We start from the raw sequence: 57,671 nt of genomic DNA, 5'->3' as shown, positions 1-57,671 counted from the left end.
CTGTTGCAATTGCGCGACGAAGAGGCAAAACTGCTCGGCTACGCCAATTTCGCCGAAGTGTCGCTCGTTTCCAAAATGGCCACCTCGCCCGCGCAAGTCATCGCTTTCCTGGAAGACCTGGCCCAACGCGCCCGTCCGTTCGCCGAGAAAGACCTGGCCGAACTGACGCAATTCGCCAAGGAAGAACTGGGCATCGCCGAGCTGCAGGCGTGGGACGTGCCGTACGCTTCCGAAAAACTGCAGGAACGCCGCTACGCGTTCTCGGCCCAGGAAGTCAAACAATATTTCCCTGAACACAAGGTCATCGACGGCCTGTTCCGCCAGATCCAGAACCTGTTCGCCGTCGAGATCAAACTGGATACGGCGCCCGTCTGGCACCCGGACGTGCGCTTTTACCGCATCGAGCGCGACGGCAAGCTGGTCGGCCAGTTCTACCTGGACCTGTATGCGCGCGCGGGCAAGAGCGGCGGCGCCTGGATGGACGACGCGCGCGGCCGCCGTGCCGACGCGCAACACGTGCAAACGCCGATCGCCTACCTGACCTGCAATTTCACGCAGCCGGCCGTGGTCGACGGCCAGGTTCAGCCAGCGCTGTTTACGCACGATGAAGTGATCACCCTGTTCCACGAATTCGGCCACGGCTTGCACCACATGCTGACGGTGGTCGACGAGCTGGGCGTGTCGGGCATTGCCGGCGTCGAATGGGATGCCGTGGAACTGCCGTCGCAATTCATGGAAAACTTCTGCTGGGAATGGGAAGTGCTCGAACACATGACGGCGCATGCCGTCACGGGCGAGCCGCTGCCGCGCGCGCTGTACGACAAGATGCTGGCGGCCAAAAATTTCCAGTCCGGCTTGCAAACCCTGCGCCAGGTGGAGTTCTCCTTGCTCGACATGCATTTGCACTATGACTACGATGCTGGCACGGGCCAGAGCGTGCAGCAGCTGATCGACGGCGTGCGCGCCAAATTCGCGCTGATCATCCCGCCCGCCTTCAACCGCTTCCAGAATTCCTTCGGGCATATCTTCTCCGGCGGCTACGCGGCCGGCTACTACAGCTACAAATGGGCCGAGGTGCTGTCCGCCGACGCCTATGCGGCGTTTGAAGAAGCCAGGGCGCTGGGACCGGCCGCCACGACGGCGGCGGGCAAGCGCTACCTGCAGGAAATCCTGTCCGTCGGCGGCTCGCGCCCGGCGCTGGAATCGTTCACGGCCTTCCGTGGCCGCGAACCGTCGATCGACGCCCTGCTGCGCCATAGCGGCATGGCAGCTTGAAAGGCGACATGACGCGCGTCGATTTTCACAGCAACGTGCCGGACAAGCTGGCTTACGCCTGCCGCCTGGTGCGCAAAGCCTACATGGCCGGCAACAAGGTCGTCGTGCTGGTGCAAGATGACGCCCAGCTCGACGCCTTGAACAGCGCCATGTGGACCATTTCCGCCACGGATTTCCTGCCGCACGTGCTGGCCGGCGACCCGCTGGCGGCGCAAACGCCCATCATCCTGACCGATGACGCGGCGGCCGAGCTGCCGCACCACGACATCCTCGTCAACCTGTCGCAGCTGCCGCCGCCCAACTATGCGCAGTTCCAGCGCGTGTTCGAGATCGTCTCCATGGATGAACAAGATGCGGAGGCGGGCCGCCAGCGCTTCCTGCACTACCGCCAGCAAGACGTGCAGCCGACGCATTTCGTGGCGGGTAAAGCATGAACCAGCCGCCATTCGACCAGGGCATTCCCCTGCTGACGGAGGTGCTGCTGGGGCCGGAATTAGCTCCCGCCATCCCGGCAGAGCCTGCTGTACCGGCACCGCCGGCATTGCCGCCAGCGGTGGCGCAGCCCGACTGGGACGCCATCGAACAGCGGCTGACGCAGCGCATCCTGCACCAGGTGCAGGGCAAGATCGACCATCTGCTGGAAGAGCGCATCGCCCACGTCCTGCAGACGGCGCTGCAAAACGCCCTGATCGGCATGCGCGGCGCCCTGCGCGCAGACTTGCAGCAGTCGCTGGAACAGATCGTGGCGCATGCGGTGAGCCATGAACTGGGGCATTTGCATCCGCCCGCGCAGTAACTGCACGTCTGCCGTTGGCACCATTTAACCCACCGGCAAAAATCCGGGGTCAGACCCGACGGGTCTGACCCCAGCATTTACCTCCTACACCTTTCCCCCTCCCAACGCCATTCTTTGGTGCGCTCGCGCCTGCGAAACCGGTGCATCGCGCCTCACTTTGGTGATTGTTGCGACAAAATGCAAAAAGCCCCAAAAGCGGCTTTGCGCCGTCTGTTTTTTGTTGTACCGTTCTTCACACGTACCGCCATTCGAAGCGGTTTCACGAGACGCCGCCGTATCTTTATCCATTGGAGAATGTTTATGCTGCTCAAGACCAAAGTCCTTCCTCTCGCCCTCGCCCTCGCTTTTGCCGGTCATGCGGGCGCGCAGGAAATCATCAAGATAGGCCACGTCGCCCCGGTCTCTGGCGCCAGCTCCCACCTGGGCAAGGATAACGAAAACGCGGCCAAGATGGCCATCGAGGATTTGAACGCCAAAGGCTTCAAGATCGACGGCAAAGTCGTCAAATTCGTGCTGGTGCCCGAAGATGACGCGGCCGATCCCAAGCAGGGCACGGCCGTGGCGCAAAAGCTCGTCGACGCCAAGGTCAACGGCGTGGTCGGCCACCTGAACTCGGGCACGACGATTCCCGCCTCGCGCATTTACTTCAATGCCGGCATTCCGCAGATTTCGCCGGCCGCCACCAACCCGACCTACACCCAGCAAAAATTCAACACGGCCTTCCGCGTGGTGGCCAATGACAACAAGCTGGGGGGAACTTTGGGCGCGTATGCCGTGGGCAAGCTGCAAGCGAAGAAAATCGCCGTCATCGATGACCGCACGGCCTACGGCCAGGGCGTGGCGGAACAGTTCGTCAAGGGCGCCAAGAAGGCGGCGCCTGGCGTGCAAATCGTCGGCAAGGAATTTACCAATGCCAACGCGACCGACTTCAATGCCATTTTGACCAGCATCAAGTCGAAAAATCCCGACCTGATCTTCTTTGGCGGCATGGATTCCGTGGGCGGCCCCATGCTGCGCCAGATGAAGGCGCTGGGCATCAAGGCCAAGTTCATGGGCGGCGACGGCTTGTGCACGGAGCCGCTGGGCAAGCTGGCCGGCGACGCCGTGGGCGAAGACATGGTCACCTGCGCGGAAGCGGGCGGCGTGACGGGCGCGCAGCAAAAAGGCATGGACGATTTCCGCGCCCGCTACAAGCAGAAATACAATATGGAAGTGCAGCTGTACGCACCGTACGTCTACGATGCCGTGATGACCATGGCCACCGCCATGGCCGACGCGAAATCGTCGAAACCGTCCGTCTACCTGCCATTCCTGGCAAAGGTGCACTACCAGGGCGTGACGGGCCCGATCTCGTTCGATGCCAACGGCGACATCAAGGATGGCGCGCTGACGCTCTTTACGTACCGCGACGGCAAGAAAACCAAGATGGAAGTGATCAAGTAAACGGCTGTTCTGCCACGTAAGCGAGTAAACCTTCGGCCAGCGCGTCGAAGGTGGCGCGGCAGCGCAGGCTGCCGCGCAAGTCTTCATGCATGGTGACCCAGGTTTCCATCGGCAGCGAAAACGCTTGCGGCAACACGCGCCGCAGGGCCGGATCGCGCGCCGCCAGCCCCACCTGGCACACGCCGATACCGGCGCCCGCGCGTATCAGGGCCAGTTGCGCCAGGTCGCTGTCGCTGCGCCAGGCAAAGTTGTCCCGCGAAAATCCCTGAAAGACCGCAGCCGCGTTGCGCACGAAGGGGCTCGCCTCGTCGTAGCCGATGACGGCGTGTTGCGCTAAGTCAAGCAATCCGGCCGGCGTGCCATGCTGCGCCAGATAATCCGCGTGGGCATGCAAGCCCAGTTCGATCTCGCCCACCTTGCGCGCCACCAGCTGCTCCTGACGCGGGCGCAGCATGCGCACGGCGATGTCCGCCTCGCGGCGCAGCAAATCCTGCACCTTGTTGCTCAATACCAATTCGATGGTCAAGCCCGGATGGCGTACGCGCAGGCGGGCCAGTATCGGCGGCAGCACTTCCACGCCCACCACTTCGCTGACCGCGATGCGCACGACGCCGGTCACGCCCTGCCCCTGGCTGCTGGCGGCGCGCTGCATCAGGGCGGCAGTGTGCTCCATGGTCTCCGCATGGGGCCGCAGCGCCAGCGCCACTTCCGTGGGCAGCAAGCCCTGCTGGGAGCGCGTAAACAGGGTCGCGCCCAGCTCCTTTTCCAGAGCGGCGATATGCCGGCCGACGGTGGGCTGCGTGATGCCCAGCGCGCGGGCCGCGCCGGACAGCGAGCCGTGTTTCAGCACGGCCAGCAACGAACGATAGTATTCCCAGGCAATCGAGGTGGTCATGCATAAATGTATAGCTTGTACTCGATGTTCGTCAATTCCCAATTAGCCTCGCGCGGCAGATACTGGCGCCATCAACCACACGGAGGCCATGATGGAAAACACGAAAACGGTTTTGGTACTGGGCGCCACGGGCGGCATCGGCGGCGAGATGCTGCGCCAGCTATTGGCGGCGAGCTGGCAGGTGCGCGCCTTGACGCGGGGAGCAACGCCATCGCCACGCGGCGACGGCATTGAATGGCTGCGCGGCGACGCGCTGTCGCGCGCGGACGTGCTGGCGGCCGCCAAAGGCTGCGCCGTCATCGTGCACGCCGTCAACCCGCCCGGCTACCGCCACTGGGGCCGGCTGGTGCTGCCCATGCTCGACAACACCATCGCCGCGGCGACGGCCGAAGGCGCCACCATCGTGCTGCCTGGTACCGTCTACAACTTTGGGCCCGACGCCTTTCCCGTGCTGGCAGAAGAGGCGCCGCAGCACCCGCAGACGCGCAAGGGCGCCATCCGCGTGGAACTGGAAGCACGGCTGGAACGGGCCAGCACGCAGGGCGCCAGGGTGCTGATCGTGCGCGCGGGCGACTTCTTCGGCCCCCGCGCCGGCAACAACTGGTTTTCGCAGGGCCTGGTGAAACCGGGCCAGGGCGTGCGCAGCATCCTGTATCCGGGCGCGCCCGGCGTGGGCCACCAGTGGTCCTACCTGCCGGACGTGGCGCGCACGATGCTGCAATTGCTGTCCATGCGCGCCACCTTGCCCGCGTTCTCCCGCTTTCACATGGCCGGCCACTGGGACCACGACGGCCGGCAAATGACGGGCGCGATTGCCCGCGTGGTGGCACAGGCCACAGGCACGCCTCCGGCCATCCGGCGCTTTCCGTGGTGGCTGGTGGCGCTGGCGTCGCCGTTCGTGGCGACCCTGCGCGAAATGCGCGAGATGCGCTATCTGTGGCAAACGCCCTTGCGCATGGAGAATGCGCGGCTGCTGGCCGTGCTGGGGCAAGAGCCGCATACGCCGCTCGACGAGGCCGTGCGGGCGACATTGCAGGGCATGGGTAATCTGCAAAAGGCAACGGGCAAAAAAAATGCGCCGGGATTGCCGGCGCGCTGATTGCTGGTACTGCGGCACAGATTATTTCTGTGCCAGTACCCATTTGACCAAGGTGTGGGCTTCCGCCTCGCTCACTTGCGGGTTCGCTGGCATCGGGATCGCGCCCCAGGTGCCGGAACCGCCCTTCATGACTTTCGCCACGAGCTTGGCTTCCGCGTCTTTTTGACCGGCATACTTGGCCGCCACGTCTTTATACGCAGGACCCACCAGTTTCGTGCTCACCGCGTGGCAAGCCATGCAGTTTTTTGCTTTCGCCAGGTCCGGATTGGCCAATGCTGCTTGCGATGCCAGAGCCGATACGGTCAATACACTCACCAACATAAAACGTTTCATTGTCTTTTCTCCAAAGTTACTTCCTGCGGCATTTTACTGTGTTTCCGCAGATGCACCACGAGCCCAGATCAAGCGTTTCAATGTAGTAACGCAATGTAGTAGCGATTAGGCACTCATATTCTGCCCCATCTGCGCGCACCTGACCATGTTGTTTGTAAGGCGATGTAACGACAGGCGGCCCCGTGCGGTCAAACGGGGCCGGCCGTCGCACATATACAACAAATCAGCGTTTCTGCTTTTTCAGCTGCGACAGGTCGCGCACGGCGCCGCGGTCGGCCGACGTCGTCAGCGCCGCATACGCCTGCAGCGCCTGCGACACGTAGCGCTCGCGGTTGACGGGCAGCCAGGCATCGTCGCCCTTCGCTTCCATGGCGGCGCGGCGCGCGGCCAGCTGCGCATCCGTGACGCGCAGGTTGATGCTGCGCTCGGGGATGTCGATGTCGATGAAGTCGCCCTCTTCCACCAGGCCGATGGCACCGCCTTCGGCCGCTTCCGGCGAAGCGTGGCCGATCACCAGGCCCGAGGAACCGCCCGAGAAGCGCCCGTCCGTGAACAGCGCGCACGCCTTGCCCAGGCCCTTCGATTTGATGTACGAGGTCGGATACAGCATTTCCTGCATGCCGGGGCCGCCTTTCGGGCCTTCGTAGCGAATGATGACGACATCGCCCTCATGCACGGTATCGGCCAAAATCGCTGCAACAGCGGTATCCTGGCTTTCGAACACGCGCGCCTTGCCCGAGAATTTCAAAATGCTTTCATCGACGCCGGCCGTCTTGACGATGCAGCCCTTTTCGGCCAGGTTGCCGTACAGGACGGCCAGGCCGCCATCCTGCGAGTACGCATGCGCCTTGTCGCGGATGCAGCCGGTGGCGCGGTCCATGTCGACGGCGGCAAAACGCTCAGACTGCGAAAACGCCGTCTGCGTCGGCACGCCGCCCGGCGCGGCGCGGAACAGTTCATGCACGGCCGGATTGTCCGTGCACATGATGTCGTTTTGCGCGATGGCGTCGGCCAGGGTCGGCGCGTGGATCGTTGGCAAGGTCGTGTTCAAGAGGCCGGCGCGCGCCAGTTCGCCCAGAATCCCCACGATGCCGCCGGCGCGGTGCACGTCTTCGATATGGTATTTGTCCGTCATCGGCGCGACCTTGCACAGGCACGGTACCTTGCGCGAGATGCGGTCGATGTCGGCCATGGTGAATTCCACTTCCGCCTCGTGCGCGGCGGCCAGCAAATGCAGCACGGTGTTGGTCGAGCCGCCCATGGAGACGTCGAGCGCCATGGCGTTCTCGAACGCGGCCTTGGTGGCGATCGAGCGTGGCAGCACCGAGTAGTCATCCTGCTCGTAGTGGCGCTTGGCCAGTTCGACGATCAGGCGTCCCGCGCGCAGGAACAGCTGCTGGCGGTCCGAGTGCGTGGCCAGAATCGTGCCGTTGCCGGGCAGGGCCAGGCCCAGCGCTTCGGTCAGACAGTTCATCGAGTTGGCCGTAAACATGCCGGAGCAGGAACCGCAGGTCGGGCAGGCCGAGCGTTCGATTTCCGCCACGTCGGCGTCGGACACGCTGCTGTCGCCCGCCTTGATCATGGCGTCGACCAGATCGAGCTTGATGATCTTCTGCGTGCCGTTGACCACCTTGACGACCTTGCCCGCTTCCATCGGCCCGCCGGAAATAAACACGACGGGGATGTTGATGCGCATGGCGGCCATCAGCATGCCCGGCGTGATCTTGTCGCAGTTCGAGATGCAGACCATGGCGTCGGCGCAGTGGGCATTGACCATGTATTCGACGGAGTCGGCGATCAGGTCGCGCGAGGGCAGCGAATACAGCATGCCGCCGTGGCCCATGGCGATGCCGTCATCGACGGCGATGGTGTTGAATTCCTTGGCCACGCCGCCGGCCGCCTCGATTTCGCGCGCCACCATCTGGCCCAGATCCTTCAGATGCACGTGACCGGGCACGAACTGGGTGAACGAGTTGACGACGGCGATGATCGGCTTGTCGAAGTCGCCATCCTTCATGCCGGTGGCGCGCCACAGGGCGCGGGCGCCAGCCATGTTGCGGCCGTGGGTGGTGGTGCGGGAGCGGTATTGCGGCATGATGGGGTCCTTCCAAGGATGATTGATGCCTGACTGCGCGGATTTTCAACAAAACCCTGCATGCAGTGGGGGTACGTCAGATTGCCTTGTGCGCGCCCCACTGTCAAATATATGATGCACATGCCTGTGAGTCGTTTTGCATATCACAGCGATCAATCCGCATGGAAACACATATGAATCTTGAGCTGCGCCAGCTGCGCTATTTCGTCACCGTCGCCGAGGAATTGCACTTCGGCCGCGCCGCCGCGCGCCTGCACATGACGCAGCCACCGCTGTCGCAAACCATCATGGCGCTGGAAGAACTGCTGGGCGCACCGCTGTTCGTGCGCACCCGGCGCGAGGTGCAGCTGACGCCGGCCGGCACGGCCCTGCTGCCCGAGGCGCGCCGCCTGCTGGCGCAGGCGCTCGATTTGCCCGCGCTGGTACGGCGGGCCGCGCAGGGCGAGGCGGGGCGTCTGAGCCTGGCGTTTGTCTCGTCGGCCGACTACAGCGTGCTGCCGCCCCTGCTGCGCGCCTACCAGACCGCCTATCCGCAGGTGCAGATCGCGTTGCAGGAAGCCACCTCCGACTTGCAGCTCGATGAATTGCTGGCCGGGCGCACGGATGCGGGCCTGTTGATCCCGCCCCTGCCCGAGAAGGCGAAAGGAGAGCTCGACTACCTGCCCGTGCTGGCCGAGCCGCTGGTGCTGGCCGCGCCGTCCGGCCTCGACATATTAAATACGCCGGGCCCCGTACGCCTGCGCGACCTGCCGCCCCTGCCTTTGATCATTTTCCCGCGCGCGATATCGCCCGCCCTGCACGACGCGATAGTGGGCGTGTTCCGCGCGGCTGGCATCACGCCGCAGATCGGCCAGGAAGCGATCCAGATGCAAACCATCGTCAGCCTCGTCTCGGCTGGCATGGGCATCGCGCTTGTGCCACAATCGGTATCGAATCTGATGCGCCCGGGCGTAGAATACAGGCCGTTGCAGGAAGCCACGCCGCTGGTGGAAACGGGCCTGGCCTGGCGCCGCGACAATCCGTCCGCCGTGCTGCAGGGTTTCCTGGCGCTGCTGCGCAAGCAACTCAGCGCGACCGCCGATTAAATTAAGTGGTCGCTAAGGCAAAAAACCGCAAGCGCCCCCATACTACGCAACCTTGGCTTTAAACAAAGAAAGAAACCCCATGCTGATACACCCGATGCCCGACCCGATAGCCATCCAGATCGGCCCGCTCGCCGTGCACTGGTACGGCCTGATGTATGTGCTGGCCTTTGCCCTGTTCATTATCCTGGGCAGAGTGCGCATCAAGCAGCCGCACATCGCCGTGCTGGGCTGGAAGAAGGAAGACCTCGATGACATGCTGTTCTACGGCATGCTGGGCGTGGTGATCGGCGGGCGCCTGGGCGAAGTGCTGTTCTACCGCCCCGAATACTTCATGCACAATCCGCTCGAGATCTTCATGGTCTGGCATGGCGGCATGTCCTTCCATGGCGGCTTCCTCGGCGTCATCCTGGCCATGTATCTGTGGAGCCGCAAGGCGGGCCGCAACCTGTTCGACGTGCTCGACTTCATCGCCCCGCTGGTGCCGCTCGGTTATGCGGCCGGCCGCCTGGGCAACTTCATCAATGCCGAACTGCCGGGCCGCATCGCGCCGGACACCCTGCCGTGGGCCATGCAGTGGCCAGGCATTCCGTATCCCGTGCACCCGTCGCCGATCTACCAGATGCTGATCGACGGCATTTTGGTGTTCATCATCCTGTGGCTGTATGCGCGCAAGCAGCGCCCGCGCATGGCCGTCGGCGCCATGTTCACCCTGCTGTACGGCTGCGCGCGCTTCTTCACGGAATACTTCCGCACGCCGGACTGGGAAGTCGTCTGGCTGGGCGTGCCGATCACCTCGGGTCAGATGCTGTCGCTGCCGATGATCGTCGGCGCCATCGCGCTGCTGGTATGGGCGTATAAAAGCCAGGTGATGGGCACGCCGCCCACCAAGGCGCGCGCAGCCTGAGGAACAGTTAAGCCTGCAACTTACTTGTAATCACCTTCCATTGCGCCGGCGTCACCGGCGTGATGGACAAACGGCTGCCCTTCTTCAACAGCAGCATGTCTTCCAGTTCCGGCATCTGGCGCATCTCGGACAGAGGCAGCAGCGCCGTCTTCTTCACGCCGCGCACATCGACACTGATCCAGCGCGGCTGTTCAGGCGTGGCCTTGGCATCGAAATACTTGCCACCTTCTTCAAACTGGCTGTGATCGGGATACGCGCCGCTGGCCACTTCGGCCACGCCCGCCACGCCCGGCTGCGGGCAGCTCGAATGATAAAACAGCACGCCATCGCCCGGCCGCATGCCATCGCGCATGAAGTTGCGCGCCTGGTAGTTGCGCACGCCGAACCACGGCATGGTGTGATCGGGCGCCGCCATCAGGTCGTCGATGCTCACTTCATCGGGTTCGGATTTCATCAGCCAATATTGTTTCATGCAGACTCCGTGTGAAAGCGACAGACGTAAAAAAACGGTTGCGCAGGATGCGGCAACCGTTTTCAGTTGTACTGACAAATGCAATGCAAATTAGGCCCCGCCTGTGCCGCTATGCCGGCATCCCGAACCAAACGGTTCAAGGTGGTCACGTTAGTTCAATTTCGGGTTCGTCGAACGAGCGACGCTCACTCCCATCAAACAAAATTCGCAACCGATGCGCATAAATGGTTCAAGGAATATATGGCAATCGCGAACACCGCAGGGTAGACCCAAGTTTACTCCTTTGCTCGCGCATCGCAAAGACAAATCGTACCGTGCCCGCTTAAAATCCAATTAATAACACCGAATAAAACCGTAGCGAGCGGCGATGAATTGTGGCTAAGAAGCGCAGCTGTACTAGAGCACAGCGAGCATCGCAGGCCGCAATGCACGACGCGCAGCAGGTTTGATTCGGTGTTTAAAAAAGGTTTTCCTGGGGCGTCAATGCGCTGTCGAGCACAGTGTGCATGGCCGAGATTTTCTGCTTCACTTCGAGGATCGTCAATTCCGACAGCGGACCTTGCGGCGACTTCACGGAGAGGAATTCCGCGGCCACACCCAGCGCGGCCAGCACGGCGATGCGGTCGTTGCCCTTGACCTTGCCCGCGTCGCGGATGGCTTTCATTTTGCTATCGAGATAGATCGCCGCTTCGCGCAGCGCGCGCTCTTCGCCGTCGCGACACACCATGCTGTAGGACTGGCCCATGATATTGACATCGACACGCGGCATTACGCTTCCTTCTCGTTCTCGGCAATATAAGCGCCCGCTTCCGAAGCGGCTTGCTCCAGGCCAGCTTGCACCAGTTCGGGAATTTTTTCCAGCAACGCTTCCACCCGCTCCTGCGCCTCGCGCATGCGTTGTACATACAGGGCGTTCTCGGCGGCCAGCGCGGTATTGTCCTTGCGCAGTTGCGCGTTTTCACGGCGCAGCGCATGGGTCATTTCGGCCAGCAGGCCTATTTTGTCGGATAATTCGTTGAATTCGGAAATCATCCCGCCACTATAGGGCGGACGCTCCATGGGCGTCAATCGAATCACGCCGCTGTCACACATATTTACATCAATGCAGGGCAGTTGGCGGACAATACACGCTTTTTCCGGCGCTTTTCGCCATCTGCACGCATCCGCCAGCGCAGCGATGGCAGCGTTTTACTCGTCAACGTAATCGGCTTCGATATCGAGTCCGCCATAACGGTTTTCGCAAGAGCGGCGCACCAGCGTCTGCTGTCCGTCCTTGCCGTCAAGCACCATCGTCAAGTCGCGGCAAGTACGGCGGTAGCTGCCAGGTTTGGCGTCCGTCCCCGAGGGCGTCAGGCGCACTGCCAGCGGCGCCGCATTGCCCAGGCCCTTGTTGCTCCACTGGCGCGTCTTGCCATCCTCTTCATCTTTCAAGGTACGCACGGCGGCCGTCAGCAGGGCTTGTTGTTCCTTGGCATTGAGCTTGGCGATGGTGACGTCGGACAGGAAAGGCGGATACACGACGGCGGCCGGGTCCTTGCCCTGCACATCCCAGCGGCCGCTGTTCTGCGAACAGGTGCGGCGGCTCAGGTCTTGCGACTTGCCTGCCGCCGTGACGACGAATTTCAGGTCGCGACAGACGTGCGCCTTCAGGCTGTGTTCCGTCATGCCGGAGTTGCTGAAGTTATACGTGACTTTCACCAGCACGCCATTGTCGGCGCCGTTGTCCCATACATGGGCTTGCTGGTCGTCGTCATCCTTGTTGAGGTCGTTGAACAGGTCATTGAGCAGCATTTCCTTTTCCAGCGGCGTGAGGGTGGCCACGGTGATCTCGTCGACGATGGTGGGCGTTTGCGCGGCGGCATTGCCCAGGCAGGCGAGGCCGACGACGGTAGCGCCCAGCAAGCGCAGCACGGGACGGGAAACAGGAAATGGCATGGCGTTCTTTCTGGAGCAAGTGGCGATATTGATATGCAATTGCAATCATCTTATCAAATTCCATAGTAAAACTCTGTTTCCTGCGCGTACAGGAACGCCCACCATTCGTACGGCATGCTAGAGTCGCTGCTGTTGCTGACGCCCGGGAACGCGACTTGCGCTGGCGCAAACCCAGTGCAGATGCAGACTCTGCAGACCATCTATCTTTATGCGCTACTTGAATTAGCACCATACCGTCCCTATAATTAGCACTCGTTAGTAGAGAGTGCTAACAAACTCTTTCGTAGCAATCCTCAGGACTGATAGTGCTTGCCAGACCACTGCAGGGAACACTACGCGGCGGGCGACGCCGCGATGCACCACTGCCGCAGACAGGCAAGAACAAGATGACCCGGGGTTTGCTTGACCGTTGCGGGCTGCTTTCAACGGCGGTCACTGAAAGCACGTCTGGCGCTGTGCCGGAAATGTATTCATTTAGCAACACTTATCCATTGAACTTTAAGGAGTTTTGTATGAATCTGCGCCCATTGAACGATCGCGTCATCGTCAAACGCCTCGACCAGGAAACCAAAACTGCGTCCGGCCTCATCATTCCTGATGCAGCCGCTGAAAAACCGGATCAAGGCGAAGTCCTTGCCGTAGGCAATGGCAAGATTCTCGACGACGGCAAAGTCCGTCCTCTGGATGTCAAAGTGGGCGACCGCGTCCTGTTCGGCAAGTACGCCGGCCAAACCGTCAAAGTTGACGGCGATGAGCTGCTGGTCATGCGCGAAGAAGACATCATGGCGATCGTCGTCAAGTAATTGTTTCCACGTTGTAGACAGATACATCCCGAAACTCAGGAGAATTGAACATGGCAGCTAAAGAAGTAGTATTCGGCGACGCAGCGCGCGCCAAGATGGTCGAAGGCGTCAATATCCTCGCCAACGCAGTCAAAGTAACGCTGGGCCCGAAAGGCCGCAACGTCGTGCTGGAGCGCTCGTTCGGCGCCCCTACCGTCACCAAGGATGGTGTTTCGGTAGCGAAAGAAGTTGAACTCAAAGACAAGCTCATGAACATGGGCGCGCAAATGGTCAAGGAAGTTGCTTCCCGCACCAGCGACAACGCCGGCGACGGTACCACCACCGCGACCGTGCTGGCACAAGCCATCGTGCGCGAAGGCATGAAGTTCGTTGCCGCCGGCATGAACCCGATGGACCTGAAGCGCGGTATCGACAAAGCGGTTGCCGCCACCGTCGAAGAACTGGCGAAAATCGCCCGTCCTTGCACCACGACCAAAGAAATCGCCCAGGTTGGCGCGATCTCGGCGAACTCGGACTACTCGATCGGCGAGCGTATCGCTGAAGCGATGGAAAAAGTCGGCAAAGAAGGCGTGATCACGGTAGAAGACGGCAAGTCGCTGAACGACGAGCTGGACATCGTTGAAGGTATGCAGTTCGACCGCGGCTACCTGTCGCCATACTTCATCAACAACCCAGAGAAGCAAGTTGCCGTCCTGGACAGCCCATTCGTCCTGCTGTGCGACAAGAAAATCTCGAACATCCGTGACCTGCTGCCGGTACTGGAACAAGTCGCAAAAGCTGGCCGTCCACTGCTGATCATCGCAGAAGACATCGAAGGCGAAGCGCTGGCGACCCTGGTTGTGAACAACATCCGCGGCATCCTGAAAACTTGCGCAGTGAAAGCACCTGGCTTCGGCGACCGCCGCAAAGCCATGCTGGAAGACATCGCTGTCCTGACGGGCGGCCAGGTCATCGCTGAAGAAGTCGGCCTGACCCTGGAAAAAGTGACCCTGGCCGAACTGGGCCAGGCGAAACGCATCGAAGTCGGCAAAGAAAACACCATCGTCATCGATGGCGCTGGCGAAGCTGCCTCGATCGAAGCACGCGTGAAACAAGTGCGTGTACAGATCGAAGAAGCGACCTCGGACTACGACCGTGAAAAACTGCAAGAGCGCGTCGCCAAACTGGCTGGCGGCGTTGCCGTGATCAAGGTTGGCGCAGCCACCGAAGTCGAAATGAAAGAGAAAAAAGCCCGCGTTGAAGATGCACTGCACGCGACCCGCGCTGCTGTGGAAGAAGGCATCGTGCCAGGCGGCGGCGTAGCCCTGCTGCGCGCACGCGCCAACATCACGGTCAAGGGCGACAATCCTGATCAAGACGCTGGTATCAAGATCGTCCTGCGCGCAATGGAAGAGCCACTGCGCATGATCGTGCAAAACGCTGGCGAAGAAGCTTCGGTCGTCGTGGCAGCCGTACTGGCTGGCACGGGCAACTACGGCTACAACGCTGCCAACGGCACGTATGGCGACATGGTGGAAATGGGCGTCCTGGACCCAGCCAAAGTGACCCGTTCGGCGCTGCAAAACGCCGCTTCGATCGCTTCGCTGATGCTGACAACCGACTGCATGGTCTGCGAAATCGCTGACGACAAAGCAGGCGGCGGCATGGGCGGCGGCATGGGTGGTATGGGCGGCATGGGTGGCATGGACGGCATGATGTAATGTCCAGCGGCCCCGCGCGCAGGCGACGGCGCGCGCGGCCGCACACGCCGGGACGGGACAGGCAGACCAAAAGCTGCGTGCCCCTGGCCGGCGGCCCCGAGAGCCATCTTCTACGGAAGGTGGCTTTTTTTCGCCTATTCATTTGGCAAGCCCGTTAGCAAGCCCGTTGGCAAGCCCGGCGATTGCCCGCCTGCGCGTTTTGCTTTAGCATGGCCGCCATCGTCCCTCTTTCTCACGCCACCATCATGCCGCCACGCGCCTCCTCTTCCAAAACCACCATCATCGCCGGCATCCTGGCCGGCTTGCTGGCCGCCGGACTCGGCGCCTTTTACCTGCACCAGCAGTCCGCGCCGCAGGGCGGCCATGCGCCTGGCGCGAGCGGCCAGACGGCGGCCGAAGCGCAAAGCGCGCGCGCCGTCGATGCGCTGATGGCTTTGCCGGAAATCAAGGCCTGGTCGGCGCATATCGAAAAGGCATCGGGCGGCCGCGCCCATGGCGCCGTGATGGAAACGTCGCCCGATGCGCGTCTCATCGATGGCAAGCCTTACTATGACCTGAACTTTGTGGAAAACACGCCGGACGCGGCGCACCGCTGGGAGAGTTTCGTCGTCTCCCAGGATGGCAAGCGCATCCTCGTCGACGACATCGTCAGCGGTGAGCTGATCAGCCTGGAACAATGGCGCAAGGACAGCGCGCCCATGCAGCGCATCGCCACCCAGTAGCGCCCCAGGTCGGCTGCGGGCGCGATGACCAGCGACGCTTGCGTTGCAACGCAAGGTTTACTTTCTGATATCGAAGCCCGATACTCGCCCACATGCCCGCCACCTCTGTCCGCCCCCTTGCACCAGACGACGCGCCCGCCTACCGCGCGCTGCGCCTGGCCGGCATCGCCGAACTGCCCGCCGCCTTCTGCACCACGCACGCAGCGGAAAGCGGCTTGCCGCTGGCACAGATCGCCCAGCGCTTGCGCGCCACCTCGCACCAAATAATATTTGGCGCTTTCAACGAAGAGCAATTGATCGCCATTGCCGGCCTGCGCCGCGAACCGATCGCCGTCGTGCATGACAAGGCCAGCCTGTGGGGCGTGTATGTGGCGCCGCAGGCGCGTGGACGCGGCGCGGGACGGCAGCTGGTGCAGGCCGCCATCGACCATGCCTGCGCCATTCCCGAGCTGGGCCGCGTGTGCCTGGCCGTGGCGCAGGACAACCACGCGGCGTTGAGCCTGTACCTGGGCTGCGGCTTTACCCTGGCGGACAGCCCCGCAGCGGATGGCATGCTGCCACTGCAGCTGCTGCTGCCCCGTCCGGCGCGTGCAAGTGCCGAAAGTAATGTCTTTATGAAAATCAATACCTTACAAATCCCTGCGAAATAGGGGAGAGGCCGTTTTTTCTGTTGCAAGCAAACGCGGCAGGCCTTAGCATCGCGGCTTACAAAAAAAACTTGGGGGAGAGCCAATGTCATCGGCCGAGACACAAACCGCCACGGGCAAAATGCCGCGGCAAATACCGTACATCATCGCCAACGAAGGCTGCGAACGCTTCAGCTTTTACGGCATGCGCAACATCCTGACGCCGTTCCTCATCAGCACCTTGCTGCTGATGATCCCGATCGACCAGCGCACGGGCGAAGCCAAGCACGTCTTCCACACCTTCGTCATCGGCGTGTATTTCTTCCCGTTGCTGGGCGGCTGGCTGGCCGACCGCTTCTTTGGCAAGTACAACACCATCTTCTGGCTCAGCCTCGTGTATTGCGCCGGCCATGCCTGCCTGGCCCTGTTTGAAAACAGCGTCAACGGCTTTTATTTCGGCCTGTTCCTGATCGCCTTCGGTTCCGGCGGCATCAAGCCACTTGTCGCCTCGTTCGTCGGCGACCAGTTCGACCAGACCAACAAGCACAAGGCCAAGCTGGTATTCGACCTGTTCTACTGGATCATCAACTTCGGCTCCTTCTTCGCCTCGCTGCTGATGCCGGTGTTCCTGCGCGACTTCGGCCCGTCGATCGCCTTCGGTATTCCCGGCCTGATGATGCTGGCCGCCACCCTCGTCTTCTGGATGGGTGCCAAGAAATACGTGCACGTACCGCCTGCGCCGCCGAATCCCCACTCATTTACCCGCGTCGCCCGCACCGCCCTGTTGGCGCGCGTCGATGGCGGTTCGCGCCCCGGCCTGTATGTCGCCTACGTCGGCGTGATCGGCGCCCTGTATGCGTTCTACAGCATTCCCGAATGGGGCTTCGTGATTGCCGCATGTACCGCGCTGGTCCTGCTACTGGCCTTCGGCAGCATCGGCACGGCCATGCAGCTGGAACGCGCGCGCGGCATCCACCCGGACGAAGCCGTCGAAGGCGTGCGCGCCGTCTTGCGCATCCTCGTCATCTTCGCCCTCGTCACGCCATTCTTCTCGCTGTTCGACCAGAAGGCCTCGACGTGGATCGTGCAGGCGAACACCATGGAAAAACCAAGCTGGTTCCTGCCAGCGCAGATGCAGGCGCTGAACCCGATGCTGGTAATGCTCCTGATCCCGTTCAATAACCTGGTGCTGTACCCGATGCTGAACCGCTTCGGCCTGGAAGCGACGGCCCTGCGCCGCATGACGGCCGGTATCGGATTTTCCTCGCTGGCGTGGATCGTCATCGGCTTGCTGCAGCTGGCCCTCGACAGCGGCAACGCCGTCTCCATCATGTGGCAGATTCTGCCGTACGCCCTGCTGACGTTCGGCGAAGTGCTGGTGTCGGCGACAGGGCTGGAGTTTGCCTACAGCCAGGCACCCGTCTCGATGAAGGGCGCCATCATGAGCTTCTGGAATCTGTCGACCACGGTGGGCAACCTGTGGGTGCTGATCGTCAACCGCAGCGTCATGAACGAGGGCGTGATCGGCAAGATCGCCGAGAGCGGCATCAGCGTGACGGCCTTCCAGATGTTCTTCTTCGCCGCCTTTGCCGCCGTCGCCATGCTGGCCTTCGGCCTGTATGCAAGGCGCTACAAGATGGTCGACAACTACCGCCAGGCGGTTATCCCGGCAAAAGCATGATGCCGGCTTGATCCGACGTAAAAAAGGGCGCCCGAGGGCGCCCTTTTTTTTACGTCGTCACGCTTGGCGCATCGCGTCCCGTGCGCTCGCGTATGCGCGCCAACTTGTCCGCCACGGCGATCAGGCCCGCCAGCGCCTCCTGGGTCGGGATGCCGTGTTGCGCGACATCGGCTTCGTAGCGCTCCAGGTACAGGCGCAGGGTGGCGCCCTCGGTGCCCGTGCCGGACAGGCGCAGCACGATGCGCGCGCCGTCCGTCATGATGATGCGGATGCCCTGCCGCGTCGCCACGGAGCCGTCGACGGGGTCCGTGTAACTGAAATCGTCGGCCAGCGCCACCGTGTAGCCATCGAACTGCTGGCCCGGCAAGGCGGCCAGCTGGCCGCGCACGGCTTCCATCAGCTGCGCCGCGCAAGCGCTGTCGATGTCTTCGTAATCGTGGCGCGAATAGTAGTTGCGGCCATAGGTCGCCCAGTGCGCGCGCACGATGTCTTCCACCGATTGTTTTTTCTCTGCCAGCAGGTTGAGCCAGAACAGCACGGCCCACAGGCCATCCTTTTCGCGCACGTGGTTCGAGCCCGTGCCGTAGCTCTCTTCACCGCACACGGTGGCCATGCCGGCGTCGAGCAGGGTGCCGAAGAATTTCCAGCCCGTCGGCGTCTCGTGACAGGGAATGCCCAGCGCGCTAGCGACCCGGTCGGCCGCGCCCGACGTGGGCATGGAGCGGGCGATGCCCTTCAAGCCGGCACGGTAGCCGGGCGCCACTGTGGCGTTGGCGGCCAGGATGGCCAGGCTGTCCGAGGGCGTCACGTCGAAGCGCCGGCCGACGATCATGTTGCGGTCGCCGTCGCCGTCCGAGGCGGCACCGAAGTCAGGTGCATCGGCGGCCGCCATGATGGCGATCAACTCCTGCGCGTTGACGGGATTCGGATCGGGATGGCCGCCGCCGAAGTCGGCCAAAGGCACGCCGTTGATGACGCTGCCTTTCGGCGCGCCCAGCATGCCCTCCAGGATGGCCGTCGCATATGGGCCGGAGACGGCGTGCATGCCGTCAAAACAGATGCGCAAGCCGCCCGCGAACAGGGCGCGAATAGCGTCGAAGTCGAACAGCTGCTGCATCAGTTCAGCGTAGTCGAGAACCGGGTCGATCACTTCGACCGTCATCTGCTCGATGCGCACAGTGCCCAAGGCGTCGAGGTCGATGTCGGCAGCGTCGCTGATGCGGTACTCGGTGATGGTTTGCGTGCGCGCAAACATGGCTTCGGTGACCTTTTCCGGCGCCGGGCCGCCATTGGCGATGTTGTACTTGATGCCGAAGTCGCCATCGGGGCCGCCCGGATTATGGCTGGCCGACAGAATGATGCCGCCGCTGGCGCCATGCTTGCGGATCACGCAGCTGACGGCCGGCGTCGACAAAATGCCGCCCTGTCCCAGCAGCACGCGCGCGTAGCCGTGCGCTGCCGCCATGCGCAGCACCGTCTGGATGGCCGCGCGATTGTAGTAACGTCCGTCGCCGCCCAGCACCAAGGTCTGGCCGCGGCAGTCGCCGAGCGTGTCGAACACGCTTTGCACGAAATTTTCCAGGTATTGCGGCGTGCTGAAGACCGCTACCTTCTTGCGCAAGCCCGAGGTGCCGGGCCGCTGGCCGGCCATCGGCGCTGTATTGATAACTTGAATACTCATGTTGCCTCCCTATTAACTTCCCATGTTAACCGATGCCGGCCGCGGGGCAAAGCGTTGTACGCCTGCCACGGTGCGGCAAGCCGCTTAACGCGACATCCCGGCATGCCATATAATGAGAATCATTCTCATATGCGGCATTCCTGGCTGCGGACTCATACATCGGACGCCGTGGTTGCACGCTATTACCAAGAACTGTTGAACTTTTGCTGGCGCAGCTTGCGCAACCGCGAGGCCGCCGCCGACCTGGTGCAGGAAAGCTATCTGCGCGTGCTGGGCGAAGCGGCCGTGCGCGAGCCGCGCGCGCTGCTGTACCACACGGCGCGCAACCTGCTGATCGACCAGCACCGGCGCGCCGCCTTGCGCCAGCACGAGGAACTCGATGCCCTGCCGGAAACGGCGCATCCGGCCGCGCCGCGCCATTTGCAGCCGGAGCACGCGCTGGAAAGCAGCCAGGACTGGCAAGCCTGCGTGGCCGCCATCGACGCCCTGCCGCCGCGCTGCCGCGACGCCTTCGTGCTGCACGTCTTCGAGGAATTGCCGCACGCGCAAATCGCCGCGCGCATGGGCATTTCCGTGAGCATGGTGGAAAAACATATCGCGCGCGGCATGCTCAGTTGCCAGGCGCAGTTGCATTCTTTGCGGGAAGCCACATAATGGCGCCCATGACCGCCCTTCCGCCCCGCCATGCTTTCGGCCCCTCCGCCCAGGAGCAGGCGGACTTGCGCGAGCATGCCGCTTTTGCCGCCACGCAGGATGGCGTGGCGCTGGCGGCGGCGACCTGGTTCAGCCGGCGCCATGACCTCGATGCGCACAGCCAGGTTGAGTTTGCCGCCTGGCTGGCGGCCGATGCGCGTCACGCGCAAGCGTATGCCCAACTGCGGGACACGCACCGCGCGGCGCGCACGATTCCCGCGCAGGTGGCCGCGCGCTGGACGGTGCCCCAGGCTCCCTCTGCGCCAGTGTCCGCTCCCCGCCGGCACTGGCTGCGGGCGCTGCCGTATGCGGCGGCCGCCATGCTGCTGCTCAGCGTGGGCGCGGGCGGCTACCAGTGGTGGCAGCAACCCACGTTCAGCCAGTCGTATGCCGCCATGCGCGGCCAGCGCCTGGCCGTCGCCCTGCCCGACGGCAGCAAGCTGCAGCTCGATACGGCCACGCAGCTACACGTCACCCTGTACCGCCAGCGCCGCGAAGTGCGCCTGGCGCACGGCGAAGCGCTGTTCCAGGTGCAAGCGAAGCAAGGACAAGCGTTCGATGTGCTCAGCGGTCCTGTGACGGTGACGGTAGTGGGCACGCAGTTTTCCGTGCGTAACACCCTGGCCGAGGACGGCCAGCTGCGCGTGGCCGTGCAGCATGGCCATGTGCGCATGGCCGGTGCGCGGCAGGAGCAAGTCGACCTGATGGCCGGCCAGGGCGTGACGGCCGACGCCGCCGGGAATTTATCGGCCGTCGCCAGCCTGGCTCCCGGCAGCGTGGCGCCCTGGCGCGACGGCAGGATCACCTTCGACAATGTGCCGCTGGGCGCGGCGCTGGCCGAATTCGAGCGCTATGGCGACACGGGCCTGGTCGCGCGCGATCCCGCTGTGGCCAGGCTGCGCATCGGCGGCAGTTTCAGCCTGACCCAGCTCGACCGCTTCGCCGCCGCCCTGCCCCAGCTGCTGCCCGTGCACGTCGTACGCGATGGTGCCGTCAGCGAGATCCGCATGGCGGCAAAAATGCCGGCGCAAGCCCCTGCGATGCGGCGGCCTGAAAAATAAATGCAAATAGTTCGCATTCGCAGGTGAGGATTTGGCTCGCTGCCGCGTCTACCAAGTTAATCGACAACAAATTAACCTGGAGAAATGCAACATGTGGTCCCCCCGCCTCAATTTGACACCCGCCCCCCTCGCCCTGGCCGCCATGCTGGCCATGAGCAACATTCCCCTGGCACAGGCGCAAACCTCGTCACCCGTCAAACTGTCCATCGCCGCCCAGCCGCTGGGCCAGGCCCTGAATGAACTGGCGCGGCAAGCCAATCTGCAACTGCTGTTTTCGCCCGAGCTGGTGGCCGGCAAAACGGCGCCCGCCGTCAGAGGCACGCTGAGCGTGGCCGACAGCCTGGAGCGCCTGCTGGCCGGCAGCGGCCTGCAAGCGTCCATCAACGGCAATGCCGTCATCATCAAGGCGGCGCCCAAGGCCACGGGCGAGACGGCGACCCTGGCGGAAATCACCGTCACGGCCAATGGCGAGCGCACGGCCACCAGCGAGGGCACGGGTTCTTATACGACGCGCGCCGTGACCCTCGCGGGTGCCGAGCGCTCGCTGCGCGAGACGCCGCAATCGGTGTCGGTGGTCACGCGCCAGCAGATGGACGACAAGAACCTGTTCACGCTGGACCAGGTGCTCGAGCAAAGCACGGGCCTGACGCGCATGAACCGCAGCTTCGGCTCGCATGAATTCCTGTCGCGCGGCAATGCCCTGTCTTACCTGATCGATGGCATGCCCGGCATTTCCGACAATGCCACGGGCTGGCTGATCCCCGACATGGCCGTGTATGACCGCGTGGAAATCCTGCGCGGCTCGGCCGGCCTGATCGTCGGCGCCGGCACGCCGGGCGGCGTGGCCAACCTGGTGCGCAAGCGCCCGCGCGCCGAAGCGCACGCGGACGTGACGGCCACCGTGGGCAGCTGGCAGCAGCGCCGCGTGGAACTCGATGCGGGCGCGCCCCTGAACGCGGCCGGCACCGTGCGCGGCCGCGCGCTGGTCGCCTATGAAGACCGCGATTACTTCTATGACGCGGCGCACAGCCGCATGCCCCTGTTCTACGGCATCGTCGAAGCGGACCTCGACGCCACCACCACCATGCGCGCCGGCGCGCGCCGCCAGCACACGGTCACGGACGGCTACTGGCTGTTCGGCCTGCCCCGCTACAGAGACGGCGCCACCTTGCCGATCCGCCGCTCGACCTCGCTGGCACAGGACTGGAACCGCCACGACGCCACCATCGGCGAACTGTTCGCCGACCTCGAGCACCGCTTTGGCGGCGACTGGACGACCAAGCTTGCCATCAACCGCACCTATGGGGCCTTCGACCAGCAGGCGGGCATCGTGCGCGGCAGCATCAATCCCGCCACGCAGCAGGGGGCACGCCTGTACACGGTCAATTACCGCAAGCAGGATATCGTCACCACAGGCCTGGATGCCAACGTGGGCGGCAGCTTCCAGGCCTGGGGCGGCAGGCATGAGGTACTGCTGGGCATGAATGCCTCGCGCGCCGTCACCGACGACCATGCGGCCTCGACTTCGCCCGGCCTGCCGTTCGACGTCTTTCATCCGAACAACTCGCTGCTACCCCGCCCAACGCGCCCAGCCTGGGACTCGCTGCCGCACTTGAACGAGCAGCATTACGGCGCCTACGCCAGCACGCGCTGGGAACTCAAGCCGCAGCTGCACCTGCTGCTGGGCGGCCGCCTGAGCTGGTTCGACAAGCAGACCACGGGCAAGCTGGCGACCGACCCCGTCAGCCGCTACAAGGAAAGCCGCGAATTCACGCCGTATGCGGGCCTGGTGCAGGACCTGGGCAAGCAATGGTCCGTGTACGGCAGCTATGCCAGCATCTTCCAGCCGCAGAGCCTGTACTACACGCTGGGCGGACAGCCGCTGAAACCGGTCGTCGGCGATACCTATGAGGCGGGCGTGAAGGGCGAGCTGTACGACGGGCGCCTGAACCTGGCGCTGGCCGCCTTCCGCATCAACAAGCGCGACACGGCCGTGTACGACGAGGCCAGCAATGACGATTGCCTGAAGTGGGACATGACGGGCAGCTGCTACCGCAATGGCCGCCCCATCCGCAGCACGGGCATCGACGCGGACGCCAGCGGCGAAGTGCTGCCGGGCTGGCAGCTGTCATCCGGCTACACCTACAACATCGCGCGCGGCGAAGGCGACGAGACGCCGCCCACCGTCACGCCGAAGCACATGCTGCGCGTGTCGACCAGCTACCGCCTGCCCGGCGCGTGGAAGCACTGGACGGTGGGCGGCGGCGTCTCGGCGCAAAGCGGCTATGTCTATCGGGCCGATGACAATCCCGACGTGCGTTTCCGCAACGGCGGACGCGCGGTGTGGGATGCGCGCGCTTCGTACGTGTTCAACCGCCACTGGAGCGCCAACCTCAGCATCGCCAACGTAACGGACAAGACCTACTGGGCCGCCACGGGCGAATTGCGCCGCGGCAATTACTTCGGTGAACCGCGCAACATCATCCTCACCGTGCGCTACACGCCGACGCTGTAGGCACTGACTTTCAACGCCGCCGCATGCCTGCGGCGGCGTCATTGCCATACCGCACTCTTGCATGTCTCACAACCTCACATTATAATAAGAATAGTTCTCATTCACATTTGGACTCCAGCCGGAGTCCGCCTCCCGCATTTCCCGCCTGCCATCCATCGGCCGGCACGGCATGGCTGGTGCGCAGCTGGATGACACGCTGCGCCAGCCAGGCATCCTCGCCAAGCAAGCCTTCCCATATCCATCACCACAATAAGGAGGTTTCATGGCACCAACACGTACACTGGCCGCCGCGGTTTCTCCCGCCGCTTCCGCCCCGCAGTCCGGCAAGGATCACGGATGACCATGCACGCACCTGCCGCACTTGAAAAAATCGCGCGCCTGCGCCTGTCCGCTGGCGCGCGCTACCGCCTCGGCGTGGCGTCGCGCAGCGTGGCCGCCATCGTTGGCGGCTATGTGCTGGCCGCGCTGGTCACCATGCTGCTGTCGGTGAGCCTGCCCATGGCCCGTTCCGAAGCCGTCATGACGGCCACCCTGCTGTCGTTTGCCATCTACACCTGCGTGGTGATGTGGGTCTTCGCCACGCGTAGCGCCCTGCGCGCCTGGCTGGGCCTGCTGATTCCCGCCGCCGTCATCGCCGCCATCCTGCAGTCGATGGACGCACTATCCTGGAGTCTCGCATGAAAGAAGGTTTCCGCCAGTCGATGGCATGGCTGCACACCTGGTCCGGCCTGCTCGTCTGCTGGATCTTGCTGCTGGTGTTTTACGCCGGCACGGCCAGCTACTACCGCAATGAAATCACCTTGTGGATGCAGCCCGAATTGCACGGCGCCGCCGCCAGCCAGGTCAGCACAAAGGAAGCGGCCAAGGTCGCGCAACAAGCGATGCAAGAGCGCGCCACGGGCGCCACGCGCTGGTTCATCAGCCTGCCCGGCGAGCGCAATCCCGCCACGCAGCTGGGCTGGAGCAAGCCGTCGCAACCGGGCGAAAAGAAACGCGGACGGCGCGGCAATTTTCATAGCGAAAAAGCCGACCCGGCCACGGGCGAGGTGCTGTCCAAGCCGCGCGAGACGCGGGGCGGCGAATTCCTCTATCGCCTGCATTTCGACCTGCACTACATGTCGGCCATCTGGGGCCGCTGGATCGTGGGTTTCTGCGCCATGTTCATGTTCGTTTCCATCATCAGCGGCATCGTCACGCACAAGCGCATCTTCAAGGACCTGTTTACCTTCCGGCCGAAAAAGGGCCAGCGCTCGTGGCTCGACGCGCACAACGTGACGGCCGTGCTGGCCCTGCCCTACCACATCATGATCACCTACACGGGCCTGGTCACCCTGATGTTCCTGTACATGCCGTCCGGCGCCACGGCCGCCTACAAGGGCGACCAGGATGCCTTCTTCGCCGAAGCGTTTCCCGGCCGCTCGGGCGACAGCAAGCCGGCCGGCGTGGCCGCGCCGCTGACGCCGATCGCCCCCCTGGTGCGCCAGGCGGAACAGCACTGGGGCGGCAAGGTCGAACGCATCTCCGTGAATCATCCGGGCGACGCCAACGCCACCATTTCGCTGACGCGCGCCGGCGGACGCGACATGTCGTCAAAGCAGCCATCGATGGAGTTCGACGGCGTATCCGGCAAGCTGCTCTCAAGCGATGGCGACGCGCAGCCCGGCGCGGCCGCCACCCAGGGCGTGATGGTCGGCCTGCACGTCGCGCATTTCGGCGGGCCGCTGCTGCGCGCCCTGTTCTTCCTGTCCGGCCTGGCCGGCTGCGCCATGGTCGCCACGGGCGCCCTGCTGTGGGCCGTCAAGACGCGCCAGAAGCAAGCCAAGGCGCTGGCCGCCGGCAAGCGCGCCAGCTTCGGCCTGCGCCTGGTCGAAGCGCTCAACATCGGCGCCATCGCCGGCATCCCGATCGCCTTCGGCGCCTACTTCTGGGCCAACCGCCTGCTGCCGGTGGCGCTGGAAGAACGCTCGAAGGAAGAAATTGCCTGCTTCTTCGGCGCCTGGGCCCTGGCCGCCATCATCGCCCAGCTGCGGCCCTCGCGCGCGATGTGGCGCATGCAGCTGGCCGTGGGCGCCTTCCTGCTGGCGGCGCTGCCCGTGCTGAACGTCTTCACCACCAATTCGCACCTGGGCGTGACCCTGTTCCTGGGCCGCGGCCCCGTGGCGGTGGCCGCCTTCGACCTGGTGGTGCTGGCGCTGGGCCTGGGCCTCGCGTATGCGGCGTACAAGTTAAAACCGCTGCCCGCGAAGGCGGCCAAGGCGGCACCCGTAAAACCGGCGCCAACGATGGAGGCCGCGTGATGGAACTGTTAGCCAATTTCCTCGTCTTCGCGCTGTGCTACGCGGGCCTGTCCGCGCTGTGCCTGGCCATGGACCGCCACTACGCGGACCTGCACGGACGCGGCGCCGAACCGCCCGCGCCGCTGCGCCGCCGCCTGCAGTGGGGCGGCTGGCTGGCGCTGGCGGCCGGACTGGCCTGGGCCATGCACATCGCCGGCGGCGGCTACGGCCTCGTCTACTGGGTCGGCAGCCTGACGGGCTGCGGCTTGCTGCTGATCTGGCTGCTGCCCTATGCGCCCCACCAGGCCATGCGCCTGGCGCGCATCATCGGCGGCGCGGCCGTGCTGGCCGCCGTCGCGCTGGCAGTGCTGTAACGAGCGTGAGCATGCCGGACAGTCCGTTTGCGCCCTCCCTCCTGCTGCCCACGCAGCTGGAAAGCCATTACCGCGCACACCACGGCTGGCTGGCGCACTGGCTGCAGCGGCGCCTGGGCAATGCTTTTGATGCGGCCGACCTGATGCAGGACACTTTCATCCGCCTGCTGGCCGCTCCCCCCGTACAGCCGCAAACGCCGGCCCTGCGCGCGCCCAAGGCCTATCTGGCGACCGTCGCCAAACACCTGCTGATCAACCATTTACGGCGCCAGTCGCTGGAACGCGCGTGGCTGGCCGCGCTGGCCGCCCTGCCCGAACAGCACGTGCCATCGACCGAGCGGCGCGCGGAAATCCTGCAGGCGCTGCAAGCGGTCGACGCCATGCTCGATGGCTTGAAACCGAAGGTGCGCGCCGTCTTCATCCTGGCGCAGATCGAAGGCCATGCGTATGCGGACATCGCCGCGCAGCTGGGCATCGGCGAACGCTCCGTGAAACGCTACATGGCCGAGGCGCTGACCGAATGCGTGCTGCTGGCGCCGGACCTGCTGCCATGAGCGCGGCCACTCCACCATCTCCTCTGCTGTCGCGCAAGGTGGCGCGCCAGGCCGTCGAATGGTACCTGCTGGAGCAATCGGGCCAGGCCACATCGGCTGACCTGACGGCGTCGGCCCAATGGCGCGCGCGCGACCCGGAACATGCGCGCGCCTGGAGCAAGGTGCAACAGGTGAGCCAGACGGCAGGGCTGCTACCGCCGGAACTGGCCGTGCCCGTGCTGCGCCGGCCGCAGCGCCGCGTGGCAGTGCAGGTACTGCTGGCGCTGATGACGGCGCCGGCCGCCTGGCTGCTGGTGCGCCATGAACTGCTGGCCGACTACCGCAGCGGCGTGGGCGAACGGCGCGAGGTGTCCCTGCCCGATGGCGGCACGCTGGTACTGAACACGGACAGCGCGGTCGACCTGGCGTATGGCGCCGACGAACGCCGGCTGACGCTGCGCCGCGGCGAAGTGCTGATACAGACGCGCCCCGACCACGCGGGCAGCCGACCTTTCATCGTCGCCACCTGCCATGGCCGCCTCCGCGCGCTGGGCACGCGCTTCACCGTGCGCGTCGACGACGACAGCAGCCGCGTGACGGTGCTCGAACACGCGGTGGAAATCACGCCGCACGCGCCCTCGGCCACCGTGCGCACACTGATGGCGGGCCAGCAAAGCCGCTTCGACGCCAGCCACGCCGGCCTGCCCACGCCGGCGCCGCCGCAAGCCGATGCCTGGACGCACGGCATGCTGGCGGCGCAGGACATGCGCCTCGATGCCTTCGCCTTTGAGCTGTCACGCTACCGCCCCGGCCTGCTGCGCGTGGAGCCGCAGGTCGCGGGCTTGCGCCTGTCAGGCGCCTTCCGGCTCGACGATACGGACGCCGTGCTGGAAAGCCTGACGCGCATGCTGCCCGTCGACGTGCTGTACCGCACCGCGTACTGGGTCACCCTCGCGGCGCGCAAAAAATAAGTGTGAAAAGTTGGCCCCTTTTTTCAGCATGGCCTGTCCTATGAGTATGACAACGACACTCACCAAAAAGGCCAGACCATGCACCCACCTCGTTTGACTCCCCTCGCGCGCGCCATCGGCGGCGCTGTGTTCCTGCTGTCGCTGGCGCAGGCGCCGGCCATGGCGGCCGATGCCACCGCGCCGGCCGCCGCGCAAACCGCCTTCAACGTGCCGGCCGGCGAGCTGTCGGCCGCCATCGCCAGCTTTGCCATCGAGGCGAAAGTCAGCGTGGGCGCGGCGGCCGAACTGCTGCAAGGCGCGCGCACAGCAGGCCTGAGCGGCAGCTACACGGTGCCGCAGGCACTGGTCCGCCTGCTGGCCGGCACGGGCCTCGATGCGCTGCCCAGCGGGGAACGCAGCTACGTGCTGCGCAAGGCGGGCGCAGCATCGCCCGCCGCGCCGATCGCCGCGACGCTGGACGAAGTAGCCGTCAGCTCCAGCGCCCTGCGCGACGGCACCACGGAAGGCAAGCGCGGCTACGCGGGCCTGACCAGCGCCACGCGCTTGAACCTGTCGCTGCGCGAAACGCCGCAAGCCGTCAGCGTCATCACGCGCCAGCAGATCGACGACCAGGGCTTGCGTACCTTGCAGGACGTGCTGCTGCAGGCGCCCGGCATCACGGTCGACCATTCATCGAGCACGCGCGAATACGACCAGGTGTTTTCACGGGGATTTGAAGTGACGTCGTACATGTTCGACGGCATCCCGACCAGCAAGAACCTGGAAGCGCGCACCTACGACATGGCCATCTACGACAGGGTCGAAATCATCCGCGGCGCGACGGGCCTGATCAGCGGCACGGGCAGCCCGTCGGCCGCCATCAACCTGGTGCGCAAGCGCCCGGGCCGCGGCTTTGCCGCCACGGCCGGCGCGCAGCTGGGATCATGGGACCGCTACCGCATCGAAGGCGATGTCTCGACGCCCTTGACGGCGGACGGCAAGGTGCGCGCGCGCCTCGTCGCCGCGCATGAAGAGCAGCGCTCGTTCATCGACCGCTACCGGCAGAAGAAGGACGTGCTGTACGCCATCGTCGAAGCGGACCTGACGCCGTCGACGGTGCTCAGCGCCGGCATCAACTACCAGCAGGAAAAACTCAAGGGCGCGGGCCGCGACTTCCCCATGTTTTATGCCGACGGCTCACAGACGCGCTTCCCCCGCTCGATGAACGGCACGGCCGCATGGAGCACATATGACCGTGAACAAAGCATGCTGTTCGCCACGCTCGAGCATTATTTCGACAACGACTGGATCGCCAAGGTGGCCGTCAGCCGCAGCAGCAACCGGTACGACGCCTTGCAGGGCTTTTCCGGCAATGGCTACCCTGACCGCGTGACGGGCGGCGGCATGCGGCTGTGGCTGGCCAACTGGCACAGCAAGCCGCAACAGACCTCGCTCGACGCGTACATCAGCGGACCGTTCCAGGCCTTCGGCCGCCAGCACGAACTGGTGCTGGGCGCAAGCGCCTCGGAACTCAAGACGAATGGGCCCATCTATCCAGCCTGGCGTCTCGATGGCTATGACCATACGGTGCCGGATATCCACGCCTGGAATGGCGCCATGCCGGTGCCCGACTACAGCGGCACGCGCCTGGGCAGTTCGTACGACAAGGAGCGGGAAAGCGGCCTGTATTCGACCCTGCGCCTGCGCCCGACGGACGCGCTGTCGGTAATTTTGGGTGCGCGCCTGTCGTACTGGAAGCGCGACATCCGCAGCGACTATGTCAATGACACGGACCTGTACGACGCGATGCGCGAAAACGGCAAGATCACGCCATATGCGGGCCTCGTCTACGACCTGGGCCAGCACTGGTCGGCGTACGCCAGCTACACCAGCATCTTCACGCCGCAAAGCCAGCGCGACGTCAACAGCCGTTTCCTGGCACCGCTCGAAGGCAAGAACTATGAAGTGGGTGCGAAGGGCGAATTCTTCGGCGGCAAGCTCACCACCAGCGCCGCCGTCTTCCAGCTGAAGCAGGAAAACCTGGCCGAAGCCGATCCGGGCAATGTCTGGATCATCGGCACGGGTGGCGGTTCCTACGCCTACCACACGGTCAAGGGCGCCACCACGCGCGGCGTCGAGGCGGAAGTCTCGGGCCAGCTGCGTCCCGACTGGCAACTGACGGCCAGCTATGCCTACAGCCGCATCCGCAACGCCGCTGGCGCGCGCATCCAGACCAGCCAGCCGCAGAGCATGGCCAAGCTGTGGACCACCTGGCGCCTGGCGCAGGGCGTGCCTGGCCTGGTGCTGGGCGGCGGCGTGAACTGGCAGAGCGATATCTACATGGATGACCGCGGGCCGCATGGCGAACGCTTCACGCAGAAGGCGTATGCGGTGGCGGGACTGATGGCGCAGTATCAGCTCAGTGCGCGGCTGCTGGCGACCCTGAACGTCAATAACGTCTTCGACAAGCAGTACTACTCGACGGGCATGGGCGGCTACTACGGCGATCCGCGCAACGCCATGCTGTCGCTGCGCTATCAGTTCTGAACGGCTTCACTACTTTTGAGCAGCACCTCGATGCCCTCGGGTGCCATGGCGCGGCCCAGGTAGTAACCAAACGCCTCGTCGCAGCCCATCTCGGCGAGCAGTTCCAGCTGCGCGCCGCTTTCCACGCCGCCGGCGATGCTGCGCAGCCCGAGCGTGCGCGCCATCGCCACGATGGCGCGCACCATGGCGCCGTCGCCACCGGGCTTGCCCAGGTCGTCGACGAAACACTTTTCGATCTTCACGGCATCCGTGGGAAAGCGTTTCAGGTAATTGAGCGACGCATCGCCCGTGCCGAAATCGCTGATGGCAATCGCCATGCCCAGCTGGCGGAACTGGCGCAGTATCAGTTCGCAATTCTGGTTGCGGTCGATCAGGATGCCGGCGGCGATTTCCAGCTCGATGCAGTGGCCCGGCACGCCGGCCGCCTCCAGCGCGGCGGCGAAATTGCGCGCGATATCGCGCTGGTAGAACTGGCGTGCCGACAGGCTGACGGACACCGTCAGCACCTGCCCCCGCGCCATCCAGCTGCGCGCCTGTTCCACCGCCGTGGCCAGCACCCAGGCGCCCACCGGCAGGATCAGGGCGCTTTCCTCCAGCACCGGCAAAAAGTCGAGCGGCATCATGAGGCCCAGTTCCGGGTGTTTCCAGCGCAGCAGCGCCTTCACGCCCGTGATCGTGCGCGTCTTCAGGTCCATGCGCGGCTGGTAGAACAGGGCGAATTCGTTGCGTTCGAGCGCATGGCGCAGGGCCGTCTCGAGGATGGTGCGCGAATACGACTGCGTCTGCATGCGCGCGGCGTAGCGCAAACAAGTGCCCGGCGCGTGGCGCTTGGCCGCGTACATGGCCAGGTCGGCCTTCTCGATCAGCGCATTGACGTCGTCGTCATCGTCCGGGTACAGGGCCACGCCCACGCTGGCGGCCACCGACAGGCTGTATTCGCCGATGACGAAGGGCGCGGCGATGGCGGCGACGATCTTTTCGGCCACCCGCTCGGCATCGTGCGCCGTGCGCAGTTCCGTCAGCAGGATGATGAATTCATCGCCGCCCTGGCGCGCCACCGTGTCGACCTTGCGCACGCACTGCTGCACCCGGCGCGCGAACTCCGTCAGCACCTGGTCGCCCACGTCGTGTCCCAGGCTGTCGTTGATGGATTTGAAACGGTCGATATCGACGAACAGCACGGCCAGCAAAGCCTGGTGGCGGCGCGCGTAGGCGATGCCGTGCTCGAAGCGGATCTGGAAATGCAGGCGGTTCGGCAAGCCCGTCAGGCCGTCGTGGTGGGCGATGAATTCCAGCTGCTGCTCGGCGCGCCGGCGCGCCGATACATCGTGCAGCAGCAGCACCGCACCGCCCTGCGCCAGCGGCGCGCAGCTGTACTGCACGTCGATGCGCTTGCCGTCGAGATGGCGCAGCAGCACGGCGCCGCGCGCCACTTCCAGCACTTCCTGCCGCGCCACGCAATCGCGCACCTGGCGCGCCGCATCGATGGGCGCGCCGTCATGGAACAGCGGCAGCAGCTGCGTCACGGGCTGGCCCAGGCCGTCGTCACCCAGCAGGCCACCCATGCCGCTGGCGCGGGGATTGAGGTACCGCACCACGCCATCGTGGTCGGTGCCGATGACGGCTGCCGGCAGCGCGTGCAGCAGCGCCAGCGCATCCGCCATGCGCTGCGCCTGCGCCGCCTGCAGCACCACGCCGGTCGCATGGCGCATGCGCCACATGCGCGCCGCCTGCCACTGGCAGGCCAGCAGCGCGCTCAGCACCACGGCCAGGGTCAGGCACAGCGCCAGCAGCAGCGCCGTCATGCGTCACCCGGCAGGCGGAAAGTGAAGAACATGGGTTTCCTTTGCAACGCGCGCCATGCGGCCGGGCGCAGATCCATGCGGAAAGGAAATAGTATAAGAATTTCGGCGCGATATTTGCCTGATCGGACGCCGCTTGACTGGCATCAAGCGGCGCGGGGCGGGCCTGCGTCAGGTCAGCGACAGTCTCCGGGTCGGCGCGGCCACGCCGGGAACCGCATGCAGTTTGAAGATGCTGACGGCGTCGGCCAGGCTGGCCGCCTGCTGCTGCAGCGCGTCCGCGGCGGCGGCGGCCTGCTCCACCAGGGCCGCATTCTGCTGCGTCACGCCATCCATCTGGCTGATGGCGATGCTGATCTGCTCGATGCCGTCGCGCTGCTCCACGCTGGCCACGGCGATCTCGCCGATGATGGCGTTCACGCGCTGCACGCTGCTGACCACATCGTCCATCGTGCGCCCCGCCTGGCCCGCCAGCACGCTGCCTTCTTCCACCGTGCGCACGGATTCGCCGATCAGCTGCTTGATTTCCATGGCCGCCGCGGCCGACCTGTGCGCCAGGCTGCGCACTTCGCTGGCCACGACGGCGAAGCCGCGTCCCTGCTCGCCCGCGCGTGCCGCTTCCACGGCCGCATTCAGGGCCAGGATATTCGTCTGGAAGGCGATGCCGTCGATGACGGCGATGATGTCGACGATGCGCTTCGACGAGGCATTGATATGGCTCATGGTCTGCACCACCTGCGCCACGGCCGCGCCACCGCGCTGCGCCACGTCGGACGCGCCGCCGGCCAGCTGGCGCGCCTGGTCCGCGTTGTCGTTATTCTGCCGTACGGTGGAGGTCAGCTCGATCATCGCGGCGGCCGTTTCTTCCAGCGAACTGGCCTGCTCCTCCGTGCGCGAAGACAGGTCCATGTTGCCGCTGGCGATTTCGCCCGACGCCGTGGCGATGGAGTCCGTGCCGGCGCGCACCCGTCCCACGATGTCGGCCAGGTTGCCGCTCATCGCCTTCAGGGCACGCAGCAGGTCGCCGATTTCATCACGGCTGCTGTCGGCCACCACGGCGCGCAAGTCGCCGGCCGCCACTTGCTGGGCGATGCCGACGGCCGCGCCCAGCGGCACCGTGATACTGCGGATCAGCCACCACACGGTGATTGACCCCACGACCAGCGTCACCAGCACGGTGGCCAGCATGGCGATGCTGGCGCTGCGGTGCGCGGCCGTGTCCTGCTCCTTCATCTGCGCCATCAGGCTGTGCGACTGCTTGCCGATAGTGGCGACGATGGCGTCGATCTGGCGCGTCGGTTCGCGGTCCATGCCCTTGACCAGCGCATCGACCGTGTGGGCGCTGTCGGCACGCGCGCCGTCATACTGCTGCAGCGCCGCCAGGTAGCTCACGCCCAGCGCGTCGTGCGCCTGCAAGGCCTGCGCCACGGGCGCCGTATCGAGTTTCAACGCGGCCATCATCGCCTGCAAGCCGGCCAGTTCCTTGCGCGTCTGCGCGCCGCTGGCGACAAACGCTTCGCGGTAGCGCTGGAAGGCGGCCGCATCGCCGCCGCGCAGCAGGATGTTTTTCCATTCCTGCACCTGGATCTTGAATTCCACCTGCGCGCTGCGCGCCGCGTCGACCGCTTCCGTCAGGGCCACGGAGCGCTGCATGGCTTCCGTGCTGCGCGCGCTGGCCGCATCGAGCGCGCTCCAGCCGCGCACGCCAACGAACACCAGCGCAAGAAAGAAGAAGGCGCCCAACAAACCCAGGCGGACGGAGATTTTCAGATTCGCGAGTTGCATGTGTTTCTCCCGGCGGCAAGAACAGGATGGCAACAAAGGCGCCGCCAAATCTATCCATTTCTCACCAAATAGAGAAATCATGCGGCGCGCCCCGTAAAAAACCAAGCGGTGCTTTCGTTAGAGAAACACTTTCAGCACAGAAACAACAAATTACACGGGAAGGTTGACTGTCTGGCCATATTGCCGGGCTCGCAGCATGGTCGGGCCGGCAATCTTGTTGGCAACGCTAGCGCGCCGCCGCGGCCGCACCCGCGAACTCTTCGCGCAGCAGCGGGTACAAACGCCGGTAGCGCGCCAGCCGCTCGTCCAGCATGGCGGATGCCTGCGGCGCGATCGTTTCCTGCACGGGCGGGCGCGTGCACACCTGCGCGGGCGACAAGCCCGTCACCGCCATCTGCGCCAGGCGCGCCGCGCCGAGGGTGCCGCCGGCCACGCCATGGTCGTGCCGCAGCACGTTCAGGCCCGACGCATTCGCGCACAGCTGGGCCCAGAAGCGGCTGCGCGAACCGCCACCGACGAACGACGCTTCTTCCAGCTGCGTGCCGGCGCTGCGCAGGGCCGCATTGCCGTCGGCCATGGCAAAGGCCACGCCTTCCATCACGCTGTAGGCCAGTTCCGCGCGCCCATGCTCCGTCGACAAGCCAAAAAACACGCCGCGCGCCGTGGCGTCGTTGTGCGGCGTGCGCTCGCCGCTCAGGTAGGGCAAAAAGATCGGCGCCGTGCGCGCTTCCACGCCTTCGGCCAGCGTCACCAACTCTCCGATGTCGGACGACTGCGTCAGCCGCGCCACCCAACTGAGGCTGGATGCGGCGCTGAGGATCACGCTCATCTGGTGCCAGCGCCCGGGCAGGCAATGGCAGAACGCATGCACGCCCTGCCCCGGATTGGGTGCGAAGCCATCGCTGCCGGCGAACAGCACGCCGGAGGTGCCCAGCGACAGCAGGCCGGCGCCCGCTTCCACCACGCCCAGGCCTACGGCGGCGGCGGCATTGTCGCCCGCGCCGCCGGCCAGCACCACCGCATGCGCGATGCCCCACTCCTGGCACAGCGCCGGGCGTATCCGCGCGGCGGCGTGGCTGCCTTCGACCAGGCGCGGCATGTGTTCACGCGAGAGGCCCGTCGCCGCCAGCATGCGCTCGGACCAGTCGCGTTTGGCCACGTCCAGCCACAGGGTGCCGGAGGCGTCGGACATGTCGGAGACGCAGTCGCCCGTCAGGCGCAGCGCCACGTAATCCTTGGGCAGCAGGACTTTACTGATGGCGCGAAACAGCGACGGTTCGTACTTTTGCAGCCACAGCAGCTTGGGCGCCGTGAAGCCGGGCATGGCCTGGTTGCCCGTGATGGCGCGCGACTCGGGCACCAGCGCTTCCAGTTCCACGCACTCGGCAAAGGCGCGCGTATCGTTCCACAAAATGGCCGCGCGCAGCACGTGCTGCTGCTTGTCGAGCAGCGTGGCGCCATGCATCTGGCCCGACAGCGCGATGCCGCGCAAGCCGGAAAACGCCACCGGCTGGGCGCTGCGGATGGCCGCGATCACGTCCAGCGTGGCGTGCCACCAGTCCTCCGGATTCTGCTCCGACCAGCCGGGATGGGGACTCGATACGCGCAGGCTCACGCCGCTGCTGGCGAGGATGGTTTGCGCGTCGTCGGTCAGGATGGCCTTGACTTCGGAAGTGCCGATATCGATACCGAGATATGTCACGATGGTTCCATGTATAAAAGTGATTAAAGCCGGCCGTCAGGGGAAGGACTCGGGCATGTTCATGTGCAGGCAGGAGCGAAATTTCGACGGCGACATCCGCTTGTGGGCCAGGAACTGGCGGTTGAAATTGGACAGATTGTTAAAGCCCGTGCGGTAGCAGATATCGGTGACCTTCATGTCGGTATTCATCAGCAGCTCGCAGGCCAGCGCGATGCGCTCCTGGTTCACGTAATGGATGAAGGAGGTGCCCGTATGCTTGCGGAAGAAACGCGTGAACTTGAGCGTGTTCATTTCCGCCACGTCGGCCACGTCCTGCTCGCAAAAATCGAGCGTGATGTTCTGCTTGATATACGCCAGCACCAGGTTGATGGTCGATGACATGTAGCGCCCCGCCTGCGCCAGATAGGTGACGCTGGCCAGAGGTCGGCGTTCGCGGCAGTCGCACAGCTCGCCGAACAGGCGCGCGAACAGTTCCACCCGGCGCGGGCCTTGCGCCGTCGTCAGCTCGAACATCAGCGGCGCCAGGCGCAAGCCCAGCGCGTCGGGAAACTGCAAGCCCCTGCCCGCCTCGCCCAGCAGGGTTTTCAGGGGCCCCATTTCCGGGAACAGCAGCGCGCAGCGGTCGATGAATTCACCGGAAAACTGCAGCACCAGGTCGCGCGCGGGCAGGCTCACGCCCTCGGCCAGCTCGCTGACCCAATTGTGCGGCAGGTTCGGCCCCGTCAGCACCAGGTTGCCCGGCGCGTAACTGCCGATATGGTCGCCAACAAAGAACTTGCCGGTCGACGTGGTGATGATGTGCAGTTCGTACTCGGGATGGAAATGCCATTTCGCCACCACATGCGGATAGCCGTGCGCCCACGCGCGAAACGATTCGTGTATCGGTTTGTGGATCAGTTCCAGGTCAGGCGTCACGGCGGTTCCCTTGCACAGTCTCGGTGGTGCCTATTCTAATACTTCAGCACTTACCGCCAGGGCCAGCTCGGTGTCGGCATCGAACAGATGGATGTGTTCTTCGTCGAAGGCCAGCGCCAGCATCTGGCCCACCTGGGCCGCGCTGTTGGCGGCGTTCGCCGGCAGCAGCGCCGACAGGGTCAGTGCGCCGCACTGGAAGCTGATCAGCGCTTCCGCACCCAGCAATTCCACCAGGTCGATCACGCACGCCAGGCCATGGCTTGCGCCGCCGCCAGGCTGCTGATCCTGCGGCGTGGCGGCGCGCAAGTGATTCGGGCGCAAGCCGAACACCACCCGCGTGCCCGACTTGAGCGCCGCGAAACGGGGCGACGTCAATGGCCAGCGATAGCCGGAGCAAATGAGCAGGGTGCGCGCGCCGTCGCTCTCGATCACGCCGTCGATGAAATTCATGGCCGGCGTGCCGATGAAGCCGGCCGCGAACAGGGTGCGCGGATGGTTGTACAACTGGGCCGGCGTGCCGATCTGCTCGATATGCCCGCCTTTCATCAGCACCACGCGGTCGGCCAGGGTCATGGCTTCCAACTGGTCGTGCGTCACGTACAGGGTGGTGGTGCGCAGGCGGCGGTGCAAGCGCTTGATGTCGGCGCGCAGCTGCGCGCGCAGCTTGGCGTCCAGGTTCGACAGCGGTTCATCGAACAGGAATACCTGCGGCGTCTTGATCATGGCGCGCGCGATGGCCGTGCGCTGCTGCTGGCCGCCCGACATGGCGCGCGGCTTGCGATCAAGCAGGCTGTCCAGGCTGAGGATGGCCGCCACCTCGCGCACGCGGCGCTCGATCTCGTCGTTCGGCACCTTCAGGCGGCGCAGGCCGAAGGCGATATTGTCGTACACCGTCATGTGCGGATACAGCGCGTAGTTCTGGAATACCATCGCCACATTGCGCTCGCGCGGCGGCAAGTCGTTGACGACGGCCCCGCCGATCAGCAGCTCGCCGCCGCTGATGTCTTCCAGTCCCGCGACCATGCGCAGCAAGGTCGATTTGCCGCAGCCCGATGGCCCCAGCAGGACGATGAACTCGCCGTCGTCTATCTCCAGGTCGAACGGCTGCAGCACCGCGGTCTTGTGGTCATAAGTCTTGTGCAACTGCCTGCAGGCGATATTTGCCATGATCAGTCTCCCGCCAGTTCAATTTGTATCTTGACGTCGCGCGGGTGGCCCTTGGCCGCCTCCTCGAACGCCCGCACGCCGTCGGCGAAGTCGAAGGTGCGCGAGATGAAGGGCTTCACGTCGATCTTGCCCGAGGCCAGCAGCGCGATGGCGCGCGGGAAGATGTTCGCGTAGCGGAACACGGACTCGATGCGCGCTTCCTTGGCCTGGATGGCGACGACGTCAAAAGGGACATTTTCGGGCGGCATGCCGACCAGTACCAGGCAGCCGTTGGGGCACAGCAGGTCGATGATGTTGTCGTAGGCGCGCATGCTGCCGCTGGCCTCGAAGACGATGTCGGCGCCCCAGCCTTGCGTCAGCTCGCGCACGCTATCAAACAGGCTGGCATGCCGCACGTCGAGCGTGGTCACGGCCGGATTATCGGCGAACAGCGCCAGTTTTTCCGGCACCAGGTCGGCCAGGATCACGCGCGAGCAGCCGCCCGCCAGCGCCGCCAGCGCAGTCATCGCGCCGATGGTGCCGGCGCCGATCACCACGGCCACGTCGCCCGGCTTGATGGCCGCCTTCTTGGCCGCCTGCAGGCCGATGGCCAGCGGTTCGACGATGGCGCCTTCGCCGAAGCTGACGTCATCGGGCAGTTTGAAGGTGAACGCGGCCGGGTGCACCACATACGGCGTGAGGCAGCCATGGATGGGCGGCGTGGCCCAAAAGCGCACGGCCGGGTCCAGGTTGTACAGGCCGCGCATGGTGGCTGGCGAATCGAACCGCGGCACGCCCGGTTCCATGCACACGCGGTCGCCCACTGTCAGGTGCGTGACTTCCGCGCCCACTTCGGCCACCACGCCGGAAGCTTCGTGGCCGAGCACCATCGGCGCTTCGACGGCGAAGGGGCCTATTTTGCCATGTTTAAAGTAATGTACATCGCTGCCGCAGATGCCCACCGTGTGTATCTTGATTTTCACGTCGCGCGCGCCGACGACGAGCGGCATGTCGATGTCGCGCAAGGTGATTTTTTCCGCCTGTTCCAGTACGAGTGCTTGCATGATGGTTTCCTTGTTTATTTATGTTTGAGCATGGAGTTGAGCAGCCGCCCCAGGATGCCGACGAACAGCAGTGGCGGCAGCGCCAGCAGCACGGTGGACGCGTTCACCACGCCCCACGGCACTTCCTGGCCCATCGAGGTAAACGCCGACGCCACCACGGGCAGGGTCATGCTTTTCGACGAGGTGAGCGCCAGCGCGATCATCAGCTCATTCCAGACCAGCACGAAGCTGAAGACGATGCCGCCCATCAGGGTCTTCGAGGCCACCGGCAGGGCCACGTGCCAGAACACCTGGTAAGGGCTGTAGCCGTCCAGCGCCGCCGCCTCCTCGATCTCTTTCGGGATACGGGCAAAGGCGGGAATCGACAGCCAGATGATGGTCGACAGGGTCACCAGCAGATACGTCACCACCATCGACAGGCGCGAGTCGTACAGGCCCAGGTCGATCCAGATCGAGATCAGGGGAATGGCGACGGCGACCGGCGGCAGGAAGCGCAGGGAGAGCAGGAAGAACTGGATATCCTTCTTCGCCGGGATCGGATAGCGGGCGATCGCATACGCGGCCGGCACGCCCAGCACGGCGCCGGCAAGCACGGCCAGGCCGACGATGGCCACGCTGTTGCCCAGGCCCGTCAGCACTTCCGGGCTGGCCAGCACCTGCTGGTAATTGGCCAGCGTCGGGCTGAAGAAAAAGCGCGGCACGGGCGTGACGATGTCCATCAGCTCCTTGAAGGAATTGAGCACGGCCCACAGGATGGGAAACAGCGCCACCAGCACGATCAAGGTGGTGACGGCGGTGGTGGCGACGGCGCCCAGGCCGCGCGTCATAGTCAGTTTTCCCATTTGGCGACCCGCTTCCAGAGTAAAGTAAAGATGATGGTCGTGGCCAGCATCATCAGCACGGCCATGCTGGACGCATACGAGACCTTGCCCATCAGGCCGATGCCTTGCGCATACGCATACATGTCCAGCGTTTCGGTGGCGATGCCGGGGCCGCCCTTGGTCATCACGTAGATCAGGTCAAAGGAACGCAGCGACTCGACCATCTTGATGAACACCAGGCTCATGATGGGCACCTTCAGCATCGGCAGCGCGATATACGCATACACCTGCAGGGTGCCGGCGTAATCGAGGCGCGCCGCTTCCAGCGGTTCGGTGGGCAGCGTCTCCAGCAGTTTCAGGATGACGGCGCCGAAGAACAGGCCCCACTGCCAGATGTCGACCAGCGCCACCGCATACAGCGCCGTGGCGGGGTCGGACAGCAAGGCGCTGCCGCCCAGGCCCACGCATTCGAGCAGCCAGTTCAAAATGCCCATCAGGGGCGAATACATGAACTTCCAGATGAAGGCGGCCGAGACGCGCGGCAGCAGCACCGGCACGATCAGCAGCAGGGCGAGAAGATCGCGCGTGCGGCCCTTGATCCTCTCGAACAGGAACACGGCCAGCAGCACGCCGACGACCAGCGAGCCGGCCACGGTGACCACTTCCCAGATGGCCGACACCTGCACGGCATTGAGGAAGCGGCGGTCGCCGAACAGGCGGAGAAAATTGGCCAAGCCCACGTACTCGCTGTCGCTGTAGCGCAGCACGCGGTTTTGCAAGGCCAGGTTGATGGCGGCGATGCTGGGCACCAGGCCCAGGATCAGCAGGACCAGCAGCGGCAGGGTGAGAAACACGGCCGGCAGCCAGGTATGGCGTTTTTTACGGATGGAGTGTGGCATAAGGATCAGCTTTCAGGCGAGGATAGGCAGGCGCTGGCTTTAACCCCAAGGCGAATACCGGGGTCGGACCCGACGGGGGATTGCGCCCCAGTGGGGCGCAATCCGATCGCGAAGCGACCGACCCCAGCCTTTCGCCGTCGGGGGTTGGAACAGTACTACCGGCTTATTTGCGTTTACTAGCCCGCTGCATCACTTCGGTGGCGTACTCGTTGGCCTCATCGAGCGCGCTCTGCACGTCGCCGCGCGTGCCCGTAAACACCTCCTCCAACACGACGCCCAGGTTGTCGCCGATGTCCGGCCACTCGGGGCTGGGCCAGATGGTGACGCGCGAGACCGGCGTGGTGTCCGTCAGGCCCGCCTGGATCTGCGGCTTGACGTGCTTGCGGAAGTACTCGCTGGCGATGGTGCTGCTGCGGTTGTAGTCGCTGAAGACGTTGTCCTTCAGGCGCGCCTGTTCCTGCTCCTTGCCCGTGGCCCAGGCGATGAACTTGCCGGCCGCCTGGCGCGTGCATTCATCCTTCGCGCCCGTGGCGGAGATGGCCAGGCCGTGGCCGTAAGCGGCCGACGGCAGCGGCGATGGCGGGCGCACATAGCCGACCTTGTCGACCACCGAGGATTTTTTCGGGTCTTCCATCCAGTCGGCGAACGGCGTCGACTCGATCATGAAGGCCACCTTGCCGGACCTGAATGCTTCGAGCGCATTGCTCCAGTCGTAAGTGGCGCCGCCCGGCGGCGAATACTTGAACAGCTCGCGGTACAGGGTGGTCGCCTTGACGGCCTGCGGCGAATTGAAAGTGGGCACGCCATTGTTTTCCCATTTGCCGCCGGCGGCCAGCATGAACGGCGCCCAGCGCCAGACATTCATGCCCGAGCCGCGCTGACCGCGCGCCGCCCAGCCGTAAACATTGGGCGGATTATTCAGTTTTTTCACGGCGGCGACCAGTTCGTCGAGCGTCTTGGGCACGGCGATGCCGGCCTTTTCCAGCAAGTCGCGGCGGTAGAACAGGAAGTCGCTGCCGCCGATCAGGGGCGCGAAATACGCCACGCCCTTGTAGGAAGCGACGGCGCGGCGGCCCGGCAGGAAGTCCTCGTAATCGGCGTCCTTGGGCAGGTATTTGAGCAGGGGAACGACCCAGCCGGCCGTGGCGAATTCGGCCACGTTGGCTTCGTCGATGTAATAGATCTGGTAAGAGCCGGCCCTGGTCGAAGCGTCGAGCCTGGCCTTCGAGCGGCGGTCGTTTTCGCCGAAATAGCTGATCTGCACCTTGGTGCCGTTCTTCTTTTCATACTCGGCCAGGGTCTTTTCCATCACCGTCAGCCCCAGGCTTTTTTGCGCCAGCACCTTGAGCACGGGCACCGAGCAGCTTTGCGCCGAGGCCGCCGACATCGACAGGCAGGCGGCGGACATAACGCCGCCCCATGCAATAGCAGTAACGATTTTCATCACGAGTCTCCATTTTTATAGTCCGGTGGTTTTCCACCGGTGAAGCAACTATAAAAACAAAGACTGCGCGCCACCACTACAAAAGGCACTGCTTTCTAAATACTTTTTTTCAGTCAGCCTCATCAGCCTGCGGATCAGCGACAGTCGGCATATCCTCAGTTGCCTGGAGACTCACCTCTGGAATTCTGCAATGCCAGCTGACCAGGTGCGCCGAGAAATATCTGTATTGCTCTCGCTACGCTCTCAGGATCACGAAGCTCGCACTCCCACACCACCATGACATCCCATCCGGACCCACGTAAGGCCTCGACTGTTCGTGCGTCACGTAACTTATTTCCACTTAATTTTGAGCACCAAAAATCAATACGTGACTTAGGCATGCGAGCCAAATCACAGCCCTCATGCCGATGCCAAAAACATCCATGCACGAAGATGACTTTTTTCCTACCAGGAAACGTCAAATCTGGGGAGCCCGGAAGATTTTCGACATGGATCCGATAACGATATCCTGCTGCAAAAACCATCTTTCGAACCATCAACTCTGGTCCAGTGTTTTTCCCCTTGACCCGCGCCATCACTCTGCTACGCGATGGCTGATCTATAGTATCAACCATAATGCACCTCATGAAACCGTGCAGAAATAGTGCCACTCCTAGTATTTTCAAGGGTACTTTGAATAGTACAAATCAGGCCATTGAATACTGTACAAAAACACAGTATAATGAGTCATGCGGAAAAGTTGATTTTAAAGCATCTAAAGTGGAGCTGCTTCCATCGGTTTGTTCCTCTTCTGTTCCTTGCTTTATACTGCCGCACTACTTAAATGTATCCAACAGCAGTTGCCATACACACCTTCGCATACAGGCGTGAGTGGTAGTTGCCATCAACCACATCGAATCAGTAATGTCCCGAAAAAGCAGCATCGCTTCAGCCACTCCAAATGACCATGTATAACACGCCCGCCCTCTTAGTCCCGTCAGACACATTAGTGACAAGCACTCGTATCATTGAGTCAATTGAGCTATTCGCAGGGGCGGGAGGGTTGGCGCTTGGTTTTTCCAGCAATGATGTTCAGCATCGCGCGGTTGTAGAATGGAACAGCCATGCGTGCAATACCTTGCGCAATAATAAGCTTCAGCAGGTGGAACCGATCAGTCATTGGCCCGATGTCACAGAGGGCGACGTACGTGATTTTAACTATAAAAATCATAACAATATCGATTTGATCACCGGAGGTCCACCTTGCCAACCTTTTTCCATGGGCGGAAAGCACGGTGGATTTCTCGACGAGAGAGATATGTTCCCACAAGCGATACGTGCTGTCCGAGAGGCCAGACCGCGCGCGTTCACCTTTGAAAATGTACAAGGCCTAAAACGTGCCGCATTCGCCGACTACTTCAACTACATCTTGCTGCAACTTGAGTTCCCCTCACAAATCGCCAAAACGAAAGAGCTGTGGACAGACCACTTGGTGAGGCTGCAAAAATACAAGGCCAAGGGAGCTACGAGCGAATATCATGTCTATCACCGTCTGGTCAATGCGGCCAATTATGGTGTACCACAAAAGCGCATGCGAATTTTCTTTGTTGGTTTCAGGGCTGATGTTCACAAGCCTTGGGACTTTCCAGCAGAGACACATAGCAGTGATGCGCTGGTGCTGACAAAATGGGCAAACGGAAGCTACTGGGAACGTCACCGCGTTGCGTCAAAAAACCGTCCGCCACGGCCCGATGGCATCGATAAAAAGATACAAAAAATATTGGATGCTGATTACGGTGCCAACATGATTGCCTGGCAAACCGTCAGAGACGCCATCTCCGACCTTCCCGATCCCGAGATATCCTCTACAAAGGCGTTAGGGTTAGTGCAAGCACATCGCTTTCAGCCAGGCGCAAGAGCTTATGCAGGACATACGGGAAGCTCAATTGATGAACCAGCAAAGGCGCTCAAAGCAGGTGATCATGGAGTACCTGGCGGTGAAAATATGCTACGCCGAACAGACGGCTCGGTTAGGTATTTTACTGTCAGAGAATCAGCACGCATTCAGACCTTTCCTGACAATTTTATATTTGAAGGCACATGGTCTGAGACCATGCGCCAGCTTGGCAATGCGGTTCCGGTGAAGTTGGCGGCAGTGATGGCGCGCGGAGTATGCGCACTTTTGCGAGAGTAAAAAGTGCGCGTCGGCATGCTAAGAAAACCACATAAATGCACGTGATTTCCCTACCTTGTTCGAAAGTGTGAATCTTAGAGCGCCTAACAAAACGTCGTCCCCGGAAACAAAGGGTACCGATGCTGGTCAAACCTACCTGACATCATTTTCGAGGGCCGCGCCATGGCCAAAGCACTTCTTCCTGATGACCTGTGGGTGCTGATTCAGCCTTTGCTGCCAGCACATCGTCCCTCTCCCAAAGGCGGGCGTCCTCGCATTGACGACCGTGCCGCCTTGACCGGCATCCTGTTCGTCCTCAAGACCGGCTTGCCTTGGGAATATCTTCCCCGTGAACTCGGTTGCGGCAGCGGCATGAGTTGCTGGCGGCGTCTACATACCTGGCAACAAACCGGCACGTGGCAACGCATCCATGACGCCATGCTGCAGCACTTGCGGGAATACGACCAAATTCAGTGGGAACGCGCCAGTGTCGACTCGGCCAGCGTGCCATCCCCCCCTCGGCGGACAGCATACCGGCCCCAATCCCACCGACCGTGACAAGCTCGGATGCAAGCACCATCTGCTCGTCGATCAACGCGGTCTGCCTCTGGTGGCGAGCATATCGGGGGCTCAGGTACATGATTCCCGAATGCTCATTCCCCTGCTTGAAGCCGTCCCTCCAGTAGCAGGTCTTGCTGGCCGTCCACGCAAACGTCCTGCCAAACTGCATGCCGACAAGGCCTACGCTTCGCGTGCCCATCGGGCCTGGTTGCGCAGCCGTGGCATCGTTCCACTCATAGCCCGCTACGGCATTGAGTCGCGCGAACGCCTGGGTAAATGGCGATGGGTGGTCGAACGCACACTGGGATGGCTGCACCGCTTTCGCCGATTACGTATCCGCTACGAGCGCCGTGCCGATATCCATCAGGCATTCCTCTCGCTTGCCTGCATACTCATCTGCTGGAGATACATTCAGAGGTTTTGTTAGGAGTTCTAAGGCAAAATCAGTTCTACGACGCTACTTTCCTGGAGGGGAAGTGACCTCGGCCGCTACCTGATCGAACAAAACACCATCTTTTGTGGGAGTAAAAAAACGCTCCCGGTTAATCTGACGCATATCGGCCATGATACGTTCGAAAATCTGATGGACATCCGTGTAGGGCATATGGATTGCAAAGTGACCAGCAATTTGCTCATTGATCACCTCAGGTGATTTCTGGTTTTCAAAAGTTCTATCCGCCCATTCTCGTCCTGGATGAAGGGTGTCCCAGGGTGATCGTTTGTTGACACGTGTATCAGAACTGTCACCGTGCTTCCCAAGACCAAAACAAATCTTTGTTTCCGAGTTCCAGATAGGCTTAAAAAAGTTGATCAAATAATCTTCGGCCGACTTTTGATATCCACTTTGCACAATCAAAAAGCGGCATTCAAAATCTTCAATCTTCAGCGTCGTGGTAGCTTTTCGAATACTACGAGCATGTTCATTGAGTCGTGCCGACAACTTTGTTCCTTGAGTTACAGCATCCTTGGCGCCTTGTCGGTCAGGGTCAGCTTTCCCGACATAGATAGGATGATCCTTGTCTTTAAGCGGCAAGTATGGCAAAAAATCACCCCCATAATAGATCGCATACACCCCGGCGCCGTAAAACTCAGGGATCGCCGCTAACGAATGCCTTTCCTGCGCAACCATGGTCAAGGCCACTACTCTGCCAGCAGTATTGGGATCGGAAGGATCAAAAATCGATTCGGGGCGCCAAACGGGGTCCAACCTTTCTGTGGTCGCCTTGATCTCAGACACAGCCTTTTCTAGTTCCAAACGGATTTTTTTGACGCTACGAGCATCAGTACCTGCGTCAACATTGGCTATTCGACTGGCTAAATCTTGCAATTCAGCAAGCATAGTTTCGAGAGGTGGAACGACTTTTTTACTTGTGGCCATCTATTTCCTTACTCTATTCAATATTGACGTTCACACTACGAAAACTGGTGAAAATCCTTGCGGTAGATATTGGTATCCTTGCCCGCCGGCGGCAGGCGCGAAAAGCGCTCGAAGCGCAAGCCCAGTTTATTGAGCAAATTGATCGACGCCTGGTTCTGCGGCGAGGTGATGCCGTACAGGGTGGGGATGCGCAGCGTGTGCCGGGCATGCCGCACGATGGCCGCCGTCGCCTCCCAGGCATAGCCCTGGCCCCAGTAGGCGGGCAGCATGGCGTAGCCGATGTCGGGGCCGGGCAGGCTGTCGCGGCGTATCATGCCGCCCATGCCGATGGCCGTGCCGTCGCTGTGGCGCTCGATAACGTAAAAGCAATAGCCATGCTCGCGGAACTGCGCCATCGGACCGGCCTCCAGCGCCGCGCGCGCCGCATCCACGGTATGGATGTTGCGGTCGCCGATATTGGCGATCCACGATGGTTCATTGATCAGTGCAAGGTAGAACGGCGCGTCCTCGGGCGTGAAGGTGCGCAGGCGCAGGCGCGGCGTCTCGATCACAGTGACGGCGCCGCTCATGCCGGCCACTGCATCGGATCGGTCAGCAACTGGTACATCACGTAGGCGTCGACATAGCCGAGTTGAGCGTGGCGATAGGCCAGCGGCAGGGTGCCGATGATGGAAAAGCCCAGCTTTTTCCACAGGGTGACGGCGCCCAGGTTGGTGCTGACGACGAAGTTGAACTGCATCGCCAGGTAGCCCGCGCGGCGCGCTTCTTCCATGCAGTGCACGCCCAGCATGCGCCCCACGCCCACGCCCTGCGCGGCGGGATCGACCATGAACGAGGCATTGGCCACGTGCGATCCATGACCCGGCTGGTTCGCCACCAGCTTGTACATGCCCAGCAAGCGCTCGCTGCCCATCACGGCGACATGACTTTGTATGCCGGGGCCGAACCAGTAGGCGTGGCACGCTTCGCGCGTAGTATCGGCGGGGAAGGTGTAGGTGTCGCCAGCGGCCACCAGGGTCTGGAAAATCGGCCACATGGCGTCGAAGTCGGCTTCCTGGGCCGGGCGGATATCAATTTCTTTCAAGGCGGTGCTCCCGATAACAAGTGATGGCCGATTGTATCAGCGCCCCAGGCGGAAGTTCACGCTGTCGGGCCGCCCCGGCAGGTGCAGGCGCGATTGCGCGCGCGGCGCCTCGCTGACGATTTTCCCGCGCCGCAGCACCAGGCGCCGCGCCGCGCGCAGGCGCAGCGCTTCCACCGTGGAGCCGCAATCGAGGATCAGCAAGTCCGCATGGCAGCCGGGCGCGATGCCATAGCCGTCCAGGCCCAGGATGCGCGCCGGCGTCTGCGTCACGGCCAAAAAGCAGTCGTGCATCGCTTGCTGGCCCGTCATCTGCGCCACGTGCAAGCCCATGTGCGCCACTTCCAGCATGTCGCCCGAACCGAGGCTGTACCACGGGTCCATCACGCAATCGTGACCAAAGGCGACGGGAATGCCGGCGGCCAGCATCTCGGGCACGCGCGTCATGCCGCGCCGCTTCGGATACGTATCGTGGCGCGCCTGCAGGGTGATGTTGATGAGGGGGTTGGCAATCGCCGCCACGCCCGCCTCGTGGATCAGGGGCAGCAGCTTGCTCACATAGTAATTGTCCATCGAATGCATGGACGTCAGGTGCGAGCCCGTCACCCTGCCCTGCATGCCAAGGCGCTGGCTGTGGAAGGCCAGGGTTTCGATGTGGCGCGACAGCGGGTCGTCCGATTCGTCGCAATGCATGTCCACCATCAGGCCCCGCTCGCAGGCGAATTCGCACAGCAGGCGCACCGATTCCGCGCCGTCGGCCATGGTACGCTCGAAATGCGGAATGCCGCCCACCACGTCGACGCCCATGGCGATCGCCCTCTTTAAATTGTCGAAGGCGCCCGGGCTGCGCAGGATGCCGTCCTGCGGAAAGGCCACCAACTGTAAATCGAGATACGGCGCCACTTGCCGCTTGACGTCGAGCAGCGCTTCGACGGCCAGCAGGCGCGGGTCGCAGATATCCACGTGCGAGCGGATGGCCAGCAAGCCGCGCGCCACGGCCCAGTCGCAATACTGCAAGGCGCGTTGCACCAGCGCGTCCTGCGTCAGTTGCGGTTTCAGCTCGCCCCACAGGGCGATGCCTTCGAGCAGGGTGCCGGAGGCATTCACGCGCGGCAGGCCGTAGCTGAGCGTGGCGTCCATGTGGAAGTGGGCGTCGACGAAGGGCGGCGTGACGAGGTCGCCGGCGGCGTCGATCTCCTGCGCGCCCGTCACGGGCAAGGCGGGGCCGACGGCGGCGATACGGCCGTCCTCGATGGCGATATCGATGGCGCGGCGCCCGTCGGGCAGGCTGGCATTGCGGATGACTAGGTCCATGCGGACACTCCTTCGGTTGACATCTGTGTCTGGCGTTTCAGTTAATTGTCATTTCATATATTTCTCACGGATGCTGCAGTGCAAGAAACCAGCCACTGGCAAAAGCGTAGCCATAGATTTCCTGGCAACGCTTTGCGCGTGCGCAAACTTCCCGCAAATGCTGCCAGGCGCATGAATAGCGCAAACACACGGCGCACGCCCTTGAGAAAATAGCTTTCAACTAACTCGAATCACCGCTAGAATATTCATATTGCGTTGCATCATAAAAAGTCCATGATCAGCTTTTAGCACGCTACCCACTTTACAAAACGCGGCCAACTCTGGTTTTCGGGATTTTGCAGAGCGTTTTGCCAGCATTTTAATCCGTACAAAGGAGTAAATATGTTTCCGCTTCCTGAACAATTTTCCAGCGCCGCCAAGTCGCAACTGGAAAGCCAGCTGCAAATCTTCAGCACCCTGACCAACAAAGTCTTTGAAAGCGCCGAGAAAATCATCGCCCTGAACCTGAACGCCGGCAAGGCCGCCCTGTCGCAGACAGCGGAAACGGCGCAGCACCTGCTGGCAACGCAGGACCCGCGCGACTTCTTCAGCTACAGCACCAGCCAGGCGCAACCGAGCATCGAGAGCGTGCTGGCCTATAGCCGCCAGCTGTTCGGCATCGCCTCGGGCACCCAGGCTGAATTGCTGGCCTCGGCCAAGGCCCGCCTCGATGCGGCAGCCCCTGCCGCCACCGTTCCCGCCCCGGCAGCGGCCAAGCCGACGCTGGCCGCTGTACCTGCTACTGCGGCGCCTGCGTCCAAGCCGGCCGTCGCACCGGCACCGTCACCAGTGGCAGCGGCACCTGCGCCCGCCGCCAAGCCTGTGCCAGCCAAACCGGTCGAAGTGGCCAAGCCTGTCGCCAAGGCAGCACCCGCCCCCGCCCCCGTTGCGGCTCCAGCAGCCAAGCCGGCGGCGGCACCGGCCAAGGTTGCCGAGAAGGCCGCCGACAAGCCCGCCGTGAAAGCCGTCGAAGCCAAGCCAGTGGCCAAGCCTGAAGCGGCCAAACCCGCACCGGCCCCCGCCGCGGCAGCAGCGAAAGTCGCTGCGCCAGCGCCAGCCAAGCCGGCCGCGAAACCATTTCCTTCCAGCAAACCAGTCGCCAAACCGGCCAGCGCCGCCGGCAAGACCGTGGCCAAGGCCGCCGTGAAGCATACCCCTGCGCCAGCCGCCAAGCCGGTAGCCAAGACAGCCCCCAAGGGCGCGCCATCGAAACAGCTCGACATGCTGGGCGGCGGCAAAGGCAACGGCCGCAAGTAAGAACGCCTATCAAAACCTACTGCGCGTCGTAATTTGCGACCTGCGATGCTCACTGTACCTTCGTACAGTTGCGCTTCTCGGCCACAACTTCCTTCCGCTCGCTACGGTTTTGTTACGCGTTGCAAGCTCCGCGCACGCCACTGACGCAGCAAAACAACGGGCTACGGCCCGTTTTTTGCGTGCCCGTCCACAGCGCGCTTTTCCGCCTTGTTGTATCCTACGCGTACTTTCCGTCCGCGTGCCCGTCCTTCCGCCCCGCGACACCCCATTACTCAAAACAAAAGGTAACCATGAGTTTATCGAGGCTCATCGCCGGCTTCGTGCGTCAGCATTGGCCGGCGTATGCCGCCGCCGCCGTCATGCTGACAGGCGTGGCAACACTGACCGTCTGGATCCCGCGCCGCGTGGGCGCCATCATCGACGCGCTGGCCGCGCACCGCATGACGGCCGCCGAACTGTGGCTTGAGCTGCTGACCCTGCTCGCCGTCGGCGTCGTCATCTACTTCCTGCGCGTGGGCTGGCGCATCACTCTGTTCAAGGCCGCCTACCAGCTGGGCGTGATGCTGCGCACGCGCTTCTACACGCGCATGTCGCAGCAGGGCGCGTCGTTCTACCAGAACCAGCGCACGGGCGACCTGATGGCGCTGGCCACGAACGACATCGACGCCATCGAAATGGCCGCCGGCGAAGCCATGCTGGCCGGCTTCGACGGCACCCTGACCCTGCTGATGGTGCTGGGCATCATGCTGCTGGGCGTGGATTGGCGCCTGGCCTGCATCGCCCTCTTGCCCTTCCCGCTGATGGGACTGGCCTTCTGGCGCATTTCCAGCCATATCCATACGGCGTCGACAGATTCGCTGCAACGTTTTTCCGCGTTGAACGACCATGTGCAAGAGTCCTTGTCGGGCGTGCGCACCTTGCGCGCGCTGGGCCTGGAAGAGCGCAGCAGCGCGCAGTTTTCCACCCTGGCAGGCCACGCGGCCAACGCCAGCCTGACGGCGCAGCGCTGGGAAGCGGCGTATGAACCGGCCGTCGGCCTGACCCTGACGGCCGCCACGGCGCTGACCCTGGGCCTGGGCGGCTACCTCGTGTGGCACGATCAATTGACCATCGGCGCGCTGACGAGCTTTTCCATGTACCTGGGCCAGCTGATCTGGCCCATGTTCGCCGCCGGCTGGGTACTGTCATTGATCGAACGGGGCCGCGCCGCCTGGCAACGCTTGCAACCCATGTTAGATGCGCCGCTGGCCATCGACGACCATGGCACGATCGATACGCTGACGCCCGGCCCCCTGCAATTGCAGGATATCGGCTTCGCCTACGCGGGCCAGACGGCGCCGGCCCTGTCCGGCATTTCGCTGCTGCTGCAGCCGGGCCAGACCCTGGGCCTGGTCGGTCCCACGGGCAGCGGCAAGTCGACCCTGCTGCGCGTGCTGCTGCGCCAGGTCACGCCGCAATCGGGCACGGCCACGTGGAATGGTCAGGCGCTGGACGCCTACACCCTGCATGCGCTGCGCGCGGCCATCAGCTGGGTGCCGCAGGAATCGTTTTTATTCTCCGCCAGCATCGCCGACAATATCGCCCTGGCCCGCCCTGGCGCCACGCGCGAGGAAGTGGAACGGGCGGCGCAGCTGGCCGACATCCATGCCGACATCTTGCAATTCCCGGACGGTTATCAAACGCACGTGGGCGAAAAAGGCATCACCCTGTCCGGCGGCCAGCGCCAGCGCGTGGCGATTGCCCGCGCCCTCTTGGCCGACAACGGCCTGCTGCTGCTCGACGATGCCTTATCCGCCGTCGACACGGGCACGGAAACGCGCATCCTGCAGCACCTGGAAGAACTGCGCCGCAAGCGTCCCGAGCGCAGCGCCATCATCGCCAGCCACCGCCTGAGCGCCGTCGTCAACGCCGACCTGATTTTGGTGCTGCGCGATGGCCACGTGACGGAAACGGGCAGCCACGACGCGCTGATGCAGCGCGACGGCTGGTACGCCAGCCAGTGGCGCTATCAACAACTGGAGGCCAGCCTCGATGCCATCTAAGACCGACCAAGCCAACACCACCACGCCATCCGTGCGCCGCCAGGCCGCGCAAGCGATCGGCCTGCTGCGCCGCGCCGCCGCGCCCGACCTGCGCCATTTATACTGGGCCACGTTCTGGCTGATCCTCGCCGCCGCCCTGGAAGTCACGGGGCCCATTTTAGGCAAGGCCCTGATCGACCAGCATCTGCTGCCGCGCCACCTGGACTGGACGCGCATGTCGCTGCTGCTGGGCGGCTGCCTGCTGACGGGCTGGGTCGCTTCCGGCCTGCGCTACCTGCAGCTGGTGCGCCTGTCCGGCCTGGCCATGCGCTCGGTGCAGCGCCTGCGCGAAACCGTGTATCAACACGTGCTGCGCCTGCCGATGGCCTTTTTCGACCGCGCCATCACGGGGCAATTGGTCAGCCGCGTCACCAACGACACGGAAGCGGTGAAATCGCTGTACGTGCAGGTGCTGTTCGTCATCCTCGACAGCTCCATCGTGCTGGTCGGCACCATGGCCGCCATGGCCTTCCTCGACTGGCGGCTGATGCTGATCGTGCTGGCCCTGCTGCCGGCCGTGCTGCTCATCGTCTTTTTGTACCAGCGCTGGAGCGCGCCGGCCGTCACGCGGGCGCGCGCCCTGCGCAGCGAGATCAACGGGCAGATCGCCGAATCGATCGGCGGCATGAGCGTGCTGCAGGCGAATAACGCGGAAAAGCGCTTCGGCCAGCGCTTCACGGGCATCAACCAGGACCACTACACGGCGCGCATGCAGGAGTTGCGCGCCAACGCCTGGCTGCTGCGCCCCGCGCTCGACATGCTCAACATCGTGCTGCTGGCCGTCGTCATCTTCAGCTTCGGCCAGCGCGACATGGGCGCCCTGGAAGTGGGCGTGCTGTACGCGTTCATCAGCTATATCGCGCGCGTGATCGAGCCGCTGATCCAGATCACCATGCAGTTCAGCCAATTGCAGCAGTCGGTCGTGGCGACGGCACGCGTCTCGGCCCTGCTGGACGAAGCGCAGGCGCTGGAACACGCGCAGGGAAGGGAAACACCGGCCCTGCGGCAGGCAAAGGCGGACAGCGACCTGCCCGCCGTGGACATCCAGAACCTGACCTTCGCCTACGTGGAAAACCAGCCCGTGCTGCACGAGCTGTCGCTGAGCATTCCGCAGGGCGCGTTCTTCGGCATCGTCGGCCACACGGGCAGCGGCAAGTCGACCTTGCTGTCCTTGCTGCTGCGCTTTTACCCCGTCGCGCAGGGCAGCATCGCCATCAATGGCGTCGCCCTCGACAGCATCGACAATGAACACTTCCGCGCCGACGTGGGCCTGGTGCCGCAAGACCCCTTCCTGCTGGCCGCCTCGGCGCGCGAAAACATCGACATGGGGCGCGGCTACACGCAGGCGCAGATCGAGACGGCCGCGCGCGCCGCGCATGCGCACGACTTCATCGCGGCGCTGGAACACGGCTACGACACGCCGCTGGGCGAAGGCGGCTCGCGCCTGTCGTCGGGGCAGAAGCAGCTGATCGCGATTGCCCGCGCGCTGGCCGGCCAGCCACGCATTTTGCTGCTCGACGAAGCGACCTCGCGCATCGATAGCCAGACGGAGCAGATCGTGCAACTGGCCCTCAACGAGTTGCGCGGCAAGGTGACCATCATCGCCATCGCGCACCGCCTGTCGACCATCCGCGAAGCCGACCGTATCATCGTGCTCAATCACGGCCGCATCACGGAAGCGGGACCACATGAGGAGCTGATGCAGATCGAGGGCGGTTTGTACCAGCGCCTGTACCTGCTGCAGCAACTGGCAGTGTGATAGGCACGGGGCGCCGTTGCATGGCGCCACTATTTTTCTGTACGGCATTAAAAATGCCGTACAGACGGGAGTATATTCATCTGGCGGGCAGCGCCGACGGCCCCAACCACACTTCCGGGGGACGCCATGCGCAGCAAACTGTCGATCAAGAATATCTTTGCCGCCATCTTCCTGCTTAGCCTGGCGCTCTCCATCGTCAGCCTGCTGGCCCTGTTCCGTGTCGCCACCAAACAGGCCGAAGCGAACCAGGTCACTGAAACGCGCTTCCAATCCTATCTGCTGGCCGATGAATTGCGGCAAAGCTCGGACGACCTGACCCGGCTGGCCCGCACCTACGTCGTCACGGGCGACGCCAGCTACGAGCAGCAATACATGGACATCCTCGACATCCGCAACGGCAAGAAGCCGCGCCCCGCCCACTACGAGCGCATCTACTGGGACTTCGTGGCGGCGGGCATGCCGGTGCCGGCGTCGACGGGCCCCAGCGTGCCACTGGCCGAGCTGATGCGCAAAGCCGGCTTCAGCGAGCAGGAATTTGCCAAACTGCAGGAGGCCCAGGCCAATTCCGACGGTCTGGTGAAGACCGAGGTGATCGCCATGAACGCCGTCAAGGGCTTGTTCGACGATGGCAGCGGCAACTTTACCAAGAAGGGTCCGCCCGACCCGGAAATGGCCCGCACCATCATGCATGATGCCCAATACCACCGTAACAAGGGCAAGATCATGCAGCCGGTGAATGAATTCCTCACGCTGCTGGACCAGCGCACGAGCGCGGCCGTGCAGACGGCGACGGGCGGCACCATGGCGGCCTATTCCGTCACCGTCGGCGTGCTGCTGGTGTCGGTCATGGTTTCGCTGCTGTGCCTGTTCCTCGTGTACCGCCACATCAAGCGCAGCCTGGACCAGGCGATCGCCACGGCGCAATTGATCGCTGGCGGCGACCTGAGCATCGATGCCGTCATCGAACGGGCCGATGAAATCGGCGTGCTGTTGCTGGCGATGAACACCATTAACGCCAACCTGACGGGGCTGATCGGCGACATCCGCAGCAGCACCGGCGAAATGTCGGTGGCCACGCACGAAATCGCGCTGGGCAATGCCGACCTGTCGGCGCGTACTGAAGCGCAAGCCAGTTCCCTCGAAGAAACGGCCAGTTCGATGGAAACGCTGACGGCGACGGTGCGGCAAAACGCCAGCAACGCCGGCGAGGCGAACCAGCTGGCGGCCACCGCCTCGGCCGTTGCCGTGCAGGGCGGCGCCGTCGTCGCCCAGGTGGTCAGCACGATGGGCGCCATCAAGGAAAGTTCGAGCCAGATCGCCGACATCATCGGCGTCATCGACGGCATCGCCTTCCAGACCAACATCCTGGCCCTGAACGCCGCCGTCGAGGCGGCGCGGGCAGGCGAACAGGGGCGCGGCTTCGCCGTCGTCGCCGGCGAGGTGCGCAGCCTGGCCCACCGCAGCGCTGCCGCCGCCCAGGAAATCAAGACCCTGATCGGCGCCTCCGTGGAACGAGTCGATGCCGGCAGCAAGCTCGTCGACGAGGCGGGGCGCACCATGGCGCTGGTGGTGGAATCGATCCAGAAGGTGGCCGCCATCATGAGCGAGATCACCAGCGCCAGCCACGAGCAAAGCGCGGGGATCAGCGAGGTCAACCAGGCGGTCACGCAAATGGACAACATCACGCAACAGAACGCCGCCCTGGTCGAGCAGGCGGCCGCCGCTGCCGAAAGCCTGCAGGAACAGGCGCAAGCCCTGATCGAGGCCGTCGCCATCTTCCGCCTGAAAGGCAGCCCGCCGGCCACGGCCGCCCTGGCCCTGCGCTGACGTGCGGCCAAAGTGTGCATTTTTGCAAAAATCTGCACATGCCATGATATTTCTTGATTGCAACATCATATAATCGCTGCAGACAAGCATGATCATTGCGGGGGCGGGACGTTGGCAGGCAGACAGAGACGGGCATCATGGCGAAAGGCGCATTGGCTGCTGGCATTGGCCTGCTTGCTGCCGCCTGCCGTCCAGGCCCAGGTCGGCGACCTCAAGCAGTATCTTGCCGCCGTGCGCGACGATGGCCGTTTCGTGCCCGCGCGCGCGCTGCAGCGCCTGCAAGAGGTGGAAACGCAGGCGCGCACCGCCCCCCTGCCCGTGCGCGCGGAATTCCTTACCCAACTGAGCAACGCCCGCATGCGCCTGGGGCAGAACGACATCGCCATGCAACTGGCCGAGGAACTGATCGCCTACGCCCGCATGAACAAGAGCGACGTGGCGCTGGCAAAAGGCATACTCAACAAGGCCTACATCACGTTTGCCCGCAACGAGCGCCGCGCTTCGCACCTGCTGGCCTTCGAAGCGGAAAAGATCGCCAACCGCACGGACGACCTGCCCGTGCGCGTACAGGCCACCATCAGCGCGGGCCAGTCGTGGGCCGAGGAAGGCAATTTCCCGTTCGCGCTGGCCAAGCTGCAGGCGGCCGTCGACCTGGCGCGCCAGAGCAATTCCCCCTCCAGCCTGGCCGCCGCCCTGAATGCCCTCACCCTGCTGTACACGCAGATGCGCGAATACGACAAGGGCTTCGAGGTACTCGACGAGCTGCTGGCCGTGTCCACCACCCTGGCATCGCCGGGCCGCATGGCGCAGGCAAAGAATACGGAATACGGCCTGGCGCTCGACGCGCAGCAGCCGCAACGGGGCCAGCGCGCCCTGCTGGCGGCCCTGGCGCTGGAACGCCAGCTGGGAGCACGTGGCATGGTGGCCGTCACCCTCGTCAACCTGTCGGACAGCTATCTGAAGGAAGGCGACTACGCGCGCGCCTTGCGCTATGCGAATGAAGCCATCACGGCGGCGCGCCTGGTCAACGATCAACAGGTGGAGGCGACGGCGCGCCTGAACATCGGCCAGGCGCTGATCGGCCAGGGACGGCTGCAGGAAGGCAAGCAAAGCGTGGCCACGGGCCTGGCCTACTACGAACGCACGGCCAACCAGCCGGACATGCAGGCCGTGCTGCTGGAATACGGCATGGCGCTGGAAAAGGCGGGCGACATGCGCGGCGCCGTCACGGCCTACCACCGCGAGCGGGACATTTCCAACCAGCTGTTCGAAAAGCAGCGGCAGAAGGCCGTGTATGAATTGCAAGAAAAGTATGAGGCGGAAAAGAAGCAGCGCCAGATCGAGCTGCTGAGCCGCGAAAATCAGCTCAAAAGCACGGAAATCGACAACCGCCGCCTGCAGCAGCGCGTGTGGTGGCTGCTGGCGCTGGTGCTGGCCATGGCGTCCGTCATCGTCGGCTTGCTGTACCGCAAGGTGCGCCATGCGAACGTGCAGCTGAAGGTAAAAAACCAGGAACTCAAGCGCCAGAGCTCGCGCGACCCGCTGACGGCACTGTACAACCGCCGCCATTTCCAGGAATTCATGCGCAGCCATGCGGGCAAGCCACAGCCCTCCTATGCCGGCGCCGATGTCGTGGGGGCGCTGTTCCTGCTCGACGTCGACCACTTCAAGCACATCAACGACCGTTACGGCCATGCGGCGGGTGACCTGGTGCTGACGACGATCGCCGAAACCTTGCACGAGGTGCTGCGCGAAACGGACATGATCGTGCGCTGGGGCGGCGAGGAATTCCTCGCCTTCCTGCCCGCCGTCGCGCGGGACGGGCTCGACGATATCGCGCGGCGCATCCTCAACGGCATGGCGGCGCAAGTCATCCATTACCAGGGGCAGGCCATCGAGGTGCACGTGTCCGTGGGCTTTGCGCCCTATCCGCTGGCGCCGCTGGGACGGCCGCTGACGTGGGAACGCAGCGTCAACCTGATCGACATGGCGCTGTACCTGGCCAAGGCGCACGGGCGCAACCGGGCATATGGCTTGCGCGGTTTTCAGCAGGTGGAAAGAACGACGCTGGAAGCGGTGGAGCAAGACCTGGAACGCGCGTGGCGCGACGGCTTTGTCGATTTGAGCGTGGTGCTGGGGGGAACGGACGG

General features: G+C 63.7%; 50 protein-coding genes and 1 other RNA gene (2 of these 51 cut by a window edge). 28 read left to right on the top strand and 23 right to left on the bottom strand.

Annotated features, from left to right (window positions below; translation table 11 throughout):
- From KY494_RS23405 to KY494_RS23390, 4 genes are all read left to right on the top strand, one after another.
- Positions 1-1,275: the 3' portion of a M3 family metallopeptidase gene (locus tag KY494_RS23405; protein WP_219888409.1), read on the top strand. The gene continues 795 nt to the left of window position 1, outside the view; the window shows 1,275 of its 2,070 coding nt (coding positions 796-2,070); its start codon lies beyond the left edge, outside the window; the stop codon is at positions 1,273-1,275.
- A gap of 8 nt (positions 1,276-1,283) precedes the next feature.
- Positions 1,284-1,709: a DNA polymerase III subunit chi gene (locus tag KY494_RS23400; RefSeq protein WP_219888408.1), complete on the top strand. Its 426-nt coding sequence runs from the start codon at positions 1,284-1,286 to the stop codon at positions 1,707-1,709.
- Positions 1,706-2,071 (top strand): hypothetical protein, encoded by a 366-nt coding sequence (locus KY494_RS23395; protein WP_219136648.1) that lies wholly within the window; start codon positions 1,706-1,708, stop codon positions 2,069-2,071. Before KY494_RS23400 ends, KY494_RS23395 begins: the two co-directional genes overlap by 4 nt.
- Before the next feature lie 300 nt (positions 2,072-2,371).
- Positions 2,372-3,514, top strand: coding sequence for a branched-chain amino acid ABC transporter substrate-binding protein (locus tag KY494_RS23390; RefSeq protein WP_071075745.1), 1,143 nt, complete (start codon positions 2,372-2,374; stop codon positions 3,512-3,514).
- Here the strand turns inward: KY494_RS23390 and KY494_RS23385 are convergent.
- Complete coding sequence (locus KY494_RS23385) at positions 3,507-4,409, bottom strand: LysR family transcriptional regulator (RefSeq protein WP_219888407.1); 903 nt, start codon at positions 4,407-4,409, stop codon at positions 3,507-3,509. The two genes, KY494_RS23390 and KY494_RS23385, sit on opposite strands and share 8 nt — an antisense overlap.
- Before the next feature lie 91 nt (positions 4,410-4,500).
- Here KY494_RS23385 and KY494_RS23380 point away from each other — a divergent pair, with 91 nt between their 5' ends.
- Complete coding sequence (locus KY494_RS23380) at positions 4,501-5,508, top strand: NAD(P)H-binding protein (RefSeq protein WP_219888406.1); 1,008 nt, start codon at positions 4,501-4,503, stop codon at positions 5,506-5,508.
- A 21-nt stretch (positions 5,509-5,529) separates the two neighbouring features.
- On the opposite strand, the gene KY494_RS23375 is transcribed toward KY494_RS23380, so the two are convergent.
- Together KY494_RS23375 and ilvD are read right to left on the bottom strand one after the other, a co-directional pair.
- Positions 5,530-5,841, bottom strand: coding sequence for a c-type cytochrome (locus tag KY494_RS23375; RefSeq protein ID WP_092713693.1), 312 nt, complete (start codon positions 5,839-5,841; stop codon positions 5,530-5,532).
- A 223-nt stretch (positions 5,842-6,064) separates the two neighbouring features.
- Positions 6,065-7,936 carry a dihydroxy-acid dehydratase gene (gene ilvD, locus KY494_RS23370; protein ID WP_219136645.1) on the bottom strand — a complete coding sequence of 624 codons (1,872 nt, stop codon included), beginning with the start codon at positions 7,934-7,936 and terminating at the stop codon, positions 6,065-6,067.
- A gap of 173 nt (positions 7,937-8,109) precedes the next feature.
- On the opposite strand from ilvD, the gene KY494_RS23365 reads away from it, so the two are divergent.
- Positions 8,110-9,021: a LysR family transcriptional regulator gene (locus KY494_RS23365; RefSeq protein WP_219888405.1), complete on the top strand. Its 912-nt coding sequence runs from the start codon at positions 8,110-8,112 to the stop codon at positions 9,019-9,021.
- A gap of 79 nt (positions 9,022-9,100) precedes the next feature.
- Positions 9,101-9,925, top strand: coding sequence for a prolipoprotein diacylglyceryl transferase (gene lgt / locus KY494_RS23360; RefSeq protein WP_219136643.1), 825 nt, complete (start codon positions 9,101-9,103; stop codon positions 9,923-9,925).
- A gap of 7 nt (positions 9,926-9,932) precedes the next feature.
- On the opposite strand, the gene KY494_RS23355 is transcribed toward lgt, so the two are convergent.
- The 5 genes from KY494_RS23355 to KY494_RS23335 form a co-directional block, all read right to left on the bottom strand.
- Positions 9,933-10,397, bottom strand: coding sequence for an EVE domain-containing protein (locus KY494_RS23355; protein ID WP_219136642.1), 465 nt, complete (start codon positions 10,395-10,397; stop codon positions 9,933-9,935).
- Positions 10,398-10,487: 90 nt separating this feature from the next.
- A non-coding RNA gene (gene ssrS / locus KY494_RS23350) (6S RNA) lies at positions 10,488-10,665 on the bottom strand.
- A 189-nt stretch (positions 10,666-10,854) separates the two neighbouring features.
- Entirely contained in the window at positions 10,855-11,166 is a 312-nt protein-coding gene (locus KY494_RS23345) for a cell division protein ZapA (RefSeq protein WP_034747344.1), read from the bottom strand.
- A complete protein-coding gene (locus tag KY494_RS23340; RefSeq protein WP_308836395.1) occupies positions 11,166-11,456 on the bottom strand; it encodes a DUF904 domain-containing protein in 291 nt (96 codons plus the stop codon). Before KY494_RS23340 ends, KY494_RS23345 begins: the two co-directional genes overlap by 1 nt.
- Before the next feature lie 129 nt (positions 11,457-11,585).
- On the bottom strand, positions 11,586-12,332 hold the full coding sequence (locus tag KY494_RS23335) for a hypothetical protein (protein ID WP_219888404.1): 747 nt from the start codon (positions 12,330-12,332) through the stop codon (positions 11,586-11,588).
- Between the two features lie 512 nt (positions 12,333-12,844).
- Here KY494_RS23335 and groES point away from each other — a divergent pair.
- From groES to KY494_RS23310, 5 genes are all read left to right on the top strand, one after another.
- The gene (gene groES, locus KY494_RS23330) at positions 12,845-13,135 is read left to right on the top strand and encodes a co-chaperone GroES (protein WP_010400979.1); all 291 of its coding nucleotides are present in this window, start codon (positions 12,845-12,847) and stop codon (positions 13,133-13,135) included.
- A gap of 50 nt (positions 13,136-13,185) precedes the next feature.
- On the top strand, positions 13,186-14,835 hold the full coding sequence (gene groL, locus KY494_RS23325; RefSeq protein WP_010400981.1) for a chaperonin GroEL: 1,650 nt from the start codon (positions 13,186-13,188) through the stop codon (positions 14,833-14,835).
- Positions 14,836-15,044: 209 nt separating this feature from the next.
- Entirely contained in the window at positions 15,045-15,557 is a 513-nt protein-coding gene (locus KY494_RS23320; protein ID WP_258194383.1) for a hypothetical protein, read from the top strand.
- Positions 15,558-15,649: 92 nt separating this feature from the next.
- Entirely contained in the window at positions 15,650-16,207 is a 558-nt protein-coding gene (locus tag KY494_RS23315; RefSeq protein ID WP_219888403.1) for a GNAT family N-acetyltransferase, read from the top strand.
- A gap of 118 nt (positions 16,208-16,325) precedes the next feature.
- Complete coding sequence (locus KY494_RS23310; protein WP_219888402.1) at positions 16,326-17,864, top strand: oligopeptide:H+ symporter; 1,539 nt, start codon at positions 16,326-16,328, stop codon at positions 17,862-17,864.
- A gap of 49 nt (positions 17,865-17,913) precedes the next feature.
- Here the strand turns inward: KY494_RS23310 and KY494_RS23305 are convergent, their stop codons facing one another.
- Positions 17,914-19,545: an alpha-D-glucose phosphate-specific phosphoglucomutase gene (locus KY494_RS23305; RefSeq protein WP_219888401.1), complete on the bottom strand. Its 1,632-nt coding sequence runs from the start codon at positions 19,543-19,545 to the stop codon at positions 17,914-17,916.
- Positions 19,546-19,713: 168 nt separating this feature from the next.
- On the opposite strand from KY494_RS23305, the gene KY494_RS23300 reads away from it, so the two are divergent.
- The 9 genes from KY494_RS23300 (at position 19,714) to KY494_RS23260 (ending at position 30,494) form a co-directional block, all read left to right on the top strand.
- Complete coding sequence (locus tag KY494_RS23300) at positions 19,714-20,199, top strand: sigma-70 family RNA polymerase sigma factor (protein ID WP_219136637.1); 486 nt, start codon at positions 19,714-19,716, stop codon at positions 20,197-20,199.
- Positions 20,200-20,207: 8 nt separating this feature from the next.
- Positions 20,208-21,299, top strand: a complete 1,092-nt coding sequence (locus tag KY494_RS23295) for a FecR domain-containing protein (protein ID WP_219888400.1) — start codon at positions 20,208-20,210, stop codon at positions 21,297-21,299.
- A 91-nt stretch (positions 21,300-21,390) separates the two neighbouring features.
- On the top strand, positions 21,391-23,814 hold the full coding sequence (locus KY494_RS23290) for a TonB-dependent receptor (protein WP_219888399.1): 2,424 nt from the start codon (positions 21,391-21,393) through the stop codon (positions 23,812-23,814).
- A gap of 342 nt (positions 23,815-24,156) precedes the next feature.
- Positions 24,157-24,495: a DUF3649 domain-containing protein gene (locus KY494_RS23285; protein WP_219136634.1), complete on the top strand. Its 339-nt coding sequence runs from the start codon at positions 24,157-24,159 to the stop codon at positions 24,493-24,495.
- Complete coding sequence (locus KY494_RS23280; protein WP_219888398.1) at positions 24,492-26,111, top strand: PepSY domain-containing protein; 1,620 nt, start codon at positions 24,492-24,494, stop codon at positions 26,109-26,111. The genes KY494_RS23285 and KY494_RS23280 overlap by 4 nt, the downstream gene beginning before the upstream one ends.
- Positions 26,111-26,464, top strand: coding sequence for a DUF3325 domain-containing protein (locus KY494_RS23275; RefSeq protein ID WP_219891710.1), 354 nt, complete (start codon positions 26,111-26,113; stop codon positions 26,462-26,464). The genes KY494_RS23280 and KY494_RS23275 overlap by 1 nt, the downstream gene beginning before the upstream one ends.
- A gap of 11 nt (positions 26,465-26,475) precedes the next feature.
- Entirely contained in the window at positions 26,476-27,018 is a 543-nt protein-coding gene (locus KY494_RS23270) for a sigma-70 family RNA polymerase sigma factor (RefSeq protein WP_219888397.1), read from the top strand.
- The gene (locus tag KY494_RS23265; protein WP_219888396.1) at positions 27,015-27,968 is read left to right on the top strand and encodes a FecR domain-containing protein; all 954 of its coding nucleotides are present in this window, start codon (positions 27,015-27,017) and stop codon (positions 27,966-27,968) included. The genes KY494_RS23270 and KY494_RS23265 overlap by 4 nt, the downstream gene beginning before the upstream one ends.
- Positions 27,969-28,046: 78 nt before the next feature.
- Positions 28,047-30,494, top strand: coding sequence for a TonB-dependent receptor (locus KY494_RS23260; protein WP_219888395.1), 2,448 nt, complete (start codon positions 28,047-28,049; stop codon positions 30,492-30,494).
- Here the strand turns inward: KY494_RS23260 and KY494_RS23255 are convergent.
- The 10 genes from KY494_RS23255 to KY494_RS23210 form a co-directional block, all read right to left on the bottom strand.
- Entirely contained in the window at positions 30,485-32,299 is a 1,815-nt protein-coding gene (locus KY494_RS23255; RefSeq protein WP_258194381.1) for a bifunctional diguanylate cyclase/phosphodiesterase, read from the bottom strand. The genes KY494_RS23260 and KY494_RS23255 overlap by 10 nt on opposite strands.
- 168 nt (positions 32,300-32,467) lie before the next feature.
- A complete protein-coding gene (locus KY494_RS23250; RefSeq protein WP_219136630.1) occupies positions 32,468-34,081 on the bottom strand; it encodes a methyl-accepting chemotaxis protein in 1,614 nt (537 codons plus the stop codon).
- 226 nt (positions 34,082-34,307) lie between these two features.
- Complete coding sequence (gene xylB, locus KY494_RS23245; RefSeq protein WP_219888394.1) at positions 34,308-35,783, bottom strand: xylulokinase; 1,476 nt, start codon at positions 35,781-35,783, stop codon at positions 34,308-34,310.
- A gap of 36 nt (positions 35,784-35,819) precedes the next feature.
- Positions 35,820-36,698: an AraC family transcriptional regulator gene (locus KY494_RS23240; RefSeq protein WP_219136628.1), complete on the bottom strand. Its 879-nt coding sequence runs from the start codon at positions 36,696-36,698 to the stop codon at positions 35,820-35,822.
- A gap of 30 nt (positions 36,699-36,728) precedes the next feature.
- Positions 36,729-37,865 (bottom strand): ABC transporter ATP-binding protein, encoded by a 1,137-nt coding sequence (locus KY494_RS23235; RefSeq protein ID WP_219136627.1) that lies wholly within the window; start codon positions 37,863-37,865, stop codon positions 36,729-36,731.
- 2 nt (positions 37,866-37,867) lie between these two features.
- Entirely contained in the window at positions 37,868-38,908 is a 1,041-nt protein-coding gene (locus tag KY494_RS23230) for an NAD(P)-dependent alcohol dehydrogenase (protein ID WP_219888393.1), read from the bottom strand.
- Between the two features lie 14 nt (positions 38,909-38,922).
- A complete protein-coding gene (locus KY494_RS23225; RefSeq protein WP_219136625.1) occupies positions 38,923-39,750 on the bottom strand; it encodes a carbohydrate ABC transporter permease in 828 nt (275 codons plus the stop codon).
- Complete coding sequence (locus KY494_RS23220; RefSeq protein ID WP_219136624.1) at positions 39,738-40,628, bottom strand: carbohydrate ABC transporter permease; 891 nt, start codon at positions 40,626-40,628, stop codon at positions 39,738-39,740. Before KY494_RS23220 ends, KY494_RS23225 begins: the two co-directional genes overlap by 13 nt.
- 163 nt (positions 40,629-40,791) lie before the next feature.
- Positions 40,792-42,072: a sugar ABC transporter substrate-binding protein gene (locus tag KY494_RS23215; RefSeq protein ID WP_219888392.1), complete on the bottom strand. Its 1,281-nt coding sequence runs from the start codon at positions 42,070-42,072 to the stop codon at positions 40,792-40,794.
- 155 nt (positions 42,073-42,227) lie between these two features.
- The gene (locus KY494_RS23210; protein ID WP_258194975.1) at positions 42,228-42,647 is read right to left on the bottom strand and encodes a very short patch repair endonuclease; all 420 of its coding nucleotides are present in this window, start codon (positions 42,645-42,647) and stop codon (positions 42,228-42,230) included.
- Positions 42,648-43,012: 365 nt separating this feature from the next.
- Here KY494_RS23210 and KY494_RS23205 point away from each other — a divergent pair, with 365 nt between their 5' ends.
- Both KY494_RS23205 and KY494_RS23200 read left to right on the top strand, forming a co-directional pair.
- Entirely contained in the window at positions 43,013-44,245 is a 1,233-nt protein-coding gene (locus KY494_RS23205) for a DNA cytosine methyltransferase (RefSeq protein ID WP_258194380.1), read from the top strand.
- Between the two features lie 162 nt (positions 44,246-44,407).
- Positions 44,408-45,212 (top strand): IS5 family transposase gene (locus KY494_RS23200; RefSeq protein ID WP_219888390.1). Its coding sequence is split into 2 segments (ribosomal slippage): positions 44,408-44,746 and positions 44,748-45,212, totalling 804 coding nucleotides; the frame shifts between segments, so codons are not numbered across the junction.
- Positions 45,213-45,242: 30 nt separating this feature from the next.
- Here KY494_RS23200 and KY494_RS23195 read toward each other — a convergent pair.
- Genes KY494_RS23195 through KY494_RS23180 form a run of 4 tightly spaced genes read right to left on the bottom strand, consistent with a single transcriptional unit; the run spans position 45,243 to position 48,558 of the window.
- Complete coding sequence (locus KY494_RS23195) at positions 45,243-46,163, bottom strand: Eco29kI family restriction endonuclease (protein ID WP_219888389.1); 921 nt, start codon at positions 46,161-46,163, stop codon at positions 45,243-45,245.
- A gap of 35 nt (positions 46,164-46,198) precedes the next feature.
- Complete coding sequence (locus KY494_RS23190) at positions 46,199-46,732, bottom strand: GNAT family N-acetyltransferase (RefSeq protein WP_219888388.1); 534 nt, start codon at positions 46,730-46,732, stop codon at positions 46,199-46,201.
- A complete protein-coding gene (locus tag KY494_RS23185) occupies positions 46,729-47,247 on the bottom strand; it encodes a GNAT family N-acetyltransferase (RefSeq protein ID WP_219136620.1) in 519 nt (172 codons plus the stop codon). The genes KY494_RS23190 and KY494_RS23185 overlap by 4 nt, the downstream gene beginning before the upstream one ends.
- A gap of 36 nt (positions 47,248-47,283) precedes the next feature.
- Positions 47,284-48,558 (bottom strand): amidohydrolase family protein, encoded by a 1,275-nt coding sequence (locus KY494_RS23180; RefSeq protein ID WP_219888387.1) that lies wholly within the window; start codon positions 48,556-48,558, stop codon positions 47,284-47,286.
- Positions 48,559-48,939: 381 nt separating this feature from the next.
- On the opposite strand from KY494_RS23180, the gene KY494_RS23175 reads away from it, so the two are divergent.
- The 5 genes from KY494_RS23175 to KY494_RS23155 form a co-directional block, all read left to right on the top strand.
- Positions 48,940-49,854, top strand: a complete 915-nt coding sequence (locus KY494_RS23175; RefSeq protein ID WP_219888386.1) for a phasin family protein — start codon at positions 48,940-48,942, stop codon at positions 49,852-49,854.
- Positions 49,855-50,144: 290 nt separating this feature from the next.
- On the top strand, positions 50,145-51,896 hold the full coding sequence (locus tag KY494_RS23170; protein ID WP_219136617.1) for an ABC transporter ATP-binding protein: 1,752 nt from the start codon (positions 50,145-50,147) through the stop codon (positions 51,894-51,896).
- Entirely contained in the window at positions 51,886-53,694 is a 1,809-nt protein-coding gene (locus KY494_RS23165; protein WP_219888385.1) for an ABC transporter ATP-binding protein, read from the top strand. Before KY494_RS23170 ends, KY494_RS23165 begins: the two co-directional genes overlap by 11 nt.
- Before the next feature lie 126 nt (positions 53,695-53,820).
- Positions 53,821-55,521 carry a methyl-accepting chemotaxis protein gene (locus tag KY494_RS23160; RefSeq protein WP_219888384.1) on the top strand — a complete coding sequence of 567 codons (1,701 nt, stop codon included), beginning with the start codon at positions 53,821-53,823 and terminating at the stop codon, positions 55,519-55,521.
- A gap of 174 nt (positions 55,522-55,695) precedes the next feature.
- Positions 55,696-57,671: the 5' portion of a tetratricopeptide repeat-containing diguanylate cyclase gene (locus tag KY494_RS23155; RefSeq protein ID WP_308836394.1), read on the top strand. It continues 85 nt past the right edge of the window; only the first 1,976 of its 2,061 coding nucleotides appear in the window; it begins with the start codon at positions 55,696-55,698; the stop codon falls past the right edge of the window.

Origin of the sequence: Janthinobacterium sp. PAMC25594 (assembly GCF_019443505.1) — a bacterium.
GTDB lineage: Bacteria > Pseudomonadota > Gammaproteobacteria > Burkholderiales > Burkholderiaceae_D > Janthinobacterium.
The sequence above is the reverse complement of the archived record's forward strand: the minus strand, read 5'-3'. Positions and strand labels throughout refer to the sequence as shown.

What these genes read in the sequence shown, in the direction of transcription:
- KY494_RS23400 (WP_219888408.1), top strand. Translation starts at nt 1,284, where the DNA reads ATGACGCGCGTCGATTTTCACAGCAACGTGCCGGACAAGCTGGCTTAC.
- KY494_RS23395 (WP_219136648.1), top strand. Translation starts at nt 1,706, where the DNA reads ATGAACCAGCCGCCATTCGACCAGGGCATTCCCCTGCTGACGGAGGTG.
- KY494_RS23390 (WP_071075745.1), top strand. Translation starts at nt 2,372, where the DNA reads ATGCTGCTCAAGACCAAAGTCCTTCCTCTCGCCCTCGCCCTCGCTTTT.
- KY494_RS23385 (WP_219888407.1), bottom strand. Translation starts at nt 4,409, where the DNA reads ATGACCACCTCGATTGCCTGGGAATACTATCGTTCGTTGCTGGCCGTG.
- KY494_RS23380 (WP_219888406.1), top strand. Translation starts at nt 4,501, where the DNA reads ATGGAAAACACGAAAACGGTTTTGGTACTGGGCGCCACGGGCGGCATC.
- KY494_RS23375 (WP_092713693.1), bottom strand. Translation starts at nt 5,841, where the DNA reads ATGAAACGTTTTATGTTGGTGAGTGTATTGACCGTATCGGCTCTGGCA.
- ilvD (WP_219136645.1), bottom strand. Translation starts at nt 7,936, where the DNA reads ATGCCGCAATACCGCTCCCGCACCACCACCCACGGCCGCAACATGGCT.
- KY494_RS23365 (WP_219888405.1), top strand. Translation starts at nt 8,110, where the DNA reads ATGAATCTTGAGCTGCGCCAGCTGCGCTATTTCGTCACCGTCGCCGAG.
- lgt (WP_219136643.1), top strand. Translation starts at nt 9,101, where the DNA reads ATGCTGATACACCCGATGCCCGACCCGATAGCCATCCAGATCGGCCCG.
- KY494_RS23355 (WP_219136642.1), bottom strand. Translation starts at nt 10,397, where the DNA reads ATGAAACAATATTGGCTGATGAAATCCGAACCCGATGAAGTGAGCATC.
- KY494_RS23345 (WP_034747344.1), bottom strand. Translation starts at nt 11,166, where the DNA reads ATGCCGCGTGTCGATGTCAATATCATGGGCCAGTCCTACAGCATGGTG.
- KY494_RS23340 (WP_308836395.1), bottom strand. Translation starts at nt 11,456, where the DNA reads ATGGAGCGTCCGCCCTATAGTGGCGGGATGATTTCCGAATTCAACGAA.
- KY494_RS23335 (WP_219888404.1), bottom strand. Translation starts at nt 12,332, where the DNA reads ATGCCATTTCCTGTTTCCCGTCCCGTGCTGCGCTTGCTGGGCGCTACC.
- groES (WP_010400979.1), top strand. Translation starts at nt 12,845, where the DNA reads ATGAATCTGCGCCCATTGAACGATCGCGTCATCGTCAAACGCCTCGAC.
- groL (WP_010400981.1), top strand. Translation starts at nt 13,186, where the DNA reads ATGGCAGCTAAAGAAGTAGTATTCGGCGACGCAGCGCGCGCCAAGATG.
- KY494_RS23320 (WP_258194383.1), top strand. Translation starts at nt 15,045, where the DNA reads ATGGCCGCCATCGTCCCTCTTTCTCACGCCACCATCATGCCGCCACGC.
- KY494_RS23315 (WP_219888403.1), top strand. Translation starts at nt 15,650, where the DNA reads ATGCCCGCCACCTCTGTCCGCCCCCTTGCACCAGACGACGCGCCCGCC.
- KY494_RS23310 (WP_219888402.1), top strand. Translation starts at nt 16,326, where the DNA reads ATGCCGCGGCAAATACCGTACATCATCGCCAACGAAGGCTGCGAACGC.
- KY494_RS23305 (WP_219888401.1), bottom strand. Translation starts at nt 19,545, where the DNA reads ATGAGTATTCAAGTTATCAATACAGCGCCGATGGCCGGCCAGCGGCCC.
- KY494_RS23295 (WP_219888400.1), top strand. Translation starts at nt 20,208, where the DNA reads ATGACCGCCCTTCCGCCCCGCCATGCTTTCGGCCCCTCCGCCCAGGAG.
- KY494_RS23290 (WP_219888399.1), top strand. Translation starts at nt 21,391, where the DNA reads ATGTGGTCCCCCCGCCTCAATTTGACACCCGCCCCCCTCGCCCTGGCC.
- KY494_RS23285 (WP_219136634.1), top strand. Translation starts at nt 24,157, where the DNA reads ATGCACGCACCTGCCGCACTTGAAAAAATCGCGCGCCTGCGCCTGTCC.
- KY494_RS23280 (WP_219888398.1), top strand. Translation starts at nt 24,492, where the DNA reads ATGAAAGAAGGTTTCCGCCAGTCGATGGCATGGCTGCACACCTGGTCC.
- KY494_RS23275 (WP_219891710.1), top strand. Translation starts at nt 26,111, where the DNA reads ATGGAACTGTTAGCCAATTTCCTCGTCTTCGCGCTGTGCTACGCGGGC.
- KY494_RS23270 (WP_219888397.1), top strand. Translation starts at nt 26,476, where the DNA reads ATGCCGGACAGTCCGTTTGCGCCCTCCCTCCTGCTGCCCACGCAGCTG.
- KY494_RS23265 (WP_219888396.1), top strand. Translation starts at nt 27,015, where the DNA reads ATGAGCGCGGCCACTCCACCATCTCCTCTGCTGTCGCGCAAGGTGGCG.
- KY494_RS23260 (WP_219888395.1), top strand. Translation starts at nt 28,047, where the DNA reads ATGCACCCACCTCGTTTGACTCCCCTCGCGCGCGCCATCGGCGGCGCT.
- KY494_RS23255 (WP_258194381.1), bottom strand. Translation starts at nt 32,299, where the DNA reads ATGACGGCGCTGCTGCTGGCGCTGTGCCTGACCCTGGCCGTGGTGCTG.
- KY494_RS23250 (WP_219136630.1), bottom strand. Translation starts at nt 34,081, where the DNA reads ATGCAACTCGCGAATCTGAAAATCTCCGTCCGCCTGGGTTTGTTGGGC.
- KY494_RS23235 (WP_219136627.1), bottom strand. Translation starts at nt 37,865, where the DNA reads ATGGCAAATATCGCCTGCAGGCAGTTGCACAAGACTTATGACCACAAG.
- KY494_RS23230 (WP_219888393.1), bottom strand. Translation starts at nt 38,908, where the DNA reads ATGCAAGCACTCGTACTGGAACAGGCGGAAAAAATCACCTTGCGCGAC.
- KY494_RS23225 (WP_219136625.1), bottom strand. Translation starts at nt 39,750, where the DNA reads ATGGGAAAACTGACTATGACGCGCGGCCTGGGCGCCGTCGCCACCACC.
- KY494_RS23220 (WP_219136624.1), bottom strand. Translation starts at nt 40,628, where the DNA reads ATGCCACACTCCATCCGTAAAAAACGCCATACCTGGCTGCCGGCCGTG.
- KY494_RS23215 (WP_219888392.1), bottom strand. Translation starts at nt 42,072, where the DNA reads ATGAAAATCGTTACTGCTATTGCATGGGGCGGCGTTATGTCCGCCGCC.
- KY494_RS23210 (WP_258194975.1), bottom strand. Translation starts at nt 42,647, where the DNA reads ATGGCGCGGGTCAAGGGGAAAAACACTGGACCAGAGTTGATGGTTCGA.
- KY494_RS23205 (WP_258194380.1), top strand. Translation starts at nt 43,013, where the DNA reads ATGACCATGTATAACACGCCCGCCCTCTTAGTCCCGTCAGACACATTA.
- KY494_RS23195 (WP_219888389.1), bottom strand. Translation starts at nt 46,163, where the DNA reads ATGGCCACAAGTAAAAAAGTCGTTCCACCTCTCGAAACTATGCTTGCT.
- KY494_RS23190 (WP_219888388.1), bottom strand. Translation starts at nt 46,732, where the DNA reads ATGAGCGGCGCCGTCACTGTGATCGAGACGCCGCGCCTGCGCCTGCGC.
- KY494_RS23180 (WP_219888387.1), bottom strand. Translation starts at nt 48,558, where the DNA reads ATGGACCTAGTCATCCGCAATGCCAGCCTGCCCGACGGGCGCCGCGCC.
- KY494_RS23175 (WP_219888386.1), top strand. Translation starts at nt 48,940, where the DNA reads ATGTTTCCGCTTCCTGAACAATTTTCCAGCGCCGCCAAGTCGCAACTG.
- KY494_RS23170 (WP_219136617.1), top strand. Translation starts at nt 50,145, where the DNA reads ATGAGTTTATCGAGGCTCATCGCCGGCTTCGTGCGTCAGCATTGGCCG.
- KY494_RS23165 (WP_219888385.1), top strand. Translation starts at nt 51,886, where the DNA reads ATGCCATCTAAGACCGACCAAGCCAACACCACCACGCCATCCGTGCGC.
- KY494_RS23160 (WP_219888384.1), top strand. Translation starts at nt 53,821, where the DNA reads ATGCGCAGCAAACTGTCGATCAAGAATATCTTTGCCGCCATCTTCCTG.